The sequence below is a fragment of the Paraburkholderia caffeinitolerans genome (assembly GCF_902859945.1).
In the GTDB taxonomy this organism is placed as follows: Bacteria; Pseudomonadota; Gammaproteobacteria; order Burkholderiales; family Burkholderiaceae; genus Paraburkholderia; species Paraburkholderia caffeinitolerans.
Genome location: NZ_CADIKL010000030.1, coordinates 56,006 through 97,147, shown reverse-complemented (window position 1 = coordinate 97,147; position 41,142 = coordinate 56,006). Strand labels below are relative to the sequence as shown.

Below are 41,142 nucleotides of genomic sequence, written 5' to 3'. Positions count from 1 at the left end.
GGGCGATGCGGGCCGGGGCCGAAATGGCGGGGCAGCGAGGCGGCGGCCGGGCGCTGGGCCGCAGCTTCGTCGTCCGAGGCCGCAGTGCGCGGCGTGGCGGTCGCGGTGCCGCCGTTCACGGCATCGCTGCCTTGGGGCGCCTCGGGGGCGACCTGCCCGGCGCTTGCCTTGTGCGTTTTCTCGCGGGCACTCGCGCTAGCGGGTTTGGCCGCGCCGGCTCGCGCCGTCGGGACGGAGGCGCCCGATGCTGCTGAAGCTTCGGAGGCCGCCGCAGCAGCGGAAGCAGCCGCCGCAGCCGAAGCCGCTTCGGCCGCCGAGGCCGCGCCGGGAATCGGCAGCGGCGTGAAACCCGTCGCAACCCTGACCGGCGTTGTCCCGGCGCTTCCCGAACTGGCCAGCGGCGCACCGCCGATCGTGGGCGCGGACGCATCCTGCGTGGCCGAGGCCGCATCGGCCACGGCGGCCTGCTCGACGCCGGGCTTCAGACGATCGACGAGCCAGTAGTCGAGCACGCGGCGCGCGATCGGGCCCGCCGATTGCGCGCCCCAGCCGCCGTTCTCGACGATCAGCGCAACGGCGATCTGCGGTTTTTCGGCGGGCGCGAACGCGATGAAGAGCGCGTGGTCGCGCAGATGCTCGGCGAGCGCGTGCGCCTGATACTTGCCGCCCTGCAGCGAGAACACCTGCGCCGTGCCAGTCTTGCCCGCCGAAGTGTAGGGCGCGTTCCTGAAGACCGCGTAGGCCGTGCCCGAGGGGTTCATATCCACGTTTTCCATGCCGCGCTTCACGACGTCGATATCGGACTGCTTTACGTTCAGCCGCCCGCTTTCGCTCGGCACGGTGAGGTGCTGCGCCTTCGTGATCGGATTTTCGATCTCCTTCACGAGGTGCGGCTTCATGAGAATGCCGTTATTGGCGAGCGTGGCCGTCGCGTGGGCAAGCTGGAGGATCGTGAATGAGTTGTAGCCCTGGCCGATGCCGAGGCTGATGGTCTCGCCCTCGTACCAGCGCTGCTGCTCGGGCCTGCGATAGGCCTTGCGCTTCCACTCGGTGGAGGGCAGGATGCCGCGCGCCTCGCCCGCGATGTCGATGCCGGTCAACTGGCCGAAGCCGAGCGGCTTCATGAAGTTCGCGATGTTGTCCACGCCCAGGTCGTGCGCGAGCATGAAGAAGTAGGTGTCGTTCGACACCATGATCGCCTTGTTCATGTCGACCCAGCCCTGGCCGGAGCGAACGTCGTTGTTGAAGCGGTGGCCGCCGAACATGTAGAAGCCCGGGTCCGAGAAGCCCCAGCCCGGCGTGCGCTTGTGCAGCGTGAGTGCGGCAAGCGCCATGAACGGCTTGTAGGTCGAGCCCGGCGGGTAGGTGCCGTGCAGCGGACGGTTCAGCAGCGGGTGATCGGGCGAGTTGTTCAGCGCGTCCCAGGTCTGCTGGTCGATGCCGTCCACGAATGAGTTCGGGTCGAAGCTCGGCGCCGAAACGAACGCGAGAATGTCGCCCGTCGACGGCTCGATTGCCACCAGCGCGCCGCGCTTGCCAGCGAAGGCCTGCTCGGCCACTTGCTGCAAGCCGATGTCGAGCGAGAGCACGAGGTTGTTGCCGGGCGTCGCCTGGGTGCGCTTGAGCGTGCGCACGGGGCGCCCGCCCGCCGTCACTTCGACTTCCTCGAAGCCGGTCAGGCCGTGCAGCTCGGTTTCGTAGCTCTGCTCGACGCCGATCTTGCCGATGTAGTCGGTGCCCTTGTAGTTGTTCGCGTCGACTCGCGGATCGTAATGCTCGGGATCGTCGTCATTCTTGTCGCTCATGTCGTCGATGCGCTCCTGGTCGCGCTGCGAGATGCGGCCGATATAGCCGATCACGTGCGCGGCCGTGGTGCCGAGCGGGTACTGACGGAACAGGCGCGCGCGCACCTCCACGCCGGGAAAGCGGAAGCGCTGCGCGGTGAAGCGCGAGACTTCCTCGTCGGTGAGGCGCGTGCGGATCGGCAGGCTCTCGAAGTTCTTCGAGTCTTCGAGCAGCTTCTTGAAGCGACGGCGGTCGCGCGCGTCGATCGGGATCACCGTCGAGAGTTCGTCGATGGTGTTGTCGAGCGTGTCAGTGAGCTTCGAGGGCGTGATTTCGAGCGTGTACGCCGAGTAGTTCTTCGCGAGCACGACGCCGTTGCGGTCGGTGATGATGCCGCGGTTCGGCACGATGGGCGCGACCGAGATGCGGTTCTCGTCGGCCTGCAGCGAGTACTTGTTGTGGTTCCAGACTTGCAGCCAGAGGAACCGGAACGCAATCAGCCCGAAGCAGACGAACACGAACACGCCCGCCGCCGCGACGCGCAGGCGGAACTTCGTGAGCTGCTGCTGGGTGTCCTTGAATTCGGTCATGCGCTCGGAGCACCGGAGCCCGCGCCTTGCTCAGGCGCTGCGGCGGGCCGATTGTGCCGATTGTGCCGGTAGTGCCGGTGGTAAGGGTGGGTCATCGATTGCGTCTTTCAACGGTGAGCGGCGCGCGCGCCGCTTAGATGGGCCGGGTGTCGTCGGGGTCGACGGGGCGGCGCTGCGGCAGCAGCAGCACGATGCTGGCGACCGGCCAGAGCACGGCCTCCACGAAGCCGCTGACCAGGTAGCCCCAGCCCGGGAACGGCGCGCCCATCAGCAGGCGCACCACGAACGGCACGACCTGCGCGCCGACGAGCATCGGCATGACAGCGAACATCTGCACGCCGAGCGACATCCACAGCACGCGGCGGTGAATCGTGATCGCGCCGTAGGAGAGCAGCGTGTAGGCGAGCGCGTGCTCGCCCAGCAGGTTCGCGTTGTGCACGTCCATCAGCAGGCCGAGGCAGAACGCAATGCCCATGCCGACCTTGCGCGGCTGGTGGATGTTCCAGAACAGCAGCACGAGCGCGACGAAGTCCGGGACGCCCGGCAGCTTGCCCCAGGGCAGCAGGTTCAGCAGGAACGCAGCCGCGAGGCTGAACGCGATGAAATACGGGTTGACCGGCTGCAGGATGTATTGCGGACGCGTCATCAGTGTCCTCCCTGCGGCTTCGCGGGCGCGGCGGCCGGCGCCTTCGCCGCGGCGCTCGCATGTCCCGCCGCCTGGGTTTTCGCCTGCGGCGCCGGGGCATTGGCTGGCGCGCCGGTTGGTGCGCCGGTTGGTACATTAGCGGCGGGCTTCGACTTGTCGTCGGCCTTCTTGTCAGCAGCCTTCGACTTTTTCTTCTTCGCGTCCTTGGCCTCGGCGGCGGCAACGGCGGAAGCGGCTTCGGCAGCCTCGACCGGATTCGGCGGCACTTGCGGCACGTAATGCAGCACCAGTACCTCGCGTGCGCCGCGCACCGCTGCGAGCGGCACGCAGATCACGCGCGCAAAAGCCGTGTCGGCCTGCTTGTCGATGCGCAGCACCTTTGCGACTGGCAGCCCTTGCGGATAAACGCCGTCGAGACCGCTCGTCACGAGCTCGTCGCCCACTTGCACGTCGGCGCTGATCGGCACGAAGCGCAGGTCGAGCAGATCGCCCTTGGCCGTGCCGTAGATCACGCTGCGCAGGCCGGTGCGCACGATCTCGACCGGCACCGCCTGGTCCTTGTCGGTCACGAGCGTGACTTCGGATTGCATCGGAAACACGCGCGTGACCTGGCCGATCACGCCGTCTTCGCTCACCACGGGCGAGCCGTTCTGCACGCCCTGCTGCGTGCCGCCGCCGATCACGACCTTCTGCGTGAACGGGTCGCGCGTGTCGTACTGGATCTCGGCAGGCGTGGTCTGCGCGCCGATGCGCTGCGAAAGCTGCAGCAGCGCGCGCAGATGCGTGTTTTCGGCGGCGAGCGAGGCCGCGTCGTTGGCTTGCTGCGAGAGCTGGAGATTGCGCGCGTGCAGTTTTGCGTTGTCCTGGCGCAACGCGGCGCTCGTCACGGCGAGGTCGGCCGCGCCCATGAAGAGGTCGCGCGGCACGAGGGCGGCGCGTTGCAGCGGATAAAGGCCTGCGCCGAGCACGCCGCGCACGACTTCGAGGGTCTTGAAGCGAGCGTCGGAGATCAGCAGCGCAATCGACAGAACGACGAAGAAGATCAGCCGTGCGAGTGCCGAGGGGCCTTGTTTGAATAAAGGCGGCGGACTGTATTCCATGGTCGGCGCCGGGCGCGTGTGCGGTTCGGTGAAACTAACGGTGAGACATGAAATGCAACAGCGGCGCCATAAGGGGCGCCGCGTCGCGGACGCTGCGGTGGTGTGCTTGCCGCCGCAGCAGCCAAGTGTGCTTCAATTGCGCAGCCTTTGCCTGGAGTTGCGCACCAAGGCTGTGCAACGCGGCAGCGCTTACTCGTACGAGAAGATGCTGCCGAGCTTGTCCATGCGTTCGAGCGCCATGCCCGAGCCGCGCACCACGCAGGTGAGCGGATCTTCCGCCACCAGCACCGGCAGGCCGGTTTCCTCGGCGAGCAGACGGTCGAGGTCGCGCAGCAGCGCGCCGCCGCCCGTGAGCATCATGCCGCGTTCGGCGATGTCGGCGCCCAGTTCCGGCGGCGTTTGCTCGAGCGCGATCTTCACCGACGAGACGATCTGGTTCAGCGGGTCGGTGAGCGCTTCGAGGATTTCGTTGCTCGAAATGGTGAAGCTGCGCGGAATGCCTTCCGACAGGTTGCGGCCCTTCACTTCCATTTCCTTGACTTCGGAGCCGGGGAACGCCGAGCCGATTTCCTTCTTGATGGCTTCGGCGGTTTGTTCGCCGATCAGCATGCCGTAGTTGCGGCGGATGTAGTTGACGATGGCTTCGTCGAACTTGTCGCCGCCCACACGCACCGAGCCCTTGTACACGATGCCGCCGAGCGAGATCACGCCCACTTCGGTCGTGCCGCCGCCGATGTCGACGACCATCGAACCCGTTGCCTCCGAAACCGGCAGGCCCGCGCCAATTGCAGCGGCCATCGGTTCTTCAATGAGGTAGACCTGCGAGGCGCCGGCGCCGTGCGCGGCTTCCTTGATCGCGCGGCGCTCGACCTGGGTCGAGCCGCACGGCACGCAAATGATGATGCGCGGCGACGGCGAGAACATGCGCGATTCGTGTGCAGTCTTGATGAACTGCTTGATCATTTGCTCGGTGACGGTGAAGTCGGCGATCACGCCGTCTTTCATCGGGCGGATGGCCTCGATGTTGCCCGGCACCTTGCCAAGCATCTGCTTGGCTTCCTTGCCGACCGCCTGGATCGTCTTTTTGCCGTTGGGGCCGCCTTCCTGGCGAATCGACACGACCGAGGGTTCGTCGAGGACGATGCCCTTGCCGCGCATGTAGATCAGGGTGTTGGCGGTGCCGAGGTCGATCGCGAGATCGTTGGAGAAATAGCTACGCAGAAAACCGAACATTCAAAAATCCTGTCTCGCTTGTGGCCGACCTTGGGACGAGCGGGTCACGGGGCGGCAGCGGAAAAATAACAGCCTCAGGACGGGCGGAAAGCGCCGCCGCGAGGAGCCTGAAACTGCGGGAATGGTTTCACCGGAGTTGGCCACGCTGGGCGCCGCCTGAGCGCTCGTTGTAGCGATCAGGGTTGAAAGGCGGGCGCAAGGCGGTCCGGGTTTGAGTCGAACGCGTAATGATACCTTATAATTTTGCCTGTTTTGCAGGATCCGACGGGCAGTTTTTGACTTCGTCGAAGCTTTTCTCTACCCCCGGATCCGGGGCGATAAACCGCTGTTGCAGCACTGATTTTTCCGCGCTACCTCAGCCTCTTTTTTTCCGGTGACCGCATGGCCCTGACCCTGACCGATGTGAAGCGCATCGCGCATCTTGCGCGCCTCGAACTGGCCGAAGCCGAGGCCGGCAATACGCTCGAGCGCCTGAATAACTTCTTCGGGCTCGTCGAGCAGATGCAGGCCGTGGACACCACGGGCATCGCGCCGCTCGCGCATCCGATCGAGCAGATCGAAGACGTCGCGCTGCGGCTGCGCGAGGACGCGGTAACCGAAACCGTGGACCGCGACGCCTTTCAGCGTCCCGCGCCCGCGGTACAGGACGGACTTTACCTCGTGCCGCGCGTGATTGAGTAAACAACGCGCTCATTTCCCGTCATTTTCGATGAAGTTCGAGTTAGATAACCTTAACTTCACGAATACGGAAACCCGAATCCGGCGCAGCCCGCACTCGCGTGCGAGGCGCTCCCGGCGGCGCGAAACGTTGTGGACGCGCCGTTACGTTCTTCCAGGAATCACGCAATGCATGACAAAAGTTTGACCGAATTGCGCGCCGCGCTGGCCGCAAAGGCATGCTCCGCCGTCGAACTGGCTCAGCATTTTTTGAGCCGAATTGATGCGAATCAAGATCTGAACGCCTTTGTCGACGTCAATCCCGAGCTCACGCTCGCGCAGGCCAAGGCCGCCGACGCGCTTATCGCGGGCGGCAACGCCGGCCCGCTGACCGGCATTCCGCTCGCGCACAAGGACGTGTTCGTCACGCGTGGCTGGCGCTCGACCGCCGGCTCGAAGATGCTGGCCAACTATGTGAGCCCGTTCGACGCGACCGTCGTGACGCGTCTCGAGCGCGCCGGCATGGTCTGCGTCGGCAAGACCAACATGGACGAATTCGCGATGGGCTCGTCCAACGAGAACTCGCATTTCGGCGCCGTGAAGAACCCGTGGGACAAGCAGGCCGTGCCGGGCGGCTCGTCGGGCGGCTCGGCCGCGGCCGTGGCCGCGCGTCTGGCCGTGGCGGCGACCGGCACCGACACGGGCGGCTCGATCCGTCAGCCCGCGTCGTTCTCGGGCATCACGGGTATCAAGCCGACCTATGGCCGCGTGTCGCGCTACGGCATGATCGCGTTCGCCTCGTCGCTGGACCAGGGCGGCCCGATGGCGCACAGCGCCGCCGACTGCGCGCTGCTGCTCAATGCGATGGCCGGCTTCGACGAGCGCGACTCCACGAGCCTCCAGCGCGACGACGAAGACTACACGCGCCACCTCGGCCAGACGTGGAGCGCCAGCGCAAACGCCGGTGCAAGCGCCGACAAGCCGCTCGCGGGCCTGCGCATCGGTCTGCCGAAGGAATACTTCGGCGCGGGTCTTGCCGACGACGTGCGCGCCGCCATCGACGCCGCGCTCAAGGTCTACGAATCGCTCGGCGCCACGCTGGTGGAAGTCACGCTGCCGAAAACCGAGCTCTCGATCCCCGTTTATTACGTGATCGCGCCGGCGGAAGCCTCGTCGAACCTTTCGCGCTTCGACGGCGTGCGCTTTGGCCATCGCGCGGCCGAGTACACCGACCTGCTCGATATGTACAAGAAGTCGCGCGCCGAGGGCTTCGGCCATGAGGTGAAGCGCCGCATTCTGGTGGGCGCCTACGTGCTTTCGCACGGCTACTACGATGCGTACTACCTGCAGGCGCAGAAGATCCGGCGCATCATCGCGCAGGACTTCCAGGAAGCGTTCAAGCAGTGCGACGTGATCATGGGCCCGGTGGCCCCGAGCGTGGCATGGGATCTCGGCGCGAAGGGCGACGATCCGCTGCAGATGTATCTGGCGGACATCTACACGCTCTCCACGAGCCTCGCGGGCCTGCCCGGCATGAGCGTGCCGTGCGGCTTCGGCGCCGGTGCGAACGCACGACGTCCGGTCGGTCTGCAGATCGTCGGCAACTATTTCAACGAGGCCCGCATGCTGCAGGTCGCCGACGCTTACCAGCGCGCGACCGAATGGCATCGCAAGGCGCCGGCAGGGGTGTGAACATGGCAACTCAGTGGGAAGTCGTTATCGGTCTCGAGACGCACGCGCAATTGTCGACGGCGTCGAAGATCTTCTCTGGCGCATCGACGCAGTTCGGCGCCGCGCCCAATACGCAGGCCTGCCCCGTCGATCTCGCGCTGCCGGGCGTGCTGCCGGTGATGAACCGCGGCGCCGTCGAGCGCGCGATCCGCTTCGGCCTCGCGATTGGCTCGACGATCGCGTCGCGCAGCATCTTCGCGCGCAAGAACTACTTCTACCCGGATCTGCCGAAGGGCTATCAGATCAGCCAGTACGAGATTCCGGTCGTGCAGGGCGGTCAGATCACGATCCAGGTGCCCGCCAATGAAAAGGCCGGCAAGGAAGCGTATGAGAAGACCATCAATCTCACGCGCGCGCACCTCGAAGAAGACGCGGGCAAGTCGCTGCACGAAGACTTCGCCGGCATGACGGGCATCGACCTGAATCGCGCCGGCACGCCGCTGCTCGAAATTGTCACCGAACCTGAAATGCGCAGCGCCGCCGAAGCGGTGGCGTATGCGAAGTCGCTGCACACGCTCGTCGTGTGGCTCGGCATTTGCGACGGCAACATGCAGGAAGGCTCGTTCCGCTGCGACGCGAACGTTTCGGTGCGTCCGGTCGGCCAGAAGGAATTCGGCACGCGCGCCGAGATCAAGAACCTGAACTCGTTCCGCTTTCTCGAAGAAGCGATCCAGTACGAAGTGCGCCGCCAGATCGAGCTGATCGAAGACGGCGGCACGGTGGTGCAGGAAACGCGCCTTTACGACCCGGACAAGCGCGAGACGCGCTCGATGCGCAGCAAGGAAGACGCGCACGATTACCGCTATTTCCCCGACCCCGACCTCATGCCGCTCGTGATCGACGCGGCGTGGGTCGAGCGCGTGAAAGGCGAGATGCCCGAGCTGCCCGCGACGATGCAAACGCGCTTCATCGAGCAGTACGGCGTGACGCCGTACGACGCGAACGTGCTCACGTCGACGAAGGCGATGGCGGCGTACTTCGAAGCGGTCGTGGCGAAGGCTGGCGCGGCGCAAGCCAAGGCCGCCGCAAACTGGCTGATGGGCGAAGTCTCGTCGCAACTGAACCGCGAAGGCCTCGACATCGCCGCATCGCCGGTCTCGGCCACGCAGTTTGCCGTGCTGCTCGCACGCATCGCCGACGGCACGATCTCGAACAAGATCGCCAAGGAAATTTTCCAGGCGATGTGGGATGAGAAGGCGACCGACGAAGGCGCGGTGGATCGCATCATCGAAGCGAAGGGCCTCAAGCAGATTTCAGACACGGGCGCGCTCGAAGCGATCATCGACGAGGTGCTCGCGGCGAACCCGAAGTCGGTCGAGGAATTCCGCGCCGGCAAGGAAAAGGCGTTCAACGCGCTGATCGGCCAGGCAATGAAGGCCACCAAGGGCAAGGCTAACCCGCAGCAAGTCAACGAACTGCTGAAGAAGAAGCTGGGCTGATCGAGCCGGGCTGGCGTTCGGATTGACGCAAGTCGTCGTGGGGCGGCGTCGCGCGCATGGCGTGCGGTGCCGCCTTGCCGTTTCAGGGACCAGTAACCAGGAGGAGTGCAGCGCATGGCTAAGTCACCGAGTCTCGACGATTACCGCGTGCCGTATTTCGGCGACAAGAAAGCGGAGAAGTTCGCGCCCGAGGCGATCGACCCGGCCGCGAAGCCGTTTTCGACCGGCAGCAAGGACGGCGACCGCGCGCGCCTCGCGGAAATCGGCGCGAGGCTCGACGAGCAGCAGGAGCGCCTGCATGCGCAGCGTCACCATCGTGTGCTGCTCGTGCTCCAGGGCATGGACACGAGCGGCAAGGACGGCACCGTGCGAGGCGTATTCCGCGAGGTCGACCCGCTCGGCCTGCGCATCGTGCCGTTTCGCGCGCCGACGCCTATCGAGTCGGCGCACGACTTCCTCTGGCGCGTGCATATGCAGGTGCCCGCCGCCGGCGAACTGGCCGTCTTCAATCGCAGCCACTACGAAGACGTGCTCGTGCCGCGCGTGACCGGCCAGATCGACCCGCAAGCGTGCGAGCGCCGCTACCGGCAGATCCGCGATTTCGAGACCATGCTCGTGGAGAACGGCACGACCATCATCAAGTGCTGGCTGCACATTTCGAAAGACGAGCAGCGCAGCCGCATCCAGGCGCGTATCGACGATCCCACCAAGCACTGGAAATTCGATCTCTCCGATATCGAGGCGCGCAAGCAGTGGGACGCCTACCAGGCGGCGTATCGCGATGCGCTCGCGGCCACGTCGACTGAGATTGCGCCCTGGTACGTGATTCCCGCCGATTCGAAAACGCATCGCAATGTGATGGTGGCCGAGTTGCTGCTGCGTTTGATGGACGGATTGAAACTCGAATTTCCACCCGCCAAGCCCGAACTCAAGGGCGTGACGGTCGAGTAATGCTCCAGAGCGGCCTCGATGCGCTCCCCCCCAACCCGCGCAAATCAAAAGGACTAAAGACATGCTGCGTGTGATCACCGCGAACCTCAATGGCATCCGCTCCGCGGCGAAGAAGGGTTTCTTCGAATGGTTCGGCGAGCAGAATGCCGACGTGCTCTGCGTGCAGGAAATCAAGTGCTCGCAGGACGATATGACGCCCGAATTCATGGCGCCGCACGATTTCAAGGGCTATTTCCAGCACGCCGTGAAGAAGGGCTATAGCGGCGCGGGCGTCTACACGCGCCACGAACCCGACGACGTAATCATCGGCTTCGGCAACGACGAGTTCGACGCGGAAGGCCGTTACGTCGAGACGCGCTTTGGCAAGCTCTCGGTGATTTCGGTGTACGTGCCGTCGGGTTCGAGCGGCGATGAACGCCAGCAGGCGAAATATCGCTTCATGGATGCGTTCCTGCCGCATCTCGAAGCCCTCAAGCGCGAGCGCGAAGTGATCCTGTGCGGCGACGTCAATATCGTCCACAAGGAAATCGACATCAAGAACTGGAAGGGCAACCAGAAGAACTCGGGTTGCCTGCCCGAAGAGCGCGCGTGGCTCACGAAGCTCTTCGACGACGTTGGCTACGTGGACGTGTTCCGCACGCTCGATCCGCGCCCCGAGCAGTACACGTGGTGGAGCAACCGTGGCCAGGCCTACGCGAAGAACGTGGGGTGGCGTATCGATTATGAGATTGCAACGCCGGGCATCGCGGCGACGGCGAAGCACACTTCCGTCTTCAAGGACATCAAGTTCAGCGACCATGCGCCGCTGACCGTCGATTACGACTACAAGATCAAGAAGCGCTGAGCGCGCGTCGCGCGGCGGGGGCCTTCAGCTCGTTTCAGGCCGCTTGTCGGGGCGCTTGATGCGCCCTCAAGGCACCGCGGCAGCTGCGGCTGCCGACACCTTCGAGCGCTTCGGCACCGGAATGCCCTGATAGTCGGGCAAGCTGGCCAGCGGCTTGCCGATGGCCTTCGCGTAGAGCGGCATCATGTCGGCGAGACGCTTGGCGATGTCCGCGCGCCGCGCCGGTGTGTACGGATGCACGTAGATGAAGCCCTGGTCGCGGTCGGCGCGCGTGGCGGTTGCGAGCTTGTCCCAGACCGTGAGCGCCGCGCGCGGATCGAAGCCCGAGCGTGCGGCGATGTCGCTGCCGATCACGTCGGCTTCGGTTTCGTCGTCGCGGCCGTAGTGCATCTCCACGAGGCGCGAGCCGATGCCGAGCGGGAACATACCGAGATCCGCGAGCCCGAACAGTTGCGGTACCACGCCCGCTTCGATCTGCGCGGCCTGCTGCTCGCCCAGGCGCTCGCGCACGTGCTCGCGCACCGCATGCGCGATCTCGTGGCCGAGCAGCATGCCGAGTTCGTTGTCGTTGAGCTTCACGCGGTCGAGCAGTCCGCCGTACACCACGATCTTGCCGCCCGGCAGGCAGTACATGCGGATGTCCGGCGAGCGGATCACCGCCACTTCCCACTTCCAGCTCTTCACGCGATCGCTCCATTTGAGCGCGTAGGGCGCGAGCCGGTCGACGAGCTGGCGCACGCGCTGCACGTGCGGATCGGAGTCGGGGTAGAGCAGTTTCGAATGCGCTGCGCCGCGCACGATCTCGGTGTACTCGGCGGCGGCCTGCGCCTCGAGCATCGGCGACGGAATCAGATTGCGGAACGCCGCGATGTTGCCGAAACGTACGACGCGGCCGGTGCTCGGGCCGCCGGATGCGGCGTTGGCGGGCGGGGCGGCGCTGCCGGCCTGCGCCTGCGCGGGCTGCGCGTTCGCGCCGGAAGCGGCCGCAGCCGTGCCGATGGCCTCGGCTGCACTCGCGAGCGCGGCCGGCGTGGAGGGTGCGGAGGGCGTCGAGGAGGAATTGGCCGGGACGCTCGCCGATGTGCTCGCGGATCCATTTGCGCTCGAAGTTGCGGCAGCAGCCTCGGCTGCGCCGGCAAGACCCGCGTGCAGGACGCCCCACGCGGGCATGGCTGCAGCGAGCGCCAGCGCGAGCGTGCTGCGCCATCCCGGACGGGTAAGCGTCGGGTGGCGGGCGGGCACGGCATGCTGGCGGGACTTCACTTCCGGATTCTCCACGGGGCGATACGAATGAGCAGCAGCATACCCGGTACCGCGAGCACCGTGCAGACGATGAAATAATCGAACCAGCCGATCTTCGCGACCACATAACCGCTGGCCGCGGACGCGAGCGTGCGCGGCACCGAGGCGAGGCTCGTGAACAGCGCGAATTGCGTCGCGGTATAGCGCGGATCGGTGGTGCTGGCGATATACGCGGTGAACGCGGCGAGCGTGAGGCCGGTCGCGAACGTCTCGAGGCCGTAGACGAGCGCGAGCGCGGCGGCGCGCGGGTCCAGCGTGAGCTGTGCATGCAGGCCGACGGCGCTGGCGAGTTGCGCGACGCCATGGCTCACCGACACGATGGCGTCATAGATGAGCGCAAGCGTGGGGGAGCCCGGGGCGAGCTGCGCGAGCCAGGCGAAGCCGAGCGTCGAGACCATCTGCAAGAAGCCGAAGATCCACAGGCCGCGCCCGATGCCGATCTTCACGAGCGCCACGCCGCCGATGATGCCGCCCGCGAGACTCGCGCCGAACGCGGTCATCTTGGCGATCACGCCAATCTCGGTGCGCGAGTAGCCGATATCGAGGAAGAACGACGTCGAAAGCGTCGTGGCCATCGTGTCGCCGAGCTTGTACAGAAAGATGAATGCGAGCACGAAGAGCGCAGCGGCCCAGCCGTCGCGATGCACGAATTCGGCGAACGGCTGCACGATCGCCTCGCGCAGATTCTTCGGCGGCGCGCCGTGCACTTCGGGCTCGCTCACCACGAGCGACATGAGCATGCCGGGAATCATGAACACCGCCGTCACGACGAACACGGTGCTCCAAGGCAGATGATCGGAGAGAATCAGCGCGAGCGAGCCCGGCACGAGCGCCGCGATCTTGTACGCGTTCACGTGCACCGCATTGCCGAGACCCTGTTCGGTGTCCTTGAGCAGCTCGCGCCGGTAGGCATCGATGGCGATGTCCTGGCTCGCGCCGAAGAACGCGACGAGCGCCGTGAGCGCGGCCACGGTCCAGATCGACTCCTTCGGCGAGACGAAGCCGAGCGTGGCGATTGCGCCCGCTACGAGAATCTGCGTGACGAGCATCCAGCCGCGCCTGCGCCCCGGACGCCAGCCGGGCATACGCGGCACGTAGCGGTCCATGAGCGGCGCCCAGACGAACTTCCACGTATAGGGAAACTGGATCAGCGCGAAAAGGCCGATTTCCTTCAGATTGACGCCTTCGGAGCGCAGCCACGCCTGCACGAGATAGACGAGCGTGAACAGCGGCAACCCCGAAGTGAAGCCGAGAAACACGCAGATCAGCATGTGCGTGTTCAGGTACGCGCGCCAGCCGGGGTGATCAACGTGCGCGTCCAGGTCGTGGGGCACGGATGACGTCGGGGACGTCCGGGAGGTTTCGGAGGAGGCCTCTTGGGGCGGATTCTGCATGTGGTCCGGAGTGTCGGCGGAGTAACGACGGAGGGCGGCGGCGCGGTGACCCGCGTGGCTTCCAGGTCTGTGATCCGTGAAGGACGCGCGACGCCGCTGCCGGTGTCACTGTGCCTTCACGCTTTCTTCACGCGATAGACCGCAAGACTACCACGCCAGTTCACGCCCCAACGAACGTGCTGGCCTCCGTGCAGCACGGCGCGGTCGAGAATCTCGATGCCGACTTCGGGCGCGAGCGCCTCGAAATCTTTCACCGTGAGCACGCGCACGTTCGGCGTGTTGTGCCACTGGTAAGGCAGCGACTTCGACACCGGCATGCGCCCGTTCAGCACCGAAAGGCGGTGTGGCCAGTAGCCGAAGTTCGGGAACGAGACAATGCACTCTTTGCCCACGCGCGCCGTCTCGCGCAGGATCGCGGCGGTCTGGTGAATGGTCTGCAAGGTTTGCGAGAGGATCGCGAAGTCGAAGCTCGCATCTTCGAACAGACGCAGGCCGTCCTCGAGATTCTGCTGAATCACATTGATGCCGTTGCTCACCGAGGCGAGCACGCCCGCGTCGTTGAGCTCGATGCCGTAGCCCGTGCATTCGAGCTCTTCGCAGAGCAGCGAAAGCAGCGCGCCGTCGCCGCAGCCGAGGTCGAGCACGGTCGAGCGCGGTTCGACCCAGCGCGCGATGGTGCGAAAGTCGGGACGGGCGGAAAGACTGTCAAATGCGCTCTGGTTCATGCACCCACCTCGTTGGCAATGCGTTCGTAATAAGCGCGCATGACGCCGTGATAGCGCGCGTCGTCGAGCAGGAAGGCGTCGTGGCCGTGCGGCGCGTCGATCTCGGCGTAGGTCACCTGGCGCTTGTGGTCGAGCAGCGCCTTCACTAGTTCGCGCGAGCGTGCGGGCGCGAAGCGCCAGTCGGTGCCGAAGCTCGCCACGAGGTACTTCGCCTTGGTGTGCGCGAGCGCGCGCGTGAGGTCGCCGTCGAAGTCCTTGGCGGGATCGAAGTAGTCGAGCGCGCGCGTGATCAGCAGGTAGGTGTTGGCGTCGAAGTAATCGGCGAACTTGTCGCCCTGGTAGCGCAGATACGACTCCACTTCGAACTCCACGTCGAAGTTGAAGTTGTATTCGTTCACGGCGCCCTCTGCGCGGCGCAGCGCGCGGCCGAATTTCGCGGCCATGTCGTCGTCCGAGAGATAGGTGATGTGGCCGATCATGCGCGCCACGCGCAGGCCGCGCCTGGGCTTTATGTTGTGCGCGTAGTAGTCGCCGCCGTGGAAGTCGGGGTCCGAGAGGATCGCCGAGCGCGCCACTTCGTTGAACGCGATGTTCTGCGCGGAGAGCTTGGGCGTGGAGGCCACCACGATGCAATGCGCGAGCCGGTCCGGATAACGCAGGCTCCACGCGAGCGCCTGCATGCCGCCGAGGCTGCCGCCCATCACGGCGGCAAATTTTTCGATGCCGAAGCGGTCGGCCACGCGCGCCTGGGCGTCCACCCAGTCCTCCACCGTGACCACCGGAAAGCGCGCGCCCCACGGCTTGCCGGTGGCGGGGTCGATGCTCATCGGGCCGGTCGAGCCGAAGCACGAGCCCAGATTGTTCACGCCGATCACGAAGAAGCGGTTGGTGTCGAGCGGCTTGCCCGGACCGACCATGTTGTCCCACCAGCCGACGTCTTTGGGGTTGTCCGCGTACACGCCCGCGACGTGATGCGACGCGTTGAGCGCGTGACAGACGAGCACCGCGTTGCTGCGCGCGGCGTTGAGCGTGCCGTAGGTCTCGACCACGAGGTCGTACCCGGCTAGCGCCGTGCCGTTCTGCAGTTGCAGGGGCTCGTCGAAATGCAGTGTTTGAGGGGTGACGATGCCGATCGATTCCATTCGTTCCGCCTGGGTTTTTGGGCGGCTAAACGGCGTCGGCGAGCGCGAAGTGCGAAAGGAGTGGCGCAGCTGACGACCTCTTTAGCCGCATTTATATCGAACCTCAGGCCGATGCCTGAAGTTCACGCGCCCGCAATCGAGTCAGCAAATCGGCGCGTGGGTGATGCACAACGAACGCAAAGTATAACGGAAAACGTCTGGCGCAATGACGCGGACGAACCGGCGCTACCACAGCAGTCGCCGCGGCCCGCCCGCGCGCATGCTTTACGCGCTCAGACGCCGCGCGAGTGGGCGTTGTGCCAGCGCCGCAATTGGAGCGACGCGACGATCATCAAGATGCCGTAAAGGATCGCAAAGCTGGCGATCAGCCAGATGAGCGAGAGCGCGCCCGCGCCCGGGTGCATGACGACGAAAAAGCCCAGTGCAACCGAGAGCAGTCCCGAGAGGCCGACCGCCCACGGATGCGCGATCGCATGCCGGTACTGGATGGCGTAGACGATCTCGAAGACGCCCACCGCGAGCGCCCAGAAGCCGATGATCATCACGAGAATGATTGCGGTCTCGCCGGGCCAGAAGAACGCCACGAGCCCCGCGATCACGCCGATCACGCCGACGAAGACATACGACCAGCGCCGCGAGCCGCCGCCGCGCGCGCCATAGATCAGCGCGAAGGCGCCGTCGACGATCGCGTAGGCGCCCCAGACGAGGGCGAGCGTGAGCACGGTGAGGCCGGGCCAGGCGTAGGCGAGCACGCCGAACAGGATGGCGGCGATGCCGCGTGCGAGCAGCCAGCCCCAATGGGCGGAGAGGCTGGAAAGAATGGGCAAGGCTGCGGGAGGGAGTGGTCGGTTCATACGTGTTTTCCTTGTCGACCAGACCTCGCCTCGCGGGCTCAGCCTGGCTATTGGAGAATCACGCGAATCTGCTCGTCGGCATGCTCGCTGGGGGAGCGCTTGAAGCCGCTTTGCGCGTAAAGGTGCCAGCTGCCGATGACATAGCGGACGAGGAGATTGGCGCGAACAGCGGGATCGTAACCGGTTTTCGAAACGCGCCCGTCGGCCGTGCCGCCTTCGGCTTGCACCTGCTCAGCAAGGCTTACGCGCAGGCACTGGCGCAGCGTGGCCTCGATGCGGTCGAGCATCTGATTGACGCGCTCGGCGAGGCGCTCATGCTCGCCCACGAGCGCTTCGCAGGTCAGCACGCGCGTCATGCCGGCGTTCTTCGCCGAGAACTGAAGCAGCATCAAGGCGATCGCGCGCGCCTGCAGCGCGCCGCTCGGCTCCTTCGCAACGATCTGGTTGATGAGCTGGAACAGCGTCTGCTCGATGAAGTCGATGAGGCCTTCGAACATCTGGGCCTTGCTCGCGAAATGGCGATAGAGCGCGGCCTCGGAGACGTTCAGGCGCGCGGCCAGCGCGGCGGTGGTGATCTTCTCTCCGCGCGGCGTTTCGAGCATCGCCGCGAGCGTCTGGAGAATGTGCACGCGGCGCTCGCCCGGCTTCGGACGGCTGCCGCGCCGCGGCGCGGTGTCTGGAGATTCGGCTGCTGCGCTTGCCGCCACAGCGGTGTCACGCGGTTCGGTCGGCTGCATGAAGGTCGCCCCCTGAGTGCGGCCCGCGGGCTGCGCTTGCGCCCGGCCGCTTGAGTCTTGCCGTTGGTCTTGCCGGTTATTTTCGCCTGCTGCGCAATGCTCCGCTTCGCAGGCCGCGTCCGAGCGATTTTAGCGAACGAACGCAATGATCGACATAGTGGGGCCGCCCGCCGCTTGCCACGTGCGTGGGCAGATGTCCGGTGATCCAGACTGTGCGGATGCCGAGGCGGCGGTAGCGCTTCAGATGCCCGCGTGTGTCCTCGACGAGGATCGCATCGGCGAATGCGACGCGCGCATCGCGCAGCGTCTTGCGCAGCATGGCGTGGTCGGGCTTGGCGCGCCAGCGTTCGCGCGTGCGCATGTGCTCGATCGCCACGACACGCTCGAAGATCCGCTCGATGCCGAGCGCCGCGAGCACCGCGTGCGCGTAGTCGGTGGGGCCGTTGGTCAGCACGATCTTGCGCCCGGGCAGCGCCGCGAGCATGCGCGCGAGGCCGCGCTCGGCGCGCAGCATCGTGTGCAGGTCGTCGAAGGTGTGTACGACTTTCAGGAAGTCGTGCGGATCGATCGTGTGATGGCGCGTGAGGCCCAGCAGCGCTGCGCCGTAACGGTGCGTGTAGCTCGTGCGCAGATGATTCGCGACGTCGCGGCTCACGCCGAGCGAGTCGATGATGTACTGCGTCATGCCGCGGTTGATGGCCGGGAAGATCGCGTGCGAGGCGCAGTGCAACGTGTTGTCGAGGTCGAAGAGCCAGACCGGGGCGCCGTAGCTCGGGCCGCGATCGGCGGGGGCGCCGTAGCCCGGGCCGCGATCGGCGGGGGCGCCATAGCTCGGGCCGCGATCGACGGCGCTCGAGGTGCGCTGCCCGGCACGCGACGGCCGGCGGCGAAGCGGGCGTGAGACGTTCATCATGCGAAAGCAGGCGAAGCGCGGACGCCGCGCGGAGGAAGAAGGGCGCCGCGGCGGAGTCGTCCGTGCGTCGCTCGAAGCCGATTTAGTGCGAGCGGATCATCGTGCCGAACGGCTGCTCGGTCAGGATTTCGAGCAGCACCGAGTGCTCGATGCGGCCGTCGATGATGTGCACCGAGCGCACGCCGCTCTTGGCCGCGTCGAGCGCCGACGAGATCTTCGGCAGCATGCCGCCCGAGATCGTGCCGTCTTCGAAGAGCGCGTCGATCTCGCGCGCCGAAAGGTCGGTGAGCAGATTGCCCGCCTTGTCCATCACGCCGGGGATGTTGGTCATCATCACGAGCTTCTCGGCGTTGAGCACGACCGCGAGCTTGCCCGCCACCAGATCGGCGTTGATGTTGTACGACAGGCCGTCTTCGCCGAAGCCGATCGGCGAGATCACCGGAATGAACGCGTCATCCTGGAGCGCCTTCACGACGGCCGGGTTGATCGCCTCGACTTCGCCCACCTGGCCGATGTCGATGTACTGACCCGGGTTGTCGCGGTCCGGCATCATCATCTTGCGCGCGTGGATCAGGCCGCCGTCCTTGCCGGTCAGGCCGACCGCATGGCCGCCAAAGTGATTGATGAGCGTGACGATGTCTTGCTGCACCTCGCCGCCGAGCACCCACTCGACGACTTCCATGGTTTCTTCATCGGTGACGCGCATGCCCTGGATGAAGGTGCCTTGCTTGCCGATCTTCTTGAGCGCCGTGTCGATCTGCGGGCCGCCGCCGTGCACGATGACCGGATTGATGCCCACGAGCTTGAGCAGAATCACGTCGCGAGCGAAGCCCTGCTTGAGCCGCTCTTCGGTCATGGCATTGCCGCCGTACTTGATCACGACAGTCTTGCCGTGATACTGGCGGATGTAAGGCAGCGCTTCGGCCAGGATTTCGGCTTTCAGGGTGGGCGCGATCTGCGAGAGGTCGATGGGCTCGGACATGGCGGCGGGACTGGACAGGAAAACGGAGCGAAATACGGCTGAAAATAGGCGCGCTCGCGAAAGCGCGGCTGAAACAGGCCGAATTGTACAGGACTGGCGCGGTGCAACAGGGTTTTCGGCACAGGCGCGGACCGCCGTGCAACAAGGTGGCGTCAAGGAATGCCGTTGTACACAATTGAAGCGAATTCTGCGCGATCGTGCGCCATTTTCACTAAAATGCGTACTTGAGTGGGCCTCAGGCGCTTGCGCTGCCCTGTGGCATCATTTTCCCGTCACTGAATCCGGCCTCGCCAGGAGCGCGCCGCCATGACCGCCCCCGCAAGCCCCGCCCACGCCGTGAAGAGTGCGCGCTGCCCGCGTTGCGGCAGTGCCTTCGACTGCGGCAGGCACACCGAGCCCTTCGACTGCTGGTGCAAGACGCTGCCCGCCGTGCCGGTGAACCAGCTCGACCCGCGCGGACGCTGCCTGTGCCCCGAGTGTCTTGCCGCTGCGGTTGCCGCGGGCGCGGCGGCCCGGGGCGCTGACGAAAGCCGTTGAACTGCCCCGCTGTTTAATGCGCCGTCATCGCGCCTGCTTTTCCCGATGCTCACCGGCGAGTTTCGCGAGGTCGGCGCTCACCTCGTCCAGAACGGGCTCCCACTCCCGGAACCGCTTTTGCCGATACAGCGTCGTGTGCGGATACCAGGGGCTGTCGCGCCGCTCCAGTCCCCAGACCCAGTGCGGATTCACGTCCAGCAGCACCCACGTGCGCTGACCCAGCGCGCCCGCCAGATGCGCGCTCGACGTGCAGACCGAGATCACGAGATCGAGCGAGTCGACGAACGCGGCGGTGTCGTCGAAGGTGCGCCATTCTGTGCTGAAGTCCGCGATCTCGAAGCCCGCCGCGCGCGCGGCCTCGACCTCGGCGGCCGCGCCAGGCTGCAGCGAATAGAACGCCACGTCAGAGAGGCACGCTGCGAATTGTGCTGCGAAGCGCTCGAGCCCAATGCGCCGGAACGGATTGCGCTTGTGTGCGAGGCTGCCCGTCCACGCGAGCCCGACCTTCAAGCGCCGCTCTTCCGCGAGCCGTTCGCGCCAGCGCGCCGCTGCGGCAGGGTCCGGCGCGAGGTAGCGCGTCGGGCCGGGGATCGTGTCCTCGCGTGTGTCGAAGATTAACGGCAGGCTCAGCAGCGACACTTCGCAGTCGTAGGGCGGTAACGCCTCGACCGGGCCGCCCGCGCCGTAAAGATCGCACTGTCCGCCCAAGCTGCGCGAGAGTAGCGCACCCATCTCAGGGAACGAATTCCAGATCAGCCGGCCGCCTTCGCGGCGCACACGCTCGGCGAGTATCGGTACATAGCGGCAGAACTGCAGCAGATCGCCCTTGCCTTGTTCGCCCCACACCAGCAGCGTGCGGCCGCCTAGCGGCTCGCCTCGCCACTCGGGTTTGGGGAAGACCGGCCTGCCGCTGGCCAGCTCGCTCGCCCCTTGCCAGCGCATCTCGTGCCCGCGCCAGCCTTGGGCAAAGTGGCCGCGCATCAGCTCGATCATCGACAGGTTCAGGCGCATCGATGCGTCGTTCGGCGCATACTGGCAAGCGTTGCGCGCGGCCTGCTCGGCTTCGTCCCATTGCTGGGCTTCCCTGCACGCCATCGCGTAATTGTTCGTGGCCAGCGCGCTATGTGGCGCGAGTGCGAGTGCGCGACGGCCCGCTTCGAGCGGGCGCGCGATATCGGTGTCGGTGGGCAGCACACGGCTGAGGTTGATCCAGGCATTGGTGTCGTTTGGGTTCGCCGCGACGGATTCTTCGAGCAGTGCCAAGATTTCGCAGCTATTGATATCGATATTGGCTTGCACCAGGGCGCCGGCAAGATTGTTTCGCAAATTTGGAAACGTTCGCTGGATCGCGAGCGCATGACGGTAAGGGGGTATCGCTTCGGCGTGGCGGTTGGCGAACTGCAGTGCGAGCCCGGCGGCAAACCATGCGGCGGCACGCTGCGGTTCGAGTCTTGCGATCGCGGCGCTCAGGCGGATGGCCTCGCTGGCCTGCGAGGGCTCCCGGGCGCTGGCTGCGATGAGCATCAGGGCATCGTCGTCGAGGCCGCGCAGCGAGGCGCGCGTTTTAGCGAGCAGTTCGCGGGCAGCCGTGCCGGCCGTTTCGGTTATGCCACCGGTCGAGGCTTCGGTGTCATCGACGGTTGCGGCATCGACGAAATCGAGAAAGAGATCGCGCACGCGTGCAAGCGCGCCAGGAAGAAGAGTTTGCATTTAACCAGGTCACCCTGTCGGAAAATGTCGCATCGAATGTAGCTGGAGGATGACTTAGATTGAAGCAAACCTTTTCAAGATAATGAATCAGACGAGTCCGAACAGGTAAACTGGCACGATGCATCGCATAACCGTCAGTGCTAGCGTCAATCTCAGCCATTTGTTCTGGCTGCGCAGTCTCGCCATCATCGGCCAGCTCTGCACGATCGCCTTCGTGCAATTCATGTTCGGCGTGACGTTGCCACTGCCCGCCATGCTGTTTGTAATCGCCATGGAAGTGGCGTTCAACGGCGTTACCTGGCTGCGCGTCACGCAAGACCGCCCCGAGTCCAATCTCGAATTGTTTGGCCAGATCTGGGTCGACTTGGGCGCGCTCTCCGCGCTGCTGTTCCTCTCGGGCGGTACGACCAATCCATTCGTCTCGCTCTATCTGCCCTCGCTCGCCATCGCGGCAGCTGTGCTGCCGTGGTATCTCACCGCGTGGCTCGCGAGCTTCGCCGTGGCTTGCTACGTACTGCTCGGTTTCGACAACGTTCCGCTCAATCTCGACAATCCCGCGAATCTCTTCGATTACTACCGCGGGGGCATGTGGGTGAACTTCATGGTGAGCGTGGCGCTCATCGTGTGGTTCGTCGCGCGCATGTCGCGCGCGCTGCGCCAGCGCGAAGCCGCGCTCGCCGACGCGCAGCAGCGCTTGCTGCGCGATGAGCGCGCGGTCGCGCTCGGCGTGCAGGCGGCCACTGTTGCGCACGAGATCGGCACGCCGCTCTCGAGCATCGCGATGCTCACCGAGGAGTTGCGCGACATCGCCCGCACCGATAAAGGCCTCCAGCCGTATGGCGCCGACCTAGAACTGCTCGACAAGCAAATCACGCTGTGTACCTCGGCGCTCGCGCGCCTGCGCAGTCGTGCGTCGTCGGCAGGCAGCCGCCAGGCCGTGAGCGAATGGCTCGGGCCGTTTGTCGAGCAATGGCGGCTGCGCCATCCGCACGTAAAGTTCGAACTCCTTGGCAATGCGCCTGCCGAACTGTGTCTCGACGACACCGTCGCGGTTGGCCAGATCCTCACGATCCTGCTCGACAACGCCGCGCGCGCGAGCCGCGACTTCGTCAGGTTGCGGGCGTATCCGGCAGCGCGCGCCGGCTATATCGATTTCGAAGTTTGCGATGCCGGGCCGGGCATCCCGGTGGCGCTACGCTCGTCGCTTGGCGCGGCGCCCGTGGAAAGCACGCAAGGCGGCCATGGCGTGGGGCTGTATCTTGCGTTTTCGTCGGCGGCGCGGCTGGGCGGCTCGATCGATCTCAGCGATGCTGGTGCGGCCACCGGGAAAGACGCCGCGCCCGACGCCGCGGAGCCTCACGCAGGCGCGCGGGAATTGCCGGGTACGGGCCAGACCGCCGCGCGCCCGCGCAAGTGGCGCGGCACGCGCGCGGTGCTGCATGTGCCGGCGAAGACAGAAGCCCGGGCGGGCGGCACAGTCCCGGCGGAGCAATCGAGCGGGACAGCGAGCGCAGGCGCAGCTGCGCAGAGTTCGGAAATTGGACGAGGCGAAGGGCCAGGCCGGCCCGACGCCGCCTGATAACACGGAGAAGTAGTATGAGCGATATGAATTTCCTGGTGATCGACGACGACGAAGTGTTTTCCGACATCCTGACGCGCGGCCTCACGCGACGCGGCTACCAGGTGCAGCAGGCACACAATGCCGAAGAAGCGATTCGTTTCGCGAATCAGCAGAAGTTCTCGCAAATCACCGTCGACCTGCATCTCGGCAACGACTCGGGCCTTTCGCTGATCGCGCCGTTGCGCAACCTGCAGCCCGATGCGCGCATGCTCGTGCTCACGGGTTACGCGAGCATCGCCACGGCGGTGCAGGCGGTGAAGGATGGCGCCGACAACTATCTCGCCAAGCCCGCGAACGTCGAAATGATCCTCACCTCGCTGCAAGGCGACGCCAGCGCGTTGCAGGCCGAGGCGGCCATCGAACATCCCGCGCCGCTTTCGGTCGCGCGTCTCGAATGGGAACACATCCAGCGCGTGCTGGCCGAGCACGGCGGCAATATCTCGGCCACGGCGCGCGCGCTCAACATGCATCGGCGCACGCTCCAGCGCAAGCTCGCGAAACGGCCGGTGCGCCAGTAAGCACAAAAACGCCCGCAAGCCGCGTGCAAAAGAAAAGGGGCTCCGCCTGGCTGGCGGAGCCCCTTCTTTCGTTATGCGCCCGCACGCAGCGGGCTTCAATCGAGTTCGCGCGTTTTACCGGCGCGACGCGTTACAGCACATAGCGCGAGAGATCCTCGTCCTGCGCGACTTCGCCGAGCGCCTTGTCGACATAGGCCGCGTCGATGACCACGCTCTGGCCAGCATGATTGCCGGCCGCGAACGAAACGTCTTCGAGCAACTTTTCGATGACCGTATAGAGACGGCGCGCACCGATATTCTCGGTCTTCTCGTTCACCGAGTAGGCGATTTCCGCGAGGCGGCGAATGCCGTCATCGGCGAAATCGAGTTGCACGTCCTCGGTGGCGAGCAGCGCCTGATACTGCTTGACGAGGCTGGCGTCGGTGGCGACCAGAATGGCTTCGAAGTCTTTCACGGAGAGCGAGTCGAGTTCGACGCGAATCGGGAAACGGCCTTGCAGTTCGGGAATCAGATCGCTCGGCTTCGAGAGATGGAACGCACCGCTCGCGATGAACAGGATGTGATCGGTCTTCACCATCCCGTACTTCGTGTTGATGGTCGTGCCTTCCACGAGCGGCAGCAGATCGCGCTGCACACCTTGGCGCGAGACTTCGCCGCCGCCGCCTTCGTTGTTGCGCGAGGCGATCTTGTCGATTTCGTCGAGGAACACGATGCCGTTCTGCTCGACGTTCTGCACCGCCTTGGCCTTGACCTCTTCGTCGTTGAGCATCTTGGCCGCTTCTTCGTCGGTGAGGACCTTGAGCGCTTCCTTCACCTTGAGCTTGCGGCGCATTTTCTTGCCGCCGCCGAGATTGGCGAACATCGAGCGGATTTGCTCGGTCATGTCTTCCATGCCCGGCGGCCCCATGATGTCCATGCCCACTTGCGGCTGCTCGACGTCGAGCTCGATTTCCTTGTCGTCGAGCTGGCCTTCGCGCAGGCGCTTGCGGAAGGTCTGGCGCGTGGCGTTGTCGCCTTCGCTATGGCCCGACTCGGCCGAAGCAGAGCCGAAGCCCACCGGGCGCGCGCTCGGCAGCAGGATGTCGAGGATGCGGTCTTCGGCCTGATCGGTGGCCTTGCTGCGCACCTTGCGCATTTCCGATTCGCGCGTCTGCTTCACCGAGATTTCGATGAGGTCGCGCACGATGCTGTCCACGTCGCGGCCCACGTAGCCCACTTCGGTGAACTTGGTCGCTTCGATCTTGATGAACGGCGCGTCGGCGAGCTTGGCGAGGCGCCGCGCGATTTCGGTTTTGCCGACGCCCGTCGGCCCGATCATGAGGATGTTCTTCGGCGTGATTTCCTGGCGCAGCGGGTCGGCCACCTGCTGGCGGCGCCAGCGGTTGCGCAGCGCGACGGCCACCGACTTCTTCGCCTTCGTCTGGCCGATGATGTGCTTGTCGAGTTCCGAGACGATCTCGGCGGGGGTCATGGTGCTCATCCTGATTCCTTCTCGTCTGTCCGTCGGGTTACTCGATGGTTTCGATCACACGGTTGTGATTCGTGTAGATGCACATGTCGCCCGCGATCTGGAGCGATTTTTCGACGATCTCGCGTGGCGAGAGTTCAGTGTTGTCGACCAGCGCGCGAGCCGCGGCCTGCGCATACGCGCCGCCCGAGCCGATTGCGCAGATGCCTTCTTCGGGGTCGAGCACGTCGCCGTTGCCGGTGATGACCAGCGTGGTGCTGGCGTCGGCGGCGATCAGCATGGCTTCGAGGCGGCGCAGCATGCGGTCGGTGCGCCAGTCCTTGGCGAGCTCGACGGCCGCGCGTGTGAGATTGCCCTGATGCTTTTCGAGCTTGGCTTCGAAGCGGTCGAGCAGCGAGAACGCATCGGCCGTGCCGCCCGCGAAGCCCACCATCACCTTGCCGCCGTAAATGCGCCGGACCTTCTTCGCACCACCCTTCATGACGATGTTGCCGAGAGTGACCTGGCCGTCGCCGCCGAGCGCGACTTTGTCGCCGCGCCGCACGGATACGATCGTCGTGCCGTGAAATTGCTCCATGTGCGTTCCTTTTTACCGTTGATGCCAGGCAGAGGCTGGAGCGACGCGGCCTTTGCAGCCGCGCCGCATTGTCGGATTCGGTACGCGCCGCTCTTGTCGCGGGGGGCGCGAGCGGGCGTGTCGGAAGAAGTTTAGGGCGGCAGCGGGCAGTTCAAGGGCTCGCGGCGCAGAAATCGAGATAAGCGCAAGGTCAGTGCGAAACAAGCGGCGTGCGAGAAAGTCGGGCGCGAACGCCTGCACAAGGTCAGGCGCAAATAAAAAAGCGCACGGGACTCCGTGCGCTTCGACAAGGAAGGCAGAAAACTCCGGCACCCGCCGCGCGGCGGCGCCGGCAGCCAATCAATCGCCGAACAGCTTCTGGCGCAGTTCGCGGCGCTCTTGCGCTTCGAGCGAGAGCGTGGCGGTCGGGCGTGCGAGCAGACGCGGGATGCCGATCGGCTCGCCGGTTTCCTCGCACCAACCGTAGTCGCCCGATTCGATGCGCGCGATCGATTGCTGCACCTTCTTCAGCAGCTTGCGCTCTCGGTCGCGCGTGCGCAGTTCGAGCGCATGCTCTTCTTCGATCGTCGCGCGGTCGGCCGGATCCGGCACGATGACCGTTTCGCGCAGATTCTCGGTGGTCTGGCCCGCATTGCGGAGAATTTCCGCCTGCAGCTGTTCGAGCCGGTTCTTGAAGAAGGCGAGCTGATCCTCGTTCATGTAATCCTTGTCGCTCATCTTCAGGATTTCGGCTTCGGTCAAGAGTCGTTTCGTCGTCATCTGGCTTGCTTCTTCAATGAGTGAGGCAAAACTGGCACATCTTGCCTGCACTTTTGTGTTGCCCGCAGTGGCTTCTCCCACTTTACCGCGCGCAGTACCGCGCCAATATGCGCGTTGGCGAGCACGGGACGATGAACTGTCGTGACGCCTAAGCGCCGCTGCGGGGCCGAACTCCTCTGGAAACCGTTTTTAGATGCTCCTGAGGCATATTTCGTACCGGCTGCGCGCTGCGACGCGATGCGCGGCCGGGGAGGCGTTTGTCCTGCAGGAATCCGCTAAAAGGGAAATCCCGGGGCGCCTCTCTTTCCAGTGGGGCCGTATTGTAACCGAACCGCAAACTCGCGCCGCAAGCGGGAAATTCCCATGTTGGCGGCTACCGTCAACGTTCGATATCCAGAAAATATAACGCGCCCATCGTGAAAAAGCGATGGTCGGGTACGTTATTTGACGTGTGCAGCGGAGAAAGGCGATTTTGCGCCGTCGTGCAAGCCAAACGACAACGCCCGGCCATGGGCCGGGCGTTGCGAGACAAGCTGGCGAAGTAGCCGCGCTGCGCGTCAGGCGAGGCAGGCGTCGAGGCCGTCGGTGATGAGGTCCTGCGGCAGCTCGATGCCGATGAACACCATCTTGCTGTTCTTCTTTTCGATCGGCAGCCACTTCGCGGCGAGGTCGCTGCCCATCAGCTGGTGCACGCCCTGGAACACCACCTTGCGGTCCACGCCCTTCATGTAGAGCACGCCCTTGTAGCGCAGCAGGCGCTCGCCGTAGATCTGCAGGATGCCGCCGAGGAAGTCCTCCAGGCGGTTCGGATCAAACGGACGGTCGCTGCGGTACACGAACGACTTGATCTTGTCGTCGTGGTGCGCGTGATGATGGTGGTGGCCGTGATCGTGGCCTTCGTGGTTGCACTTGCCGTGATCGTGGTCGCAGTCGGCGTGCTCATGCGCGTGATCATGATCGTGGTCGTGATGCGCATGATCGTGATCGTCTTCGGCGAGGAAGTCGGGATCGATCTCGAGCTTGGCATTCAGGTTAAAGCCGCGCAGGTCGAACACTTCCTTGATGTCCGCCTCGCCAAAATTCACCTCGCGGATTTGCGCGCGCGGGTTCATGTGCATCAGGCGATGGCGCAGGTCGTTGAGTTCCTTGCCGTCGACGAGATCGGCCTTCGTGACGAACAGGCGGTCGGCGAAACCGACCTGGCGCTGCACGACCTCGTGCTCGTCGAGTTGATGGTTGCCGTGCTTGGCGTCGACGAGCGTGATGATGGCGTCGAGCAGGAATTCGCCGGCGATTTCGTTATCCATGAAGAACGTCTGAGCGACCGGGCCCGGATTCGCGAGGCCGGTGGTCTCGATCACCACGCGGTCGAAATCGAGCTTGCCATCGCGCTTTTGCTGGGCGAGATCGCCGAGCACGCGCGCGAGGTCGCCGCGGATCGTGCAGCAGATGCAGCCGTTGCTCATCTGGATGATCTGTTCCTGGCTGTCCTGCACCAGGATTTCGTTGTCGATGTTCTCTTCGCCGAATTCGTTCTCGATCACGGCGATCTTCATGCCGTGCTGCTCGTTCAGGACGCGCTTGAGCAAGGTGGTTTTGCCGCTGCCGAGAAAGCCGGTCAGGATGGTAACGGGAATCATGCTATCTGCCTTGAGTGCCTGGAATCGGGGTGGGATGCGGCGCGGGAGCCGCGCGTTACAACATAACGGCGTATTGAAACATATCTGGGCGGCGTGCGCTTGTGCCGGCCTTGCGCTTCGGGCGTCAGCCGTCCGAACCTGGCTGCGGCGCGATGACTACCGACGCGAGCCATCTTATTAATCGGCGACTATCTCGATTTAATCGATTGTCTTATTGATTCACATCTCTGCAACAGATCCTTGAGTTTAGAAATCCTCCTAAAGATTCGATCCGACAAAACACGTTTAATTCATCCATCGACAGCGATTTCCAAAAAGGGGGATGCTCTCTGGCATTAATTAGCGTGAATATCATCGAGTCGCATTCGTAGCAGTGGGCGTCACCAGTGAACTCTTCCTCCGTTCCATACTGACTACTTGTCACGCCGGAATTATCCGGCGGCTTTCGTGTTAATCGGCAGGTCGATTTTGAGTCGGCCGAATATCCGGGCTTCAATTTAACGAGAAGCCGGATGCATCGCTTTGTATTTAATAATTTTGAGAACACTATGAACAAGATTTATCGCAGCGTTTATAACAAGGTGCTGGGTACGTGGGTTGCCGCATCGGAACATACCGCCGCGCGCGGCAAGCCGGCGCGCGCGAAGTCGGGCGCCATGCTCCTCGCGGGTGCACTCCTCGCTTCGGCGGGCGCAATGTCCGACGTAGCAAACGCGTCCGTGGCCATCTCGGACAACGGTTCGAAGTCGGTTCAGTCCGGCCCGGCGTCCATGGGCGGTAGCGCGGGTGGCATCGGCGCGAATGCATCGTCCAACTCGATCGCAATCGTTGGCGACGGCGACTGCAACCTGCTCACCAATGTCGATTCGCAGAAGGTGTACGGAGATGGGTTGGCCAGCAGCTATAAGGGCGGTATCTACGGCTTCGGCGTGCAGAATTCGGCGACCAGCTATGACGACATGACGAACGCTGGCGCGGGCCAGGCAGGCATGAAGGGCTTCAGCTCAATGACCGCTGGCTACGTGACGGAAACGGGCAACGGCGTGGCTGCAACGCAGGCGTTCGGCATGAACTCGATCGCCATGGGCTGCGGCGCGCAAGCGAATGGCTTCGGTACGGTCGCCCAAGGTTGGGGCGCGATTGCTAGCGGCGCGGGCGCGACGGCGTTCGGCATTAACGCGGTGGCGAGCGGCCAGGGCTCGTACGCATCGGGTATCGCCGCTACGGCAGCCGGCGACGATTCGATCGCGCTGGGCACGCTCGCGACGGCATCGGGTAACGGCTCGATCGCACTGGGTGCGAATGCAGCCGCCGCCGGCGAGAACGCAATCGCTTCGGGCAACGGCGCAATCGCCGAAGGTGATGAGTCGGTTGCCATGGGCGCGAACGCCTCGGCTTCCGGCGCAGGTTCGACGGCATTCGGTGCGAACGCTGCGGCTAGCGGCAGCAATGCGCTCGCCTCCGGCATCGGCGCAAGCGCCGAGGGCGACGATTCGGTCGCGATGGGCTCGAAGGCTGTTGCCTCGGGCGTCGGCGCAATGGCATTCGGCATGAACGCTGCGGCGAGCGGGGCCAACTCGATGGCATTCGGCGCGAACGCTGCAGCAAGCGCGGACAACACCGTGGCGCTGGGCGCAGGTTCGGTGGCGGATCGCGAGAACACGGTCTCGGTGGGCGCGGCAGGCGCTGAACGCCAGATCACCAACGTCGCGGCCGGCACGGCCGACACCGACGCGGTGAACGTTTCGCAGATGAAGAAGTCCGGCCTGATCGCGGCGGACGGTTCGGCGAAGGTTGCGGTGACGTATGACCAGAACGCGGACGGCACGGCTGACTACAGCAACCTCACGCTCGGCAACAACGTGGCCGGCGGCACGACGATTCACAACGTTGCAGCGGGCGTCGCCGATATGGATGCGGTCAACGTCGGCCAGCTCAACTCGGCCGTCGATGGCTTGAACTCGTCCGTCGACAACCTGAACGCAGCCGTGGCCAACGCCACGAACCTCGCAGAGGCCGCGCGCAACCCGCTGTTCGCCGCCTATGGCGACAAGAACACGGAAGCTGCAAGCGCGACCGGTGTGTATGCAACGGCGGCGGGAGCGAATGCCAGCGCAAGCGGCATGAATTCGGTCGCGGTTGGCGTGAACTCGTCGGCAACGGCTGACAACTCAGTCGCGCTGGGTGCGGGCTCGGTGGCAAACCGCGCCAACACGGTCTCGGTGGGCGCCGCAGGCAGCGAGCGTCAGGTGACGAACGTGGCCGCCGGTACCGAAGGCACCGACGCCGTGAACGTGAACCAGCTTGACGAAGCGAAGCAGGAAGCGAAGAGCTACACCGACCAGCAAGTCTCGCAGAGCGTCTCCCAGGGTCTCTCGTCGATATCGGACTCGGTGCATGATGTGCTGCGCCGGTCCTACGCCGGCACGGCGGCGGCGATGGCTGTCGCGGGTCTGCCGCAGCCGACGCAGCCGGGCAAGATCATGGTTGCGATGGCCGGCGGCCGTTATGGCGGACAGACGGGCGGCGCGCTGGGCATCTCGTACGTGACCAACAACAACAAGTGGGTCGGCAAGGTGGCGGCGAACACCAGCACGACCGGCAACACCGGTGTGGTGGTCGGCGCGGGCTATCAGTGGTAATGCCTCGCTAGTGCGAGCCGGCCGCAAGGCCGGTAAATGCAACACAGCGAAACACAGGGTCCACGGCCTTCCGGCCGGGACCCTGTTTCATTTTCCGCGCGGGCTTTACAGCACCTGCAGCAGCAGTCCCTTCAGATACTCGCCTTCCGGGAAGGCCGCGAGCAGCGGATGATCGACGCCCGCGCCAAGGCGCTTGAGAATGCGCGCATCGACCTTCGCATCGGCGGCCGCGCCGGCGACGATCTTCTGGAACAGCTCCGCATCGATCGCGCCCGAGCACGAGTACGTGAACAGCAGGCCGCCCGGGCGCAGCAGCTTAAAGCCGGTCAGGTTGATGTCCTTGTAGGCGCGCGCGGCGCGGTCCACATGCTCGCGCGAGGCCGCGAACTTGGGCGGATCGAGCACCACGAGGTCGAAGCGCTCGCCCTCTTCGTGCAGGCGGCGCAGCGTCTTGAAGGCGTCGGCGTCGAGCCAGGTCGCGCGGTCCGCGTCGAAGCCATTCGCCTGAACGTTCTTCTGCGCGGTGGCGAGCGCGTCGCCCGACGAATCGATCGACACCACGCGCTTTGCGCCCCCCTTCATCGCCGCGAGCGAGAAGCCGCCGGTGTAGCAAAAGCAGTTGAGCACCTCGCGGTCTTGCGCGAAGGTTTGCACGAGCGCGCGGTTATCGCGCTGATCGACGTAGAAGCCGGTCTTGTGGCCGTTGCGCACGTCCACGTGATAGCGCACGCCGTTCTCGTTGGCCACGATGGTTTCGGGCGGCTCGTCGCCGGCCAGCAGGCCCGTGATCTGCTCGAGCCCTTCCTTTTCGCGGATCGAGACATCCGAGCGCTCGTACACGTTCGGGCAGCCCGTGGCCGCCGTGAGCGCCGCGACGATCGCTTCCTTCCATGCTTCGACGCCCGCTGCCATGAATTGGCAGACGAGCTGGCCGCGCGCGTTCTCGCCTGCGACGTCTTCCTTGTAGTAATCGACGATCACGCCAGGCAGGCCGTCCGCCTCGCCGAAGATCAGCCGCACCGCGCCCGTGCCGTTCACCATCGCCTGCCGATGCGCGACGGCGCGCTGCACGCGGCGCTTGAAGAACGCGTGGTCGATGGGTTCGTTCTCGTCGAAGCTCCAGACGCGCGCGCGGATCTGCGAATGCGGGCTATAGGCGGCGCGCGCGAGAAAGCGGCCGTCATGCGCGCGCACGATCACGGTCGCGCCGGGTGCGGGCTTGCCCTCGACGCGCTCGATGGCGTTGGCGTAGACCCACGGATGGCGGCGCAGCAGGGATTTTTCTTTCGACGGCTTGAGAGTGACGATATTCATGATGGATTCGATACAAGGGCGAGGCCCGGTGATGTGCAATGGCGCGATGACCCGCCAGGGCGAGGTACGGCTCGCGCTCAGTCGCGCTTCTTGGCGCGCGGATGTGCGGTGTCGTAAACCTTCGCGAGATGCTGGAAATCGAGCGACGTATAGACCTGAGTGGCCGAGATGCTCGCGTGGCCGAGCAGCTCCTGCACGGCGCGCAAATCGCCGCTCGACTGCAGCAGGTGCGTCGCGAACGAGTGCCGCAGCACGTGAGGATGGACGTTCGCGGGAATGCCGGCGGCGAGCGCGGCGCGCTTCACGCGTTCGCGCACGATGCCCGGCGCCATGCGGTTGCCGCGCACGGAGAGGAACAGCGGAGCGTCGTCGTGCTTGACCCAGCTTCCGCGCACGGCGAGCCAGGCGTCGAGCGCTTCCAGCGCCTTTTTGCCGACGGGCACGATGCGATGCCGGCCGCCCTTGCCGTGCACTTCTACTTCGGCGGCGTCGCGCTTGAACCAGCCCGCCGATTCGTAGCCGTCGCGTTTCACGTAGCGCGCGTCGAGCCCCACGAGTTCAGCGAGGCGCAGCCCCGACGAGTAGAACAGTTCGAGCATGGCGTGATCGCGCAACGCCTCTACGCTGCCGGCGGCGCTTTCGCAGGTCTGGGCGGCCGCGCTGGCGCTGGGCGCATCCATGAGCTTCATGGTGTCGTCGACGGAGAGCGCCTTTGGCAGCGTCTTCTCGCGCTTGGGCGCGCGCACCGCCGCCACCGGATTTGCGTCGAGCTCGATGCGGCCCGCGAGCCAGCGGTAAAACGCGCGCCAGACCGAGAGCCGGTGTGCGATCGAGCGCGCCGAGAGGCCGCTCGCATGGGCGCGCACGGCGGCGCCGCGCACGTCGACAGACGTGACATGTTCGAGCGGCCGGCCGTTCGCGAGCTTCTTGAGCTCGTCGAGCTCGTGCGCATAGCCGCGCAGCGTGTGCGCCGAAAGCCGGCGCACGTGCTCGAGTTCATCGAGATAGTCGGCGATCGGGGCGGTTGGATTCACGGCTGCGGCTTGAGTGTGGGTGCGGTGCGCGGGATTGACGGCGTCAATGCGGCAGCAGCCGCGTGAGCCCGGCGCTCGCGAGCGTGCCGACCTTGCGCAGGAAATCGGTGGCCATGCCGTCGTGGAAGCGGCGCGGATCGGGCGAGCCCAGCACGAACAGGCCGAACGCTTCACCGCTCGGATCGCGCTCTTCTGTGGACATGCGCCGGCGCAGCGCGATGATCGCCACCGACTGCGGCGCGTTTTCCGCACCTTCGCCGCCATCGAGCCATTGCGCTGCTTCGAAGCCCGTGTTCGCGCCGCAGTACGGCACTTCGAGGCTGCTGGCGAAGAGGCGGACTTCTTCGCTCGTATGCTTCGCGAAGCTCGCTTGTGCATAGGCGTCGGCCACATCCCACAGGCGCAGCGCCGCTTGCGGCACGTCGAATTCTTGACGCAACTGCTCCGCGATCAGGCGCGGCAACGCATGCGGGTCGCGCTCGGCGAGCACGTGGCCCGCCCAATGCACCAGTTTTCCGGCGATGGTGTCGTTTTCGTGGCCGTAGCGCAGCAATTCGGAAAGGCGCAGCTCCAGATGCTTGTTCTTCTCGCGCAGCATCTCCATCTGGCGCTCTTGCAGGGACACGGCCGCCTTGCCGTGAGGATTGCCGAGCTTGATGGTTGCCAGCAGTTCGGCGTGCTCAACGAAGAAATCGGGATTGGCGAGCAGGTAGTCGGCGACTTCGCGATCGTTCATGTTGGTAGCGCGTTCGATGAAGAGGCGGCGCGCGGTGGGCGCGCCTGTGTGACTCGGGTGTTGCCGGGGTTGCCGCTAGCGCCGGAATTACAGCGCTAGCGGCAACCCCGGCAACGAATCTGCGACGAAGAGCAAACGGTCAGTTCGACAGCGCGTCGGCGAGTTCGATCTCGCCTTCGAAGACGGTTGCGGCCGGGCCCGCCATCGTCAATGGGGCGGATTCGTCGCGCGCGCCGTCCCAGGCGATCGTGAGCGCGCCGCCGTGCGTATGCACTTTCACGGGCGAATCGAGCAGGCCGCGGCGAATGCCGGCCGCCACCGCCGCGCACGCGCCCGTGCCGCACGCGAGCGTTTCGCCTGCGCCGCGCTCGTAGACGCGCAGCCGCACTTCGTGGCGCGAGACGATCTGCATGAAGCCCGCGTTCACCTTATTCGGAAAGCGTGGGTGCGCCTCGATCACGGGGCCGTCGGCGAGCACGGCGAACGCTTCGGCGTCGTCGACCACCTGCACCGCGTGCGGATTGCCCATCGACACCGCCGAGATCCAGCGCGTCTGGCCGTTCACTTCGAGCGGCCAGAGCGTGTCGTTGCCTTCGCGGCGGCCTTCGAGGCCGTTTGCGTTGAACGGCACGTCCGACGGTTCGAATACCGGGCTGCCCATGTCGACCACGACCTCGCCGTTGTCCTGCATGACGAGCGTGATCACGCCTTTCTGCACTTGCACGCGCACGCGGTTGGCTTCGGTGAGCTTGCGGTCGCGCACGAATTTCACGAAGCAGCGCGCACCGTTGCCGCAGTGCTCGACCTCGCCGCCATCGCAATTGAAGATGCGATATCGGAAGTCGACGCCTTCGATAGTGGGCTTTTCGACCAGCAGCAACTGGTCGGCACCCACGCCGAAGTGGCGGTTGGCGAGCGCACGCACGCGCTCGGGCGTGAGCGCGATGGGCTGGCTATAGCCGTCGAGCACGACGAAGTCGTTGCCGGCGCCGTGCATCTTGGTGAACTTGAGTTTCATCCCGCCATTGTAAGCGACGTGCGGGCGAATGCCGCGCGCTGGCCGCCGGCGTCAATACACGTTCGGCTCGCCGGGAGGGCGCGTCTTGAAGCGCTTGTGGACCCAGTAGTACTGCTCGGGAATGCGCGGAATCTGCTCTTCGAGGAAGGCGTTCATGCGGCGCGCGTCCTGTGCGTCGTCGCCGGTGGGGTAGTTGTCCCAAGGTTTGAAGACCTTGAGCCGATAACCCTTGTAATTGGGCAGCACCTCGCCGATGAACGGCACAACCTGCGCGCGGCCCACCTTGGCGAGGCGGCCCACGGCCGTCAGCGTGCACGCAGGCACGCCGAAGAACGGCACGAAGGTCGAGTTGCGCATGCCGTAGTCCATGTCCGCGCCGAGCATCACGGGTTTTTTGTCGCGCAGCCAGCGCAGCACGATGCGCGCGGCGTCCGCGCGGCTTTCCATCTCGGCGCCGAAGCGGCTGCGGCCCGCCTTCGCGGCGGCTTCGAATTCGGGGTTCGAAAACGGCTGGTAGAGCGAGCCGCACGGGCGATGCAGCGAGTAATTGAGGAACATCGAGCCGGCTTCGATGCCGACGAAGTGCATCCCAAGAAACAGCGTGGGCGGGAGGTTGGGATCGGTGAGGTCGATTTCGCTGTCGAGCTCGATGAGCTTTTCGAGCTTCTGCGCCGTGCCGAACCACTGCACGCTGCGCTCGATGTAGCTGCGGATGGCCTGGCGAAAGTGCAGACCGGCGATTTCCTCGCGTTTTGCGTCGCTCCATTCGGGAAAGCACAGGCGCAGGTTGGTGTGGACGACACGCTTGCGCCCACTCGGAATCTGGTAGAGCAGCCAGCCGAGGCCGTCGCCGAAACGGGCGATGAGACCATAGGGCAGGATCGCGAACAGCTTGAGCAAGCCCACTGCAAAGCGGGAGCCGAGCTTAACGAGCATGCATGGCCCCCATGGAACGCGCGAATAAATTGAACGTTGCGTTGGTTAGCACGCGGTGTGGCTCTGCGGCAAATTAGGGAAGTCGCTATAATAAGGTCTTCGCCGAGTTAATAGACAACTTGCGGGGCGAAGCCGGTTTGCCATGCGGCCATTAGTAGCGTCAGATGTTCGGGCGCGCGGTGCATGGGCCAACCGGGCAGGTAATCCGCTAAAGCGTCGCCGCTTCAAAGCTCCCGAAGTTGGCTACGTGAATATAACCGTCACCAGCTAAAAGGAGCCTGACACGTGGCAAACGACTATTTCTTCACTTCCGAATCGGTCTCGGAAGGCCATCCGGACAAGGTCGCCGACCAGATCTCGGACGCGATCCTCGACGCCATCCTCACGCAAGACAAGTACTCGCGCGTTGCAGCGGAAACGCTGTGCAACACGGGTCTCGTCGTGCTCGCCGGTGAAATCACCACCACGGCCAACGTCGACTACATCCAGGTGGCGCGCGACACGATCAAGCGCATCGGCTACGACAACACCGATTACGGCATCGACTACCGCGGCTGCGCGGTGCTCGTCGCCTACGACAAGCAGTCGCCGGACATCGCCCAGGGCGTGGACCGTGCGCACGACAACAACCTCGACCAGGGCGCGGGCGACCAGGGCCTGATGTTCGGCTATGCGTGCGACGAAACGCCCGAGCTGATGCCGCTGCCGATCCACCTCTCGCACCGCCTGGTCGAGCGCCAGTCGAACCTGCGCCGCGACGGCCGCCTGCCCTGGCTGCGCCCGGATGCGAAGTCGCAGGTCACCGTGCGCTATGTGGACGGCAAGCCGCATGCGATCGACACCGTTGTGCTCTCCACGCAGCACTCGCCCGAAACCGACCTCGCCACGCTGCGCGAAGCCGTGATCGAAGAGATTATCAAGCCGGTTCTGCCGCGCGAGCTTATCAAGGGCGATATCAAGTTCCTCGTGAACCCGACCGGCCGCTTCGTGATCGGTGGTCCGCAGGGCGATTGCGGTCTCACGGGCCGCAAGATCATCGTCGATACGTACGGCGGCGCGGCCCCGCACGGCGGCGGTGCGTTCTCGGGCAAGGATCCGTCGAAGGTCGACCGTTCGGCTGCTTATGCGGGCCGCTACGTGGCCAAGAACATCGTGGCCGCCGGTCTCGCTTCGCGCTGCCTGATCCAGGTCTCGTACGCGATCGGCGTGGCCGAGCCCACCTCGGTCATGGTCAACACGTTCGGCACGGGCAAGGTATCGGACGCCACCATTACGAAGCTCGTGCGCGAGCACTTCGATCTGCGCCCGAAGGGCATCATCCAGATGCTCGACCTGCTGCGTCCGGTCTACGAAAAGACCGCGGCATATGGTCACTTCGGCCGCGAAGAGCCGGAATTCTCGTGGGAAGCCACGGACAAGGCGCTCGTACTGGCCGAAGCCGCCGGCACGGAACCGGTCGGCGCGCTCGCGTAAGCACGCCACACGAAGGCTGGCGCACTCGCCGGCCTTGCGTTGGCCTCGTATGAAGAAAAACCCCGCCAGAGCGTATGCCCCGGCGGGGTTTTTTGTATCTGGCGCGGGGTTTTGTCAGCGCATGGCGAAGCCGAACCAGCCCGTGCTGCTGGCGCCCATGCGGCGCGGGCGGCGGACGTTGCGCGCCGTGTGCACGGTGGCGGGCGCAGCGAGCGCGCGCAGCGTCGCATTGGGACGGTACAGCAGTGTGCGCAGCGAGAAGTGGCGGGCGCCCGCGCGCAGGCGCAGCACCGAGAAGAACGAATGGAACCAGGCGCGCATGCCGTCCACGGCGCGGGCGTCGCGCACGTGCTGCGCGAGGGCGCGCGTGCGCGCCGCGTGATGGCGCAGGGCGCGCACGACGTGACGGCGGGCGGGGCGTGCCGCTTTCAGGGCGGCATGGGTCATGCGGCGGGTGCTGAAAAGGGTATGCATGGCGTGTGTGGTGTCAGGTTCAGTGTGCGCCTTGCGCGAGGCTTCGCGCGGCACATCGATTCGAGCAGCAATCGTGCCCATCTTCACGATGGTCACGGTAACGGGAATCACGGGATGGATCGTACGGAGTGCGCGAACCAGAACGCAGCGCGTCGGCGCGGACTGTGGGCTCACGCTTCGCGCATTGCTGGCGCATGTTCGGGTATCGCGCGGTCTTGGTGGACAGGGCTTCGGCTGCGGCCCGCGATCGATGTTCTGGGTGAGGAAACTGCATGCGCGCAGACTACACGTGAATCGTGACGCCCGAAAGTCGGTTAATACCCGCGCCTGGCTCAAGCTTGAGTCAGGTCGTCGTCGTTGAGTTGCCATCGCGGTGCATTTGCATCACGGTTGTGCGCGGACACCCCTTCCGCGTGCACGCGCACGTTTTACAATCGAGCGATTGGCGCGCGCGAACTCAGAACAAGTTGAACCAGAATGAGCAAGCGCCGCCGTTGCCGCAGCCTCTCATGGATGCGGTCCTCGCAGGCCTCGAACAACGGAAGTCCCATGTCAGTCCAATCCAAAAAGGAACAGGTGCAGGCGCTGCGCGAGCGCGGTTTCGTGGTCGTGTCGGGGCTCGTCTCGCCAGAGCGGTGCGACGAACTCAAGCACGTGGCGCAGGAGCAATTGCACGCGGCCGCCGCGCCGCTCGAATTCGAAGCCGATTTGCGTTATCCCGGCGCGCCCGAGTCGAAAGACTCGCCCGGCGGCCACACAGTGCGCCGCCTGCTTGACGCGCACGCGCGCCATGCGCGTTTTCGCGAGTGGGCGACCTCGCCCGAGATCACGGGCTGGATGGAGCTGTATTTCGGCGAAGAGCCGGTGCTCTCGCGCGCCCATCACAACTGCATGATGACCAAGCACCCTATGTACGGCAGCCTCACGGGCTGGCATCGCGATTCGCGCTACTGGTCGTTCGAGCGCGACGATCTGGTGTCGGTGTGGCTCGCGCTCGGGAGCGAGACGGTCGAGAACGGCGGGCTGTGGTTCGTCCCCGGCTCGCACACGGAGCCGTTCACCTCGGAGCGCTTTGACGCCTCGAAATTCTTCCGCGCCGACTTGCCCGAGAACCAGGCATGGATCGATCGCGCGACGTCGCCCAAGCTCAAGGCGGGCGACGTCGTGTTCTTCCACTGCAACACGCTGCACTCGGCGGGCCAGAACCTGAGCAGCGACGTGAAGTTCTCGCTCGTGTTCACTTACCACGGCGCGAGCAATGTGCCGCTGCCGGGCACGCGCTCGGCCTCGCTGCCCGAGGTGAAGCTGGTGTGAGCACGAGGCGTGCGGGGCTGTCGCGCGCTTAGCGCCGGCGTCCGGAAACCGCGAGGCCGGTGATCCCGGCGATGGTCGCGGCCACGCCGGCCGCGATCAGGACCATCGTGCGGTCGGTGGGCGCGCCGGTGACGAGGCGCGAGACGTCGTTCGATAACGAGTGAAACGACTGGCCGCCAAAGTAGAGCAGCACGACGCCGCAAGCGATCAGCGCGAATGAAATCGCTTTGACCATGAAGACCTCCCGGGGTATGACGAACGCCGCAGTGTAGGCGAGCGTCGCCGCGCCGTCCATCCGCGAGTCCCACATGGTGGGCATCTGCAGCCTGCGTGCGGATTGGCTACCATGACAGCCCGCGCACCTGCCGGACTCACTGCCGAACCCTGTCATTCCCTGATTTCGTCGAGGATTCGAACCATGGCCTACGAAGCCGCTGCAGAACGCTATTCGGAGATGCAATACCGCTTTTGCGGCAAATCGGGACTCAAGCTGCCGGCGTTGTCGCTCGGGCTGTGGCACAACTTCGGCGACACCACGCCGATTGCGACGCAGCGCGAAATCCTGCGCACGGCCTTCGATCTCGGCATCACGCACTTCGATCTCGCGAACAATTACGGCCCGCCCTACGGCAGCGCCGAAACCAATTTCGGCCGCATTTTCAGGGACGATTTCCGCCCGTATCGCGACGAGCTGCTGATCTCGTCGAAGGCCGGCTGGGATATGTGGCCGGGCCCCTATGGCCAGGGCGGCGGCTCGCGCAAGTACGTGCTCGCGAGCCTCGACCAGAGCCTCAAGCGCATGGGCCTCGATTACGTCGACATCTTCTATTCGCACCGCTTCGACGTGGAGACGCCTTTGGAGGAAACGGCCGGCGCACTCGCCACGGCGGTGCAGCAGGGCAAGGCGCTCTACGTGGGCATCTCGTCGTACTCGGCCGCGAAGACGCGCGAGATGGCGAAGCTGCTGGCCGAATACAAGGTGCCGCTGCTGATCCATCAGCCGTCGTACAACATGCTCAACCGCTGGATCGAGCACGAACTGCTCGATACGCTCGAGAGCCTCGGCACGGGCAGCATTGCGTTCACGCCGCTCGCGCAGGGTCTGCTCACGAACAAGTACCTGAACGGCGTGCCTGAAGATGCGCGAGTGAACCGGCCGGGTGGCGGCTCGCTCAAGAGCGAGCACTTGAGCGCGCAGAACATCGATCACGTGCGCAAGCTCAACGAACTCGCGCAGCGCCGCGGCCAGAGCCTCGCGCAGATGGCGATCGCGTGGACGCTGCGCGGCGGCCGCGTGAGCTCGGCGCTGATCGGCGCGAGCCGTGCGGAGCAGGTGCGCGAGAACGTTGCGGCGCTGAAGAACCTCGAATTCTCGCCGGAAGAACTTGCGGAGATCGATCGTCACGCGACCGAGGGCGGCGTGAATCTGTGGGAGAGGCCGTCGACGGATCAGCACATCTGAAGGCGCGTGACCGCTCTTGGAGCGGCAGCGTTTTGAAGAACCGCTTCGCTTCATGCGAGGCGGTTTTTTTTTCGTCGATGGGTTGCGTGAGCGCTCGTTCGAGACGTCTTCGGCCTGTCATGCGGCGCTGCTAACGTCGCGGCAGTCTTGGCCCCAAGGAGTGCCGATGGAGTCCGCGAGCGTCGTTCGTCCCGTATCTGCCGATGCCGAAGCGCCATTCGCAGCGCGGTTCGATGCGCAGTCGTTGCGGCGCACGCCCCATGTGGGAGCGAATGCCGCACTCATTGCCGTTGCCGGGTTGGCGCTCGGGTATCAGCTAATCGGGTTGCCGCTGCTTCTGCGCGCAGCGGGTGGAGCGTCGCTCGCGCGTTGGCTGTCGCTCGTGCCGGTCCTGCTCGTGGTGCTCGCCACGCCGATCCACTGGGGTTTGATTCACGAGGGCATCCATGGGCAGTTGCTCCCCTCGCGGCGCGCCAATGAAGCCGTTGCACGCGTGCTTGCGATCGGCCTTGCGATTCCGTTCGACGCGGTACGTTTCGGACACCTGATGCATCACCGCTTCACGCGCGAGGCGTTCGATCGCCCCGACGTCGACGATGCGCGCGGCCCGCGCTGGCTGCGCCGCGTTGCATGGTACGCGAGGTTGCTGGGCGGGCTTTACGTGGCCGAGTTGTGCACGCCATTGCTCGCATTCGTGCCGGCGCGCATGGCGCAGGCGCTGGTTGCGCGCGGCGTGGGCGCGCACGGCGCCGAGGGGGAGATCGTGCAGCGGCTCTTCGGCAACCATGCTGCCGATCCTGTGAGGCGTCGCCGCGCGCGTCGTGACGGGCTTGGCTCGCTCGCGCTTTATGGGCTCGCCTTCGCGCTCTATGGGAAAGCGTGGC

37 protein-coding genes (1 of these 37 running past the window's edge) are annotated in these 41,142 nt (G+C 65.1%); 13 read left to right on the top strand and 24 right to left on the bottom strand.

Features of this window, described 5'->3' with window-relative positions; all coding sequences use genetic code 11:
- From mrdA to HV773_RS25260, 4 genes are all read right to left on the bottom strand, one after another.
- Positions 1 to 2,375: penicillin-binding protein 2 (gene mrdA / locus HV773_RS25275; protein WP_246282388.1), on the bottom strand; the 2,375-nt coding region annotated here is incomplete at its 3' end.
- A 133-nt stretch (positions 2,376 to 2,508) separates the two neighbouring features.
- Positions 2,509 to 3,021 (bottom strand): rod shape-determining protein MreD, encoded by a 513-nt coding sequence (gene mreD, locus HV773_RS25270; RefSeq protein ID WP_129560885.1) that lies wholly within the window; start codon positions 3,019 to 3,021, stop codon positions 2,509 to 2,511.
- Complete coding sequence (mreC, locus tag HV773_RS25265; protein ID WP_129560886.1) at positions 3,021 to 4,121, bottom strand: rod shape-determining protein MreC; 1,101 nt, start codon at positions 4,119 to 4,121, stop codon at positions 3,021 to 3,023. The genes mreD and mreC overlap by 1 nt, the downstream gene beginning before the upstream one ends.
- Before the next feature lie 189 nt (positions 4,122 to 4,310).
- Entirely contained in the window at positions 4,311 to 5,354 is a 1,044-nt protein-coding gene (locus tag HV773_RS25260) for a rod shape-determining protein (RefSeq protein ID WP_004189550.1), read from the bottom strand.
- Positions 5,355 to 5,735: 381 nt separating this feature from the next.
- On the opposite strand from HV773_RS25260, the gene gatC reads away from it, so the two are divergent.
- The 5 genes from gatC to HV773_RS25235 all read left to right on the top strand — a co-directional run bounded on the left by gatC (position 5,736) and on the right by HV773_RS25235 (position 10,976).
- Positions 5,736 to 6,035: an Asp-tRNA(Asn)/Glu-tRNA(Gln) amidotransferase subunit GatC gene (gene gatC, locus HV773_RS25255; protein WP_028217261.1), complete on the top strand. Its 300-nt coding sequence runs from the start codon at positions 5,736 to 5,738 to the stop codon at positions 6,033 to 6,035.
- Between the two features lie 165 nt (positions 6,036 to 6,200).
- Positions 6,201 to 7,703: an Asp-tRNA(Asn)/Glu-tRNA(Gln) amidotransferase subunit GatA gene (gene gatA, locus HV773_RS25250; RefSeq protein ID WP_129560887.1), complete on the top strand. Its 1,503-nt coding sequence runs from the start codon at positions 6,201 to 6,203 to the stop codon at positions 7,701 to 7,703.
- Between the two features lie 2 nt (positions 7,704 to 7,705).
- Positions 7,706 to 9,181 (top strand): Asp-tRNA(Asn)/Glu-tRNA(Gln) amidotransferase subunit GatB, encoded by a 1,476-nt coding sequence (gene gatB / locus HV773_RS25245; RefSeq protein WP_129560888.1) that lies wholly within the window; start codon positions 7,706 to 7,708, stop codon positions 9,179 to 9,181.
- 114 nt (positions 9,182 to 9,295) lie between these two features.
- Complete coding sequence (locus tag HV773_RS25240; RefSeq protein WP_129560889.1) at positions 9,296 to 10,132, top strand: PPK2 family polyphosphate kinase; 837 nt, start codon at positions 9,296 to 9,298, stop codon at positions 10,130 to 10,132.
- 61 nt (positions 10,133 to 10,193) lie between these two features.
- Positions 10,194 to 10,976 (top strand): exodeoxyribonuclease III, encoded by a 783-nt coding sequence (locus HV773_RS25235; protein ID WP_129560890.1) that lies wholly within the window; start codon positions 10,194 to 10,196, stop codon positions 10,974 to 10,976.
- Positions 10,977 to 11,042: 66 nt separating this feature from the next.
- On the opposite strand, the gene HV773_RS25230 is transcribed toward HV773_RS25235, so the two are convergent.
- The 8 genes from HV773_RS25230 to argB all read right to left on the bottom strand — a co-directional run bounded on the left by HV773_RS25230 (position 11,043) and on the right by argB (position 19,025).
- Positions 11,043 to 12,239, bottom strand: a complete 1,197-nt coding sequence (locus tag HV773_RS25230) for a M48 family metallopeptidase (RefSeq protein WP_227875340.1) — start codon at positions 12,237 to 12,239, stop codon at positions 11,043 to 11,045.
- Positions 12,236 to 13,672: an AmpG family muropeptide MFS transporter gene (locus tag HV773_RS25225; protein WP_129560891.1), complete on the bottom strand. Its 1,437-nt coding sequence runs from the start codon at positions 13,670 to 13,672 to the stop codon at positions 12,236 to 12,238. The genes HV773_RS25230 and HV773_RS25225 overlap by 4 nt, the downstream gene beginning before the upstream one ends.
- Positions 13,673 to 13,788: 116 nt before the next feature.
- The gene (gene metW, locus HV773_RS25220; RefSeq protein WP_035523406.1) at positions 13,789 to 14,397 is read right to left on the bottom strand and encodes a methionine biosynthesis protein MetW; all 609 of its coding nucleotides are present in this window, start codon (positions 14,395 to 14,397) and stop codon (positions 13,789 to 13,791) included.
- Complete coding sequence (gene metX / locus HV773_RS25215; RefSeq protein ID WP_129560892.1) at positions 14,394 to 15,539, bottom strand: homoserine O-succinyltransferase MetX; 1,146 nt, start codon at positions 15,537 to 15,539, stop codon at positions 14,394 to 14,396. The genes metW and metX overlap by 4 nt, the downstream gene beginning before the upstream one ends.
- Before the next feature lie 272 nt (positions 15,540 to 15,811).
- Complete coding sequence (locus tag HV773_RS25210) at positions 15,812 to 16,393, bottom strand: HdeD family acid-resistance protein (RefSeq protein ID WP_129560893.1); 582 nt, start codon at positions 16,391 to 16,393, stop codon at positions 15,812 to 15,814.
- Positions 16,394 to 16,440: 47 nt separating this feature from the next.
- Entirely contained in the window at positions 16,441 to 17,130 is a 690-nt protein-coding gene (gene slmA / locus HV773_RS25205; protein ID WP_129560894.1) for a nucleoid occlusion factor SlmA, read from the bottom strand.
- 76 nt (positions 17,131 to 17,206) lie between these two features.
- A complete protein-coding gene (locus HV773_RS25200) occupies positions 17,207 to 18,043 on the bottom strand; it encodes a pyrimidine 5'-nucleotidase (RefSeq protein ID WP_227875342.1) in 837 nt (278 codons plus the stop codon).
- A gap of 82 nt (positions 18,044 to 18,125) precedes the next feature.
- Positions 18,126 to 19,025, bottom strand: a complete 900-nt coding sequence (gene argB, locus HV773_RS25195) for an acetylglutamate kinase (RefSeq protein WP_129560895.1) — start codon at positions 19,023 to 19,025, stop codon at positions 18,126 to 18,128.
- Between the two features lie 306 nt (positions 19,026 to 19,331).
- Here argB and HV773_RS25190 point away from each other — a divergent pair, with 306 nt between their 5' ends.
- Entirely contained in the window at positions 19,332 to 19,562 is a 231-nt protein-coding gene (locus HV773_RS25190; RefSeq protein ID WP_129560896.1) for a cysteine-rich CWC family protein, read from the top strand.
- A 24-nt stretch (positions 19,563 to 19,586) separates the two neighbouring features.
- Here the strand turns inward: HV773_RS25190 and HV773_RS25185 are convergent, their stop codons facing one another.
- Positions 19,587 to 21,272, bottom strand: coding sequence for a tetratricopeptide repeat protein (locus HV773_RS25185; RefSeq protein ID WP_129560897.1), 1,686 nt, complete (start codon positions 21,270 to 21,272; stop codon positions 19,587 to 19,589).
- A gap of 118 nt (positions 21,273 to 21,390) precedes the next feature.
- Between HV773_RS25185 and HV773_RS25180 the strand changes: the two genes are divergently transcribed.
- The gene (locus HV773_RS25180) at positions 21,391 to 22,851 is read left to right on the top strand and encodes an ATP-binding protein (protein ID WP_227875343.1); all 1,461 of its coding nucleotides are present in this window, start codon (positions 21,391 to 21,393) and stop codon (positions 22,849 to 22,851) included.
- Positions 22,852 to 22,868: 17 nt separating this feature from the next.
- Positions 22,869 to 23,411 carry a response regulator transcription factor gene (locus HV773_RS25175; RefSeq protein ID WP_129560898.1) on the top strand — a complete coding sequence of 181 codons (543 nt, stop codon included), beginning with the start codon at positions 22,869 to 22,871 and terminating at the stop codon, positions 23,409 to 23,411.
- A 130-nt stretch (positions 23,412 to 23,541) separates the two neighbouring features.
- Here HV773_RS25175 and hslU read toward each other — a convergent pair whose 3' ends face one another.
- The 4 genes from hslU to HV773_RS25155 all read right to left on the bottom strand — a co-directional run bounded on the left by hslU (position 23,542) and on the right by HV773_RS25155 (position 27,855).
- Positions 23,542 to 24,891: an ATP-dependent protease ATPase subunit HslU gene (gene hslU / locus HV773_RS25170; protein ID WP_129560899.1), complete on the bottom strand. Its 1,350-nt coding sequence runs from the start codon at positions 24,889 to 24,891 to the stop codon at positions 23,542 to 23,544.
- A gap of 28 nt (positions 24,892 to 24,919) precedes the next feature.
- Positions 24,920 to 25,456, bottom strand: coding sequence for an ATP-dependent protease subunit HslV (gene hslV, locus HV773_RS25165; protein WP_129560900.1), 537 nt, complete (start codon positions 25,454 to 25,456; stop codon positions 24,920 to 24,922).
- A 339-nt stretch (positions 25,457 to 25,795) separates the two neighbouring features.
- A complete protein-coding gene (gene dksA / locus HV773_RS25160) occupies positions 25,796 to 26,215 on the bottom strand; it encodes an RNA polymerase-binding protein DksA (RefSeq protein ID WP_027815854.1) in 420 nt (139 codons plus the stop codon).
- 557 nt (positions 26,216 to 26,772) lie between these two features.
- Positions 26,773 to 27,855, bottom strand: coding sequence for a CobW family GTP-binding protein (locus HV773_RS25155; RefSeq protein ID WP_129560901.1), 1,083 nt, complete (start codon positions 27,853 to 27,855; stop codon positions 26,773 to 26,775).
- Between the two features lie 548 nt (positions 27,856 to 28,403).
- On the opposite strand from HV773_RS25155, the gene HV773_RS25150 reads away from it, so the two are divergent.
- Positions 28,404 to 30,497: an ESPR-type extended signal peptide-containing protein gene (locus HV773_RS25150; RefSeq protein WP_160113431.1), complete on the top strand. Its 2,094-nt coding sequence runs from the start codon at positions 28,404 to 28,406 to the stop codon at positions 30,495 to 30,497.
- Positions 30,498 to 30,602: 105 nt separating this feature from the next.
- Here the strand turns inward: HV773_RS25150 and HV773_RS25145 are convergent, their stop codons facing one another.
- The 5 genes from HV773_RS25145 to HV773_RS25125 form a co-directional block, all read right to left on the bottom strand.
- A complete protein-coding gene (locus tag HV773_RS25145; RefSeq protein WP_175197031.1) occupies positions 30,603 to 31,811 on the bottom strand; it encodes a class I SAM-dependent rRNA methyltransferase in 1,209 nt (402 codons plus the stop codon).
- Positions 31,812 to 31,888: 77 nt separating this feature from the next.
- The gene (locus tag HV773_RS25140; protein WP_129560904.1) at positions 31,889 to 32,845 is read right to left on the bottom strand and encodes a tyrosine recombinase XerC; all 957 of its coding nucleotides are present in this window, start codon (positions 32,843 to 32,845) and stop codon (positions 31,889 to 31,891) included.
- Positions 32,846 to 32,888: 43 nt separating this feature from the next.
- On the bottom strand, positions 32,889 to 33,581 hold the full coding sequence (locus HV773_RS25135; RefSeq protein ID WP_129560905.1) for a DUF484 family protein: 693 nt from the start codon (positions 33,579 to 33,581) through the stop codon (positions 32,889 to 32,891).
- A gap of 139 nt (positions 33,582 to 33,720) precedes the next feature.
- Positions 33,721 to 34,599: a diaminopimelate epimerase gene (dapF, locus tag HV773_RS25130; protein WP_129560906.1), complete on the bottom strand. Its 879-nt coding sequence runs from the start codon at positions 34,597 to 34,599 to the stop codon at positions 33,721 to 33,723.
- A 51-nt stretch (positions 34,600 to 34,650) separates the two neighbouring features.
- Positions 34,651 to 35,535, bottom strand: a complete 885-nt coding sequence (locus HV773_RS25125) for a lipid A biosynthesis lauroyl acyltransferase (protein ID WP_129560907.1) — start codon at positions 35,533 to 35,535, stop codon at positions 34,651 to 34,653.
- 285 nt (positions 35,536 to 35,820) lie between these two features.
- Here HV773_RS25125 and metK point away from each other — a divergent pair, with 285 nt between their 5' ends.
- A complete protein-coding gene (metK, locus tag HV773_RS25120) occupies positions 35,821 to 37,008 on the top strand; it encodes a methionine adenosyltransferase (RefSeq protein ID WP_129560908.1) in 1,188 nt (395 codons plus the stop codon).
- 114 nt (positions 37,009 to 37,122) lie between these two features.
- Here the strand turns inward: metK and HV773_RS25115 are convergent, their stop codons facing one another.
- Positions 37,123 to 37,482: a hypothetical protein gene (locus HV773_RS25115; RefSeq protein WP_129563242.1), complete on the bottom strand. Its 360-nt coding sequence runs from the start codon at positions 37,480 to 37,482 to the stop codon at positions 37,123 to 37,125.
- Between the two features lie 549 nt (positions 37,483 to 38,031).
- Here HV773_RS25115 and HV773_RS25110 point away from each other — a divergent pair.
- Positions 38,032 to 38,796, top strand: a complete 765-nt coding sequence (locus tag HV773_RS25110) for a phytanoyl-CoA dioxygenase family protein (protein WP_129560909.1) — start codon at positions 38,032 to 38,034, stop codon at positions 38,794 to 38,796.
- Positions 38,797 to 38,824: 28 nt separating this feature from the next.
- On the opposite strand, the gene HV773_RS25105 is transcribed toward HV773_RS25110, so the two are convergent.
- On the bottom strand, positions 38,825 to 39,031 hold the full coding sequence (locus tag HV773_RS25105; protein ID WP_035523960.1) for a DUF3185 family protein: 207 nt from the start codon (positions 39,029 to 39,031) through the stop codon (positions 38,825 to 38,827).
- Positions 39,032 to 39,214: 183 nt separating this feature from the next.
- Between HV773_RS25105 and mgrA the strand changes: the two genes are divergently transcribed.
- Complete coding sequence (mgrA, locus tag HV773_RS25100; RefSeq protein WP_129560910.1) at positions 39,215 to 40,258, top strand: L-glyceraldehyde 3-phosphate reductase; 1,044 nt, start codon at positions 39,215 to 39,217, stop codon at positions 40,256 to 40,258.
- Positions 40,259 to 40,424: 166 nt separating this feature from the next.
- Positions 40,425 to 41,142 carry the 5' portion of a fatty acid desaturase gene (locus tag HV773_RS25095; RefSeq protein WP_129560911.1) on the top strand. The gene runs 308 nt beyond the window's last position, so the window shows 718 of its 1,026 coding nt (coding positions 1-718); it begins with the start codon at positions 40,425 to 40,427; its stop codon lies beyond the right edge, outside the window.

Bases quoted from the DNA above. Each gene is read 5' to 3' on its own strand.
- mreD (WP_129560885.1), bottom strand. From the start codon at position 3,021: ATGACGCGTCCGCAATACATCCTGCAGCCGGTCAACCCGTATTTCATC.
- mreC (WP_129560886.1), bottom strand. From the start codon at position 4,121: ATGGAATACAGTCCGCCGCCTTTATTCAAACAAGGCCCCTCGGCACTC.
- HV773_RS25260 (WP_004189550.1), bottom strand. From the start codon at position 5,354: ATGTTCGGTTTTCTGCGTAGCTATTTCTCCAACGATCTCGCGATCGAC.
- gatC (WP_028217261.1), top strand. From the start codon at position 5,736: ATGGCCCTGACCCTGACCGATGTGAAGCGCATCGCGCATCTTGCGCGC.
- gatA (WP_129560887.1), top strand. From the start codon at position 6,201: ATGCATGACAAAAGTTTGACCGAATTGCGCGCCGCGCTGGCCGCAAAG.
- gatB (WP_129560888.1), top strand. From the start codon at position 7,706: ATGGCAACTCAGTGGGAAGTCGTTATCGGTCTCGAGACGCACGCGCAA.
- HV773_RS25240 (WP_129560889.1), top strand. From the start codon at position 9,296: ATGGCTAAGTCACCGAGTCTCGACGATTACCGCGTGCCGTATTTCGGC.
- HV773_RS25235 (WP_129560890.1), top strand. From the start codon at position 10,194: ATGCTGCGTGTGATCACCGCGAACCTCAATGGCATCCGCTCCGCGGCG.
- HV773_RS25225 (WP_129560891.1), bottom strand. From the start codon at position 13,672: ATGCAGAATCCGCCCCAAGAGGCCTCCTCCGAAACCTCCCGGACGTCC.
- metW (WP_035523406.1), bottom strand. From the start codon at position 14,397: ATGAACCAGAGCGCATTTGACAGTCTTTCCGCCCGTCCCGACTTTCGC.
- metX (WP_129560892.1), bottom strand. From the start codon at position 15,539: ATGGAATCGATCGGCATCGTCACCCCTCAAACACTGCATTTCGACGAG.
- HV773_RS25210 (WP_129560893.1), bottom strand. From the start codon at position 16,393: ATGAACCGACCACTCCCTCCCGCAGCCTTGCCCATTCTTTCCAGCCTC.
- slmA (WP_129560894.1), bottom strand. From the start codon at position 17,130: ATGCAGCCGACCGAACCGCGTGACACCGCTGTGGCGGCAAGCGCAGCA.
- HV773_RS25200 (WP_227875342.1), bottom strand. From the start codon at position 18,043: ATGATGAACGTCTCACGCCCGCTTCGCCGCCGGCCGTCGCGTGCCGGG.
- argB (WP_129560895.1), bottom strand. From the start codon at position 19,025: ATGTCCGAGCCCATCGACCTCTCGCAGATCGCGCCCACCCTGAAAGCC.
- HV773_RS25190 (WP_129560896.1), top strand. From the start codon at position 19,332: ATGACCGCCCCCGCAAGCCCCGCCCACGCCGTGAAGAGTGCGCGCTGC.
- HV773_RS25185 (WP_129560897.1), bottom strand. From the start codon at position 21,272: ATGCAAACTCTTCTTCCTGGCGCGCTTGCACGCGTGCGCGATCTCTTT.
- HV773_RS25180 (WP_227875343.1), top strand. From the start codon at position 21,391: ATGCATCGCATAACCGTCAGTGCTAGCGTCAATCTCAGCCATTTGTTC.
- HV773_RS25175 (WP_129560898.1), top strand. From the start codon at position 22,869: ATGAGCGATATGAATTTCCTGGTGATCGACGACGACGAAGTGTTTTCC.
- hslU (WP_129560899.1), bottom strand. From the start codon at position 24,891: ATGAGCACCATGACCCCCGCCGAGATCGTCTCGGAACTCGACAAGCAC.
- hslV (WP_129560900.1), bottom strand. From the start codon at position 25,456: ATGGAGCAATTTCACGGCACGACGATCGTATCCGTGCGGCGCGGCGAC.
- dksA (WP_027815854.1), bottom strand. From the start codon at position 26,215: ATGACGACGAAACGACTCTTGACCGAAGCCGAAATCCTGAAGATGAGC.
- HV773_RS25155 (WP_129560901.1), bottom strand. From the start codon at position 27,855: ATGATTCCCGTTACCATCCTGACCGGCTTTCTCGGCAGCGGCAAAACC.
- HV773_RS25150 (WP_160113431.1), top strand. From the start codon at position 28,404: ATGAACAAGATTTATCGCAGCGTTTATAACAAGGTGCTGGGTACGTGG.
- HV773_RS25145 (WP_175197031.1), bottom strand. From the start codon at position 31,811: ATGAATATCGTCACTCTCAAGCCGTCGAAAGAAAAATCCCTGCTGCGC.
- HV773_RS25135 (WP_129560905.1), bottom strand. From the start codon at position 33,581: ATGAACGATCGCGAAGTCGCCGACTACCTGCTCGCCAATCCCGATTTC.
- dapF (WP_129560906.1), bottom strand. From the start codon at position 34,599: ATGAAACTCAAGTTCACCAAGATGCACGGCGCCGGCAACGACTTCGTC.
- HV773_RS25125 (WP_129560907.1), bottom strand. From the start codon at position 35,535: ATGCTCGTTAAGCTCGGCTCCCGCTTTGCAGTGGGCTTGCTCAAGCTG.
- HV773_RS25115 (WP_129563242.1), bottom strand. From the start codon at position 37,482: ATGCATACCCTTTTCAGCACCCGCCGCATGACCCATGCCGCCCTGAAA.
- HV773_RS25110 (WP_129560909.1), top strand. From the start codon at position 38,032: ATGTCAGTCCAATCCAAAAAGGAACAGGTGCAGGCGCTGCGCGAGCGC.
- HV773_RS25105 (WP_035523960.1), bottom strand. From the start codon at position 39,031: ATGGTCAAAGCGATTTCATTCGCGCTGATCGCTTGCGGCGTCGTGCTG.
- mgrA (WP_129560910.1), top strand. From the start codon at position 39,215: ATGGCCTACGAAGCCGCTGCAGAACGCTATTCGGAGATGCAATACCGC.